This window comes from Candidatus Accumulibacter aalborgensis (assembly GCF_900089955.1).
In the GTDB taxonomy this organism is placed as follows: Bacteria; Pseudomonadota; Gammaproteobacteria; order Burkholderiales; family Rhodocyclaceae; genus Accumulibacter; species Accumulibacter aalborgensis.
On sequence record NZ_FLQX01000001.1, the window covers coordinates 1 to 57,053 of the forward strand.

Consider the following 57,053-nt stretch of genomic DNA (forward strand, 5'->3'; position numbering starts at 1 on the left):
GCAGCATCTCTCCACCGGTCACGATCACGCGAAACGACCGGTCACGTTCCGCGAAATACGCAACTACCTTCAGATCGACCCGACTGCGCTGAAGGACAGTACCGACCACAGCTATGCCGGCATCAGTGACCACACGACCCTGAACTTCAAGGCTGTCGACTCGGTACCAACGCTCAACGGGTCCAACCCGTCAGACAACGGGAACCTGGAGTTCAATCAGGACATCAGCCTGTATTTCTCCGAGAACGTCCACGCCGGCACCGGCACCCTCCGGCTGTACCAGGCGGACGGCACCGTGGTGGAAAGCTTTGATGTCGCTAGCGGCATCGGGGGGGCAGGCGGCTTGATCAGCTTCGGCGGGAAAGGCGTCATTGTGAATCCAGGCGCCGACCTGCTGGCGGGAACCGACTACTACCTTCAGATCGACCCGACTGCGGTGAAGGACAGTACCGGCCAGAGCTATGCCGGCATCAGTGACCACACGACACTGAACTTCAAGGCTGTCGACTCGGTCCCAGCGCTCTACGGGTCCGACCCGTCAGACAACGGGACCATGGAGTTCAATCGGGACATCAACCTGTATTTCTCCGAGGCCATCCACGCCGGCACCGGCACCCTCCGGCTGTACCAGGCGGACGGTGCCGTGGTAGAAAGATTTGACGTTGCTACCGGAGTGGGAGATGCAGGCGGTTCGCTCAGCTTCAACGGCTCGTCGGTCGATATCAACCCCAAGGGCGACCTGCTGCCGGGAACCGACTACTACCTTCAGATCGACCCGACTGCGCTGAAGGACAGTACCGACCACAGCTATGCCGGCATCAGTGACAAAACGACCCTGAACTTCAAGGCGGTCGACTCGGTGCCAACGCTCTCCTGGTCCGACCCGTCAGACAACGGGACCATGGAGTTCAATCGGGACATCGTCCTGCATTTCTCAGAGAACATCCACGCCGGCACCGGCACCATCCGGCTGTACCAGGCGGACGGCAGCCTCGTGGAAAGCTTCAACGTCGCGACCGGAGTGGGGGCAGCAGGCGGTTCCGTCGACTTCAACGGCTCGTGGGTCGATGTTAACCCCAAGGCCGACCTGCTGCCAGGAACTGACTACTACGTTCAGATCGACCCGACTGCGGTGAAGGATAGTACCAACCACAACTATGCGGGCATCGGCGACCACACGACCCTGAACTTGAAGGCGGTCGACTCGGCACCAAGGCTCTCCGGGTCCGACCCGTCAGACAACGGGACCATGGAGTACAATCGGGACATCAGCCTGTTTTTCTCCGAGAACATCCATGCAGGCACCGGCACCATCCGGCTATACCAGTCGGACGGCAGCCTCGCGGAAAGCTTCGACGTCGCGACCGGAGTGGGGGGGGCAGGCGGTTCCGTCGACTTCAACGGCTCGTGGGTCGATGTTAGCCCCAAGGCCGACCTGCTGCCAGGAACTGACTACTACGTTCAGATCGACCCGACTGCGGTGAAGGATAGTACCAACCACAGCTATGCGGGCATCGGTGACCACACGACCCTGAACTTCAAGGCGGTCGACTCGGTACCAAGGCTCTCCGGGTCCGACCCGTCAGACAACGGGACCATGGAGTTCGATCGGAACCTGTCGCTGTGGTTCTCCGAGAACATCCACGCGGGTACCGGCACCATCCGGCTGTACCAGGCGGACGGCACCGTAGTGGAAAGCTTCGATGTCGCGACCGGGATGGGAGGGGCTGGCGGTTCGGTCAGCTTCGGAAAACTCGGGCAAGGCGTCTCTGTGAATCCAGGGGCCGACCTGCTGCCGGGAACCGACTACTACCTTCAGATCGACCCGACTGCGGTGAAGGATAGTACCAACCACAGCTACGCCGGCATCAGTGACAATGCGACGCTGAACTTCAGGGCTGTCGACTCGGTACCAACGCTCTCCTCGTCCTACCCGTCGACCATAGAGTTCGATCACGACATAATCTTGCCTTTCTCCGAGAGCGTCCACGCCGGCACCGGCACCATCCGGCTGTTCCAGGCGGACGGCACCGTGGTGGAAAGCTTCGATGTCGCTACCGGTGTGGGAGGAGCAGGCGGTTCCGTTGGCTTCAACGGCTCGTTGGTCTATGTTGACCCCAAGGCCGATCTGCTGTCGGGAACCGACTACTACGTTCAGATCGAGCCGACTGCAGTGAAGGACAGTTCCGAGCAGAGTTATGCCGGCATCGGTGACAATACCACCCTGAACTTCAAGGCGGTCGATTCGGTACCAACGCTCTTCTCGTCCTACCCGTCAGACAACGGGACACTGTATATGGACTACTCTCAGGACATCAGTCTGTTTTTCTCGGAGAATATCCACGCCGGCACCGGCACCGTCCGGCTGTACCAGGCGAACGGCAGTCTCGTGGAAAGCTTCGATGTTGCGACCGGAATGGGAGGGGCAGGCGGTTCGGTCAGCTTCAATGGTCAGCGGGTCGATGTTAGCCCCAAGGCCGATCGACTGTCGGGAACCGATTACTACCTCCAAATCGACCCAACCGCGGTGAAGGACAGTTCCGGCCAGAGCTATGCCGGCATCGGGGACAGTACAGCCCTGAATTTCAAGGCTGTCGACTCGGCACCAACGCTCTCGGGGTCCTACCCGTCGGACAATGGGACACTGCCTGTCCAGGGGAACCTGCAGCTGGTGTTCTCGGAGAATGTCCATGCCGGCACCGGCACCATCCGGCTGTACCAGGCGGACGGCAGCCTCGTGGAAGGCTTCGATGTCGCGACCGGAATGGGAGGTGCGGGGGGAGCGGTCAGCTTCAATTTTCCCTCGCGGGTCGAAGTTAACCCCAACGCTGACCTGGTTCCCGGAACCGACTATTATCTTGAGGTCGATCCCAGCGCCGTACAAGATGCCACCGGGAACTTCTTTGCTGGCATCGTTGGTGTATCAACGCTCAATTTCGAAGCGATCTGAGTTGCATATGGCCGGCCCCGTTTTCTGACGCGATGAAGCTGAATCCAGAAGACACTTTCTTCGATGCGGTAAGGCACTCCCAGGCAGGGGAACTGGCCCAGGCAGAGGAGGGCTGCAGGCGTGTCCTGGAATTCGACGATTCCCAGAGCGATGCCGCCCACCTGCTGGCCATCATTCTCTCCCGGTCGAGAAGGTTTGGCGAAGCAAATCAATGGTTCGAGAAAGCCATCGCGAATCGACCGGAAAATCTCGACTACCTGATCAACTATGCAAATGCATTGCGGGATCAGGGATGCGCGGTCCAGGCAGAAGCCACGATTTGCAGGGCGCTTGCCCGCGATCCGCTGAAGCCGGAGGCGCTCAATCTTCATGGCCTGATCCTGATGGAATCGGGCCGACTGGAACACGCAGCAGAGTGTTTTCGCAAGGCCTTGACCTGTCGCCCCAAATATCCACATGCGTTGAACAACCTCGGCAACCTGCTGCAGAAGCTTGGTCAGGCTGACGGGGCGGTCGAAGTGTATCGTGTCCTGCTGGAAGCACAGCCCCACTATCCTGAGGCCTTGAATAATCTCGGGCAAGCGCTGAAATCCATCGGTCGCATAGCGGAGGCCGCTGAACAATTCAACAAGGCGATCGAGCAGAAGCCGGTCTTTCCTGAGGCGCGGGCGAACCTCCTCGAAGTCAGCGAGGTCTGGACGCGCCCGCTCGTCGGTCGCCACGTGGTTCTGCGACGAGCGGTCAGGTCGGATGCCGAATTGATAAGTGCATGGTTTGCTTCGTCGGACTTCACGAACCGGTTCAATCGCTTTCTCGCGCGAGTTTCAGATGTGAAAAGCCTGCAGAAGAAACTGGCCGCAGCCGAGCAACTGCATCCCTGTCAAACCAGGTCGATCGACTGGGTGATTTGCAAGGCGGACAACGCGATGCCGATGGGTCTGGTCAGCCTGACGGATATCCACGCGGAGCATCGTCGCGCAGAGTTCATGATTGGACTGCCGGATTCCGCAAACCGAACCACCGGAATCGGACTGGAAAGCAGCCTCTTGGCACTGGATTTTTCGTTCAACAAGGTCCAGCTCAACAAGCTTAGCAGCCTCGTCTATCAGGATAATGTCCGAGCACAGAGGAACGCGCTGGCCCTGGGTTTTGCAGCAGAAGGCTATCTATCTGCACACATCCGAGATCCGACCACCGGGATGTTCCTCGACCTCTACGTCAACGGACTCACCATAGAGGCATTCAGGTCCAACCAGCGATTGTCTCATCTGTCGCGCCGCTTGCTCGGTACCGACATCACCCGTTTCAGCGCAGTCCAAGCACGTCCTGCATGTCGAACAGGCCCTTGCTCCGGCTGCTGAGAAAACGTGCTGCACGCAGGCTGCCCAGCGCATACGGCAGCCTGCTGCTCGCTTTGTGGCCAATTTCGACGCGCTCGCCAAGGCCACAGAACATGACGTTGTGGTCGCCGACGATGTCGCCGCCGCGGATAGTCGAAAAGCCGATCGTCGATGGCAGTCGCTCGCCGGTGACCCCCTCGCGACCGTAGACCGCGCATTGCCGGAGGTCACGACCGAACGCCTGCGCCACCACCTCACCCATGCGCAGCGCGGTCCCCGATGGGGCATCGATCTTGTGTCGGTGGTGCGCTTCGACGATCTCTATGTCGTAGCCCTCGTTCATGATCCGCGCGGCCAGGTCGAGCAGCTTGAAGACGACGTTGACGCCGACGCTCATGTTGGGCGCAAAGACGACTGGAATGTCCTCGGCGGCAGCCGCAATCGCATTCTTGCCGGCAGCGTCGAAGCCGGTCGTGCCAATGACGATCGCCGTACCGTGGCGCCGGCATATCTCGAGGTGTTCGAGCGTGCCTTCAGGGCGGGTGAAGTCGATCAGGCAGGTGGCCTGGGCGATTCCCGCGTCCCGGTCGCTGCTCACCAGAATCCCGCACGGCAGGCCGACCAGCTCGCCTGCGTCCTTCCCCAGCACGACCGCGTCAGGTTGGTCGATCGCTGCTGCCAGCGTCGCCTCCGCATCCCTCAGCGTCGCCTCGACCAACATCCGTCCCATGCGGCCGCCGGCGCCCGCAATCGCGATTCTCAAGTCGTTCATGTCAGAGCCCCACGCTTTCCAGCATCTTGCTGAAGAATCCTTGTTCGTCCGGCGGCGGCATGGCCACACTGCCATCGGTCGGCAGCGAACTCAGATCGATTTCCCTGTTCCGCGGTTGCGCTACAGTCGCTGTGTCTGTCTGTTGCGCGGGGGTGACATCGCCGGCGACCCGAACCAGCTTGCCTTCGGCGTCGAAAAAAACCGAAAACAGGCGGCTCTCGACCACTCCGGTATTCCCTTTCTTCAGCCAGAAGAAGTAATCCCAGCGGTTGGCGTGAAACATGTCGACCAGCACCGGCGTGCCGAGGATGAAGCGCACTTGATCCATTGACAGCCCTGGACGCAACTGGGAGACCATCTCCTGGGTCAGCACGTTGCCTTGCTGTACATCGATCCGGTACTCGTTGACGATGCGCGGTACCCAGGAGCAGGCGGACAGCAGGCAGAGGACGATGAGGGAAGTGGCGAAACGCGGGAAGTTCATGTTCTGGTCGGATCGTGGTGAGTGATCAGGAAGCGACGAGCGATGTCGATCAAGGCGTCCGGGACGGCGCCAGGATCGGCAATCGAACTGACGGAAGACTTGCGCCGGTTCTGCATTGCAGCCGCTGAAGGTATATCATAACCGAAAACCCCGTCCTCCTTTCGCAGCCGATCAAGGTAAGCCGATGAGCAACTCCGATGACCTCAAGAGCATGGGGCTGAAAGCCACCCTGCCACGCCTCAAGATCCTCGCTCTTTTCGAGAAAACCGACGTTCGTCATCTCACCGCCGAGGACGTCTATCGCCTGCTGCTCGCCGAGAATCTGGATGTCGGCCTGGCCACCGTCTACCGCGTGCTGACCCAGTTCGAGCAGGCCGGCTTGCTCGAACGTCACTATTTCGAATCGGGCAAGGCGGTCTTCGAATTGAGCGCGGGACAGCACCACGACCATCTGGTGTGTATCGATTGTGGTCGTGTCGAAGAGTTCTACGATGCCGAGATCGAACGCCGCCAAACGCGGATTGCCAAGGAGCGTGGCTTCATCATTCGCGAGCACGCCCTTTATCTCTACGCCGAATGCACCAAGACGGATTGCCCGCATCGCGGCAACTCGGTGAGGACGGTCGGCGAGCGCCACCGGGCGCCGCTCGCCGATTGACAAGCTGGCCGAACTGGACCGAGAGGGGCGCCAGCGTCAGCGTGCGTTGCCCGAGCGTGAAACAAACAGTTCGGGATCGACCATCGCGCCATTGAGAATCACGCTCCAGTGCAGGTGAGGGCCGGTTGCGCGACCGCTCATTCCCGACCGGCCGATCGGTTGGCCCTTGGCGACTACCGCCCCGGGTTGCACATCAATGCGCTCGAGGTGGCAATACATGCTGATCAGGCCGTTGCCGTGGTCGACGAAGATGGTCTGGCCGTTGAAGAAATAGTCGTCGGTTGCCAGTACGGTACCATTTGCGTTGGCCCTGACCGCGGCGCCGCGAGGCACCGCGATGTCGAAGCCGGCGTGTGGCGAACGCGGTTCGCCGTTGAATAAACGGCGGACGCCAAAGCGCCCCGTCAGCCGCCCGTCGGCCGGCAGGACAAAGGCCGTGTCCGTCACTGCCGCCTCGCGCCAGTGACGCTTCAGGCGCCCGATGGCGGCCACTTCACCTTCGACGCGTGCCAGGTCGCCGGCCGACAGTTGCACCTTGCTGCTGTCCTTGATCGTGATCCGCTGCTCAGGGTAGTTCCTGGCGTTGACCGCGAAGCCCGCGCTGCGCGTCTCGCCGGCCCCCTCCACGCGTAGTTCGTGCGCACCAGGCGCGGTATCGAGCGCCAGTCCAACCACCGCAACCCACTGACCCGCTTCGGCGGTAACCAGAACCCGCTGGTCACCGAGCCATGCGCGCGGTTGGGCGCCGTCGGCCGAGACCGGACCCAGCGAGACCAGCGCCACCCCTCCGGGGACACTGGCGGCCCTGGGCAATCCGGCATGCGCCAGCGATGGCCCGAACAGGGCGAGCAAGGCGCCTGCACAGAGGGAAACGAAGGCGAAAGGAGTTGGTTTGCCCACCGCTAAAGCGAAGTCGCGTTGAAGGTGTCGCACTGACGGATGTCGCCGCTGTCCATGCCGCGCTTGAACCAGCGCACGCGTTGCTCGGACGAGCCATGCGTAAATGATTCCGGCACTACCTGCCCGCGCGTTTGCCGTTGCAGACGATCGTCGCCGATCGCCGAGGCGGCGGTGAGCGCCTGCTCAGCCTCGCCGGGTTCGAGCATCTTCTGCATGCTATCGGCGCGGTGACCCCAGACGCCGGCGAAGCAATCGGCCTGCAGTTCCAGCCGCACCGATAGCGCATTGGCCGCCGCCTTGTTGCCGCTGCGCTGCTGCGCGGCGCTCACCTTGTCCGAGATGCCGAGCAGGTTCTGCACGTGATGGCCGACTTCGTGTGCGATCACATAGGCCTGCGCGAACTCGCCAGGCGCGTGAAACCGTTCCTTCAGATCGCGGTAGAAAGCCAGGTCGATATAAACCTTATGATCAGCGGGGCAATAAAAGGGGCCCATCGCCGACTGACCCGTGCCGCAGGCAGTCGGTGTCGCGCCGGTGAACAGGACCAGTTTCGGGTCCTGATAGCGGCGCCCGGCGTCGCTGAAAATACTTTGCCAGGTGGTCTCGGTGCTACCGAGAACCTTGGCGACGAAGGTCGCCATTTCGTCGTTGGCCGGAGGCTTGTGGGCCGGCCGACTGGCTGGCGGAGGGGCGCTGCTGCTGGTATTCGAAGCCAGCCCGAGAATCACGGCCGGGTCGATGCCGAAAAAGTAGCCAGCGGCGAGCGCGATGACCAGCGTGCCGATGCCGACGCTGCCGCGCCCAATGCCACCGCCGCCACCATCGCCTCGCCGGTCCTCGACGTTCTGACTCTCGCCCTGGTCGTCCAGACGCATGCTTTACCCCCCCCAAAGACGTTTGATGCCAGCGATGTTAACAGAACGTGGACAGGATTTCTGATTTGTGCATAATCCGCACGCCTTTTGCAAAAAAGGGCCGTGTGCGTGCTTTCTCTTCGCATGCACAGCGCAGATAACAAGCAGACACGCGCCGGTACTCAGCCCGATCGTGCGGATCTGTCATTTGAGACCACCTGAGGAGGTTGCCCATGGACCTATCGGCTGTTCAAATACCTGCCTGGATTGATCTTGAACTGATCATCCGAGGCTGCGTTCAGGTGCTCCTGCTGACCATGTCGGCATTCTTTTCCGGATCGGAAACAGCCCTTTTTTCGCTGACTTCCTTCGACCTGCAAAGGTTGCGCAACAGTCAGCATCCGCGCAGCAAGAGTATTCACGAAATGCTCGAAGAGCCGCGCCGCCTGATCATCTCGCTATTGTGCGGCAACGAACTGGTGAACATTGCCTCATCGGCCAACATGGCGGCCATCTTCTTGAAGTATTTCACCGACGACCAGACCACCTGGATCAACATTCTGGTGATGGTTCCGTTGCTCCTCCTGTTCGGAGAGGTCACACCCAAGACCATCGCCGTCACTTACCCGATGATGATTGCCACCAATATCACGGCGGCGCTGTTACCCAAATGGATCGCCTTGATCACGCCCCTGCGCAACGCGGTGCGCGCCGTTGCCGACCGAATCACTTCGGCCATCGTCGGCGAACCGGTGAAGAAGGACAATCTGCTTCATTCCGACGAATTCCGTACGCTGGTGGAGGAAGGCGAGGCCAGTGGCGTGATCGTGCCGACGGAGCGCATCCTCATCGACAACATGCTGGAGGCCTCCGAGGCGCAGGTGGTCGACATCATGACGCCTATTTCGAGCATGGTTTCGCTCGATGTGCAGCAGCCTTTGCCGGATCTGGTGGCAGCCTTCCAGGCCATCCACCATGCGCGTGTGCCGCTGTTCGAGGATAGCCCGGCGATGATCGTCGGTTTCCTCCATTCGGAAGACGTCATCAAGCTGGTTCGCAGTGGCGCCGACCTGGCGGCAATGAGTGTGCGCGACGTGATGCGGCAACCCCATTTTGTTCCCTCGACCAAGAAGGTTGACGAAATGGTCGAGTTCTTCCAGGAGAATCGCACGCGCACGGCACTGGTGATTGGCGAATACGCCAACGTGTTGGGGATCGTTTCGATCCGCGACGTGGCGGCATTCATGCTTGGCAGGCTGGCCCCGCCACAGGAGCCCGGCGTCAGGGAGATCGAGGTGCACAAGATATACTCGATCCCAGGTGACATGAGCCTGGTGGACTTCAACCAGTTGGTGGGCGCCAACCTCGATGACCCCAGCATGAATACGGTCGGCGGGGTGGTCATGCGCCTGCTCAACCGCTTGCCGAGGCTAGGGGACTCGGTCACCTTCGAGGGCTTCCTGCTTGCCGTTGAACGTATGCAGGGCTTGCGCATCGAGGAATTACGCGTGACCCGGCTGGGAATGGGACCCGATCCCGAGCCGACGGACAGCGAGGACAGCGTTCCCTCGCGAGCACTGACTGATGAAACCAACGCAGCGAGCGCTGGCTCGCCGGATGAGGCGGTGGCTGCGACGGTACAACATACGCACTCGGTTTTCTCGTCGCAATTGCCGGGCCTGGCCGGTCAGGAAACGCCGCGCGCTGATCAAGTTTCCGCCACCAAGAAAGAGGTCTGAGTCATGGAAATCTTTATCGAATGCCTGGTGATCGTGGTCTTCATTCTGCTCAAGGGCTTCTTCTCCGGGTCGGAGATCGCCATGGTCAACAGCGACAAGATCAGGTTGCGTCACCTGGCCAAGACGGGTGACAAGGGCGCAGCGCTGGTTTTGAAACTGTACAAGACGCCCGACATACTGCTGGGAACGACCCTGGTGGGCACCAACGTCACGACAGTGACCGTCTCGACAATGGTTACGCTGATCTTTATCGAGGTTTTCGGGCCTGAGGGGGACATCCTCTCGGTGCTCATCGCCACACCCTTCCTGCTGATTCTGGGGGAGATCGTTCCGAAGAGCATCTACCAGCAGAAAGCCGACTTTCTGGTCACTCGCATCGTCTACGGTCTGCGCTTTTTTTCCTGGCTTTACTATCCGGTGATCTTCGTTTTCAGTCGCATCGCGCGCTTCGCCGCTCGCCTGGCAGGCGGGACCACCGCGGTGAAAAGCGGCCTGATCACTCGCGAGGAATTGCGCATGCTTCTGGAAATGTCATCGGCCACGGACGATCAGGATGGCAGCTTCGACGCCGAGAAGGTGGCGCGCATCACCCGTTTCTCGGAGACATCGGTGGGTGAGGTGATGACTCCGCTCGACGAGGTGGTGGGCATCAGCGAGCACGCCAGCACGGAGGAGGCCGTGAAACTGGTTCTTGCCCATGGCTATAATCGCTTGCCGGTCTATCGCGGCAACATGTCCAATATCATCGGCATTCTGACCCTCAACTCATGGGACTTGATGGCCTCCGACATCAACCGCAAACCCAAGGCCAGCTTCATCCAGGAGCCGGTCTACGTCACCTCCAGGCAACCCATCGACCGGACCATCACGACGCTGCTATCGCGTCCGATCGACTTCATGGCGGTGGTCGTCAATGAGTTCGGACTGGCCATCGGCATTCTCAGCATGGAAGACATCTTCGAGGAAGTGGTGGGAGAAATCGATGTCGGCTACGATTTCGATGAGTACGAGTCCCACCGCAGCAAGCAGCGCATCCTGATCAAGGAACTGGCACCGGGCGAATTCCTGGTCGATGGCCGAACACCCATCTCGCAGATCAATGAGGAACTGCATCTCAACATCCCCATGGAAGCGGCTCATACCGTGGCCGGGCTGATCATCAACCGCCTGCGCACGATTCCACCGGTGGGGAGCCATATCCACGAGGAGAGCTATCAATTCACGGTGCGGACGGTCAGCGCCCGCACGGTCACCAAAGTGCACATCAAGCGCGGTTAGTACTGGCACCGCAAGAAGAAGGAAATTCAATGCGACATGGCGACGGTGGCCGCCATGTCAGCGGCACGCACTGCGCTTTGCCAAACGGGGAATTGAGGGCTGTGGCACTTTCCATCTATTCGAATGCTCGCCGATAAAGCGGTGAGGCCTTGTATTGACCCCACCGCTATCGGAATATCCAAGCAAGGGCATGCGGTGCTCTCCGCACCAGTTCCCTTACTTCATCTTGGGCGTGTAGGCATCCATCACAATGTCGAGGCTCTTCTGGATCTCTTTGTTGTACGTCTTGTTGAGGACCGTCTTGTCCTTGAGTTTCCATCTTGGCGTACTGTCGGCCAGCGCCTGAACCAGTTCCCAACGGTAGATGAAGGTCTTGCCGCTCAGTTTTTTCACGGCATCAAGCTGTTCGGCGTCGAGCCCCTGCGTCTTCTCCAGGTCCTTGAACTTGTCCGGATCGACCGTAATCCCTTCCACCAGAGCGTCGTCAATCAGCTTCAGCTCAGCCTTGTACTCAATGTTCGGCAGGGCCGCATCGATGGCGTCCTTGAGCTTGCCGGAGGTGGCGAAGGCCTGGTCGTTCAAGGCGGCGAGCTTCTCGACGTCCACCTTGTCGGAGTGCCTGGCCAATACCTGCTTGGCGACGCGGTACTCGACTGGGTTATAGACCGTTTGCCCGAAGACGTTTTGCAGAACGAACAGAAAAACGTAGCACACCAATGCCGAAACGATGGGGGTCTGCACCCAGGCCCAGGAAATCCGCGCGACCACGCCCCACTTGATATTGCGTGCGTTCCTGATCAGACCAATACCAATCACGCCGCCCACGACCGCCTGCGAGCTCGAGACCGGCACCAGAGGGATGGTGGGCAGCCCCATCGAGGCCAGGGCGAACTCCAGATCTTCCGACGCGAAAAGGAGCAGGACCAGCGACGTGGCGACGACCACCACGAAGGCTCCCACCGGCGTCAGCGGAGCGATTTCGGTGCCCACGGTGAGCATAACCTTCTTGGCATAGGTGAAAACGCCAACCGAGATGGCCACGCCGCCGAGCAGGAACAACAGTTGCAAGCCGCTGAGCTCGACCAGGCCGAGGTCCAGGTCCTGGAACGGATTGGCGCCAATGAACACCCCCATGACATTGCCGATGTTGTTGGCGCCCAGCGAGTAGGAGCCCAGAATACCGGCGACGAGCAAGGCGAGGCGGGTCCACGCATCCTGACGGATGATGTGGATTTTCGAGCGATTGAGCACCTTCATCACTCCCCGGTAGATCAGGTAGCTGAAGATGGCGGTCAGCAGAGGACTGAGGACCCATGTGGCGCAGATGGTTTTGAACACGGTAAAGTCGGTGACCGAACCAGTGAAGAAGTTCCAGCCGATGATCGCCCCGACGATGGCCTGGGTGGTGGAGACCGGCAAGCCCAGGACGGTGAGCCAGGCGACCACGGCCGCTGCCGCAAAGGCCGCCATGAAGGCGCCGCCGAGGGCATTGATCGAGCCAAGCTTGGACAGTGTGTGGGCCGCCCCGGCGCCGCTGATCACGGCACCGATGATCACGCCGACAGTGATGATGATGGCCGCCGTCCTGAATTTGATCATCCGCGAAGCGACTGCCGTTCCGAAGACGTTGGCAGCGTCGTTGGCTCCCAGTGACCAACCCAGGAACAAGCCGCTGGAAAGATAGAGAAATATGTGCAGATCCATGATATTGCGCCCTCCCCGGCCCTAGTCCGAGCGCTTGATGGTGTAGATCGCCAGCCAGTCGGCAACGTCCTCGGCCTGGTCGGCGATCTGGTCGATCTTGTCGACAAAACGGCGCAAGTGGGACTTTTCGGCCAGCGGCAAGGCGGAAGCGAAGATGCTCCGCTTGAGCTTGTCGGCGTGCTTGTCGGCCTCTTTTTCGTAGAACATCACCTTGTGCAAGTGGTCGCGAACCGATTGAACATCGCGCAGGAAGGCGCGGGAGGCGAGGATCGTACTCTCCACCGCTGCTCCGACATCTTCAGCCAACTGCAGGACGTCGGAATACAACTCCTTGGGAAAATTCGGAGCCTCGATGCCGATCGACACCATGTTCTCCTTCATCACGTTGAGCAGCCCGTCGAGATCCTCGAGCATGCTCAATACGTCACCGCGAAAGTCGGGAATGAGGGCCAAGGTGTAAAGTTGGTGCTCGATTAGACGGCGTAGTTCGTCGCCCTTGTGCTCCAGATCGATGATCTGCTGCTGCTTGCCCACAAAGTCGCTGTGGTCCGCTCCTGTCGCCAGGTAGGTAGTGACGCCCGCGCGGAACGAGAGCGCCCCGTCGGAAAGGGTATCGAGAAACGAGTCAAACTGCATCTCGACGTCTTTGGTGGAGCCGAACAAACGCACTCTCTTCTTATCCATCCTATCCTCCTGTTATATGTGGACTGAATTACCCACGCGGTCAAGACTGACGGAGCGCCCCTGCACCATCGCGTTTTCCACGCGGGTTGCGTAAAGGATTACCCCGCAGCAGCAACGGTTGACCTGGCAGTTTAAAGTCCCTTCCCGGCGTGTCAACCGTTTTGAATCCTGTTCATTCTCGGTAGGTACCAAAAAAGAAGATAATTTTCAAGGGCATTTTCCCGGAACCGACTGATTTTACGGACACGATAGCTGCACGTAACTAGATAGTTTTAACCTTTGGGAATATTTCCGCCACGGCGCTTGGCGAGCGCTGGATCTCTCGGATCCGGCAGACACGGCTCAGCCTGGGGCGGCCCTAAGCGATCAGAGGATGAGCTTCAGCTTCAGCGCCATCTCATTTTCCGCCAGGGTCTGGCCGGCTCCCGGTCTAGTCCTGCATGGCCATCAGTTCCTTGTCAGCGTAGCGCAATCTCAACGCGAGCACTTTGGCGACCGCCTCGAGCAGGTGAAACGCCAAGCGTTTGTGCTCCTCCTTGAGTGTTTCAAACTCTTCGCGCTGCAACATGTAGAGGTCGGTGTCTTCAAGCGCTGTCGCATCGTTGAAGCGAGTCATTTGTGAAAGGAAGGCCATGCCCCCGAAGAAGTCGCCGCGCCCATAGGTCAACGCGTGGTGGTCCGGTGTTGCTCCGATACTAGGCAGCGTGATGCGCACTGCGCCCTTGAGAATCAGATACAGTTCGTTACCCGGGTCGCCAAACGAGTACACCTTCTCGCCCTTGGCCAGCGAGCGTCGCCCCATGCAAGCCTCAAGGTCGGCCAGTGTTTCGCCCTTGTGGTCGCTGAACAGTTCAACATCCTTCAAATCCAGTGCCGCGACCTCGGGCGCCTTGATACCGATCTCGCCAAGGATCTGGTTTTCAATCCACTCGACCGCGTCGTCAAGTTCCGGAAATACCTTGACATTCTTGGTCATCGCCGTAAGTTCCATCTGGTCAAAGAACTCGGCGATGTTCCGGCCGTTGGGCAGGGCCTGCGACAAGCTGCTGAAAATCAGGAAGGCGTCACGCTCGAGCAGCGAGTCCCGGATCTGACTCAGCAGATGCACTGCCGTGACATCCACTGACTGCACGCGCCGCATGTCCAGAACGATGTACTTCCGCTTGCCGAGTTCCGGCTCAAGTGCCGTGTAAAGTTGATCTTTGGTGCCGAAGAAAAGGCTACCCTGCAACTCCAGGATGACCGTCTGCTCTCCCTTTTTATTGAGCAGTTCCATGTCATGGCGCAAGCGGATTCTCTTAGAAGACCTGTTCCCCCCCTCCACTTTTCGACGGATGACAGTGCTGCTCAGTTGCTCGCGGATGAACAGAAACATGGCCAAGGCAATGCCGACGCCTGATGCGGCGATCAGGCTGTAACCAACCGCCACGGCCACCACCGCCACGATGACGATGAAGTCAAGGAGGGTCCATGGCGACTGGAGCAGATGAAAACTGTGCCGGTCGATCATTCGTACGCCGACGACGATCAGGATGCCGGCCAGCGCCGCGACCGGAATCCAGGCAATAAAGCTTCCCAGGGCAAGAAATGCGATCAGACACAGTATGCCCTCAATCACCCCCGACACGCGGGTCTGGCCACCGCTGGCCAGATTGACCAGCGTTGCACCCATCTGTCCGGCTCCTGGCATACCACCTGCGCAAGCCGAGGCCACGTTGCCGAGACCCTGAGCGACCAGTTCGCGGTTCGAATCGTGTCGGCTGCGCGTCATGGTGTCGAGAACGACGGCGGTCTTGAGCGTGTCGATCGACAGCAACAACGCCAGGATCAATGCCGTTCCGAACAGACTGGCGATCTGGCTGAGCTTGAGTTCGCCGATCTCGCTCCAGCGGCCGGTGATCGCCTCCAGCATGCTTGACGCGGTCCCTCCGAGGGGACCGATGATCAGCGCGTTGCCTTCAATGACCAGCAGTTTTTCGTCGACCCCATAGGCCAGTCCGAAATAAGTGAGCACCCCGGCCAGCAAGCCGAGAATGGCCGCCGGCACGATGCGCGTCAGCAACGGTGCGCCGACCATCACCAGGATCGCCACGGCGCCGATGAGCACGCTCTGCCAGTGCCACCAGTCTGGCGTGATCAGGACCCGCAACCAGGAGTGGCCGCCGGTATGGCCCAGAAACTTGGGGATCTGACTGCCGATGATGATCAGGCCGACACCTGTGAGATAGCCGCTGACCACCGGAAAAGGGATGTACTTGATCAGGCTGCCGACACCCATGAAACCGAGGAGCAACTGCAACATCCCGCAGATCATACCGACGGCGGTCAACATCAGGACAATAAATGTGGGTTCTACGCCACGCTGCACGAGTTCGATGGCGAAGGCAGAGAGAAGCGCCGCGGCCGGCGCACACGGCGCCGTAATCAGGCGATTGGTTCCGCCCAGAGCCGGCGCCATCAGCCCGAGAGCGGTAGCCCCGAGAATCCCGGCCAGCGCGCCCATACCGGCGTAGGACGGTCCAATCGAGGCATAGATCGTCACGCCAAAGGCGATCGCCGACGGCAGTGCGACCAACATGGCGGCAAAACCGCCCCAGAAATCGCCGACAAGTTTGTCATTCTTGAATTTTATAGTCGGTTCCACAGGCTCAGCCTCCGATCCAGTCCATAAAGCCACCGTGAGCTACCACGTCGGGCAATAAAGCATTGGCCCTAGGACGGGCATGCTACCACGACCATCCTTCTTGTATTTGCTAGCAAAATTCAGCAGACCGCCGGGTTGCTCGTCGCAGCCATTCAGTTACAGCCCGATCTGCGACCTCGCCACCAAATGGTGTACGTATGGCGCTGGCCTCCGCAATTGGCACTGGCCATCGTCCAGTCTGCGTACGGCGTCTGCCTGGCCTTTTGTACCAACTGACGCCCCGCTCTGCACCGCCAGCGGATGCCTGTTCTCACCTCAGCATGCTCGGGCGATAACTGTCGACCAAGGCGCCCGCCGTGGCGCAAACCTCGTCGCTGAGTTCCTGCACGTCGGAGCGCAGATACGAGGGTACACGCCGACCGGGCCCACAAGCCGGCTTCGATGGCGAAGCCGGTGATGTGCCTCATGTACTTGACCAAACGGCTCACCCCGATTGTCAGATGCACCAGCGCGGAATTATGCGTCCCGAAAGCATAGAATGGATGCCCCGAGGTTTCAGCTTCTGTTGCATGTCGTCAAGCGTGCGCATATGTTCTGGGATCCGTTTGGCCTGGTGCCAGCAGGCGCCGTCGGTCCCATTCTTCAGCTAGGCGTCGACCGCCGACCTGAAAACCGCCGTCGCGTCGTCGATGACGTTGAGATAGCCGTCGAGGTCGCTTTCGATCGACGTCGAGACGACGGGGCTATCTGACACGTGTTGTATTTGAGTATCCACAATCACCGCTTCCGCATGAGGTAAAAACTGGCGCCAGACCCACGGCGCGCCAAGCCGCCTACCGCTGCCGACTGTTGGAACAGACGGTCAGGATCTTCCACTATTCGGCGGCCGACCGGGGGTATCACAGGGAGCAGGTCCTGCCCACTCCTGCCGCCCATCGTGTAAGCTGGCGAACCGTCGCCGTGACCATTCCTTCAAGATGACGCCCGCGCATGCAAGCTCCTGGGCGATGTCGTCCAGATTCCCATAAAGCTCTGTAAGCCAGAATGTGCGCTCAACCGACATGAGATCTGGGTTTACAACGCGTTGATCGAGAGGTGGCAAGCGGGATTCATCATCGGTGTCCAGTATTTCCGGGAAGGCAGGAATTCGATAGCGGCTTAGCGCGTCCTTGCTGGCGATTGCTTCGTCAGCATCGAACTCTGCCGCAGACCAGCCATTCGTGAATTGGGCATAGCCATGCTGCAGGCTCTCGGTCCCATTCCGGATAACTGCCATCATCTGGCAGCCGGCTTCGGTCGGGTGCAACCAAAACTGATGGAGGCCGCGTGCGGCCAGCAACAGGCGTGCTGCGGCCCGATCAAGGGCCTCCATCGACCCGCGGATCTCGTCGATATCCGCTCCTAGGTCGAGCATCGAATGTACGGCCGCCTGATTACGCCGCTTCAACTCCTCGCGGCGCTGTTCCAGGTCGAGGAGGCGAACAGAATGGGCGGACTCCTTGCCTTCAAGCGTCTCACCCACCGTCGTGGCCAAATTCACCAGCATTCTTGCCTGCTGATCGATCATGGAAAGGAAGTCGGGCATCTCCATGGCGGCGGCTAGCGGACGCACTCGGCGCACAACTTGTGCAATAGGGATTAGTGTCACGGCATTCACCTGTCTTCTGCTGCGAGCGAGTGGAATGGTCATCGGGACCAAGTCTAGCGATACCGACCAGGTTGAGAATCGTGCTCGGTCAGTTGGGATTATCTCGGTGCGCTCCTCTTGGGCTGTCTAACGCGCCAATCGTGCCAGCTATCGACGAGTGACTGGCCGCTAATAAAATCAGCCGGTTACTGGCGACAAGCGGGATCCGGGTGAGGAACAGGGGTGCTACAAAACGCCATGACACGCCGGTGAACGCTCTGGTAAGGAGCGATATTCTCGATTTAATACAGTCTGTTACCTCAATTACGGGAGGCGTGCGCCAGACAACGAAGTGTTACACCTCCGACGCTCAAGAAAATTGCTGAGCTGAACATCGTCGTCAAGCTGTGCTGAAAGCCATTCCCACGGTCGTGGTTGTATTTACGGCCGGTTCAGCCTACATTCATGCTGCCAATGTCGGCAGCCACAAGGAGAAGCGTATGGGGAAACTTACCGCCGGCCTGTTGGCCTTGGCGCTGGCGCTATCAAGTGCAAATGCTGTCGCTTGTTCGGCTGAGAAAGCCAAGGATGGCAAGAGTGAAATAAGCACTCAATCCCAACCCAAGAGCTGACTTGTCGGTGTCTGTAGCACGCGCGGCGCGATACCTCCGGTATCGCGCCGCGTTAGTTTTTTGGAACCAAACGGTCATGACTTTCATGCCCCCCGATCATGAAAGTCATGACCGTTTCCCTCACCCCCAACCCCTCTCCCGCACGCGGGAGCGGGGAAATTCGTGAGTCGCTCGCGCGACTTTCATAGCAAATGGCCCAACTCGTACTTTTCGCCGGCAAGGATCGCTCGCTTGCTCGTCGCCACCCCTGGATTTTCGCTGCTGCGGTCGAGCGATTGAACGGTCGTGCCCGTCCAGGTGATACGGTCGACGTCGTCGCCGCCAACGGTCGGCCATTGGCCAGGGCAGCGTGGAGCCCGGAGTCGAAGATCCGCGCTCGGGTATGGACCTTTGACCCGGACGAGATCGTCGACGACGTTTTTTTCAAGCGCCGCATTCAGGCGGCCGTCGAACGTCGTCAGGCGGTGCCGGAATTGGCTACCCAGGACGGGTTGCGGCTGATCCATGGTGAGTCCGACGGCCTGCCGGGGCTGATTGCCGACCGCTATGGCGACACAATCGTCGTGCAACTGACGGCCACCGGCCCGGAGAAATGGCGGCGGGCGATCATTGGCGCGCTGCAGCGAGCGAGCGCTTGTGCCCGCATCTACGAGCGGTCCGATTCGGACGTGCGCCGACTCGAAGGGCTCGATCCGGTGACCGGCTGGGTGCTTGGTGAGGCTCCGGCAGAACCGCTGACGATCGTCGAGAACGGGGTACGCATGCGGGTCGACGTCGTCGCCGGTCACAAGACGGGTTTCTATCTCGACCAGCGTGACAACCGCCTGCTGACGCGCGAACTCGCCGCCGGCCGGGCGACGCTGAACTGTTTCTGCTACACCGGCGGTTTTTCGTTGCAGGCAGTTGCCGGTGGGGCGGTGAGCGTACTCTCGATCGACTCCTCAGCTCCGGCGCTCGCCACCGCCGTCGACAACCTGGCGCTCAACCGGCAACTCGATGCCCATCGGGCCGAATGGCGTCAGGCCGACGTTTTCGACGAGTTGCGTGTACTGAAGAGCAGCGGTCAGCGTTTCGATCTGATCATTCTCGATCCGCCCAAGTTCGCGCCGTCCGCCGCGCACGCCGAGCGCGCTGCGCGCGCCTATCGGGATATCAATGTCTTCGGCTTCCGGCTACTCAATCCAGGTGGCTTGCTGATGACCTATTCGTGTTCGGGCAGCATCCGCAGCGAGCATTTCCAGCAGATCGTTGCCGATGCAGCGCTGGACGCTGGACGCGGCGCACGCATTCTGCGCCGTCTCGCCGCGCCGTCAGACCACCCGGTGGCGCTGAACTTCGGCGAGGGGGAATATCTCAAGGGCTTGCTCTGTCAGGTCGATTGAGCGTGCCGTGCAGCGGGCTGCTAGCCGCCGCCCCAGATCTGCTGGACGCGCGCGTCACGGCCGCAGCCTTGACGATAATAGGCATAGCGAATCGGGTTCTTCTTGTAGTAGTCCTGGTGGTACTCCTCGGCAGGGTAGAAGGCTGAGGCGGCGATGATCTCGGTTTCGATGCGTGGCAGCTTGCCACCGGCCAGCAGGGCATCGCGGCTGCTCTCGGCAGCCTTGCGCTCGGCCTCGTTCTGCCAGTAGATACCGCTGCGGTACTGGCTTCCGACATCGCAGAACTGCCGGTTCTTGACCGTCGGGTCGATGTGGCGCCAGAAGTAATCGACGAGTTGCGGATAGCTCACCTTCTGTGGGTCGTAGGTCACCCGGATGGCCTCGGTATGCCCCGTACTGCCCGCACTGACCTGCTCGTAGGTCGGGTTTACCGTGTGGCCGGCGGTATAGCCGGATTCGGCGGCGATGACTCCCGGCAGCTTCTCAAAGTCGGCCTCGATGCACCAGAAGCAGCCGCCGGCGAAAATCGCGCTGCGGACTTCGGCCGTCTTGCCGACCGGCAGGTCGGCGGCGCCGGCACCAGCGCCGAGGACGAGCATTAGCAGCGCTGCCGCCAACAGGCGCGCGCTCACGTGCGCAGTGCCGGCAGTTTTTCGGCGCGGGGTACGAACTGCAGCGCGACGCCGTTGTTGCAGTAACGCTTGCCAGTCGGCTGCGGGCCGTCTTTGAAAACGTGGCCCTGATGCCCGCCGCAGCGTACGCAATGGTACTCGGTGCGCGGATAAATCAGCTTGAAGTCGGTCCTGGTGGCGACCGCTCCCGGCAGGTAGTCCCAGAAGCTTGGCCAGCCGGTACCGCTCTCGTATTTTGTCGAGCTGTCGAAAAGTGGCAGGGAGCACGCTGCGCAGACGAAGGTACCGTCGCGCTTCTCCTGGTTCAGCGGGCTGCTACCGGCACGTTCGGTATCTTCCTCGAAAAGGACGCGATAGGCGGGCTTGGGTAGCAGAGCGGCCCATTCGGACTTCGATTTCTGCAGCGGGGTGCCGGCACTGTCGCTGGCCCAGGCTGCGCCGGGGGTGGCTACCGGCAGGATGAAGGCGGACAACCCGCCTAGCCACTTCAGTGATTGACGACGATCCATAAGGTTCTCCAGAGAATGTGTGGCGTTAACAATGTGCTGACCCTCGCCACATGGGTCAACCTGCGCTGCTGGTCGACAAGGTGGGGCCACCGCGTCGCGCGGGTCATCGACCTGCAAGGACTGTGCGCTCGCCGTCATTCGGCCGACAAGCGCGGCGACAGTTCCCCAATTCAGCGGCCCGTGGGCAGGCCGCTGCTGCAGCCTTTCGACATCCAGAAATCGAAAAGGTCGAAACGCTGCGGATTTGATGCTTGGTCGTCAGCGCGATGGCAAACCTTACGCCTGTCGGCTGCATGCAGCACCTGAAACTCGGGATGATCGGCCACTGAGGTGGCAGGTGCAACCATGTTGCATCTGGAGCTCGGTTGTGCTTAAATTTGCGGCCATGATGACCGCCACCGCTCCCGCTGTAGACACGCCTTCAGAGACGGAAAGCGTGCTGCTGCAGATTCGCAGGAAGGGTGCGCGCGCCACACCGGCGCGCATCCGCGTGCTGCTGCTGCTGCGCGCCGCTCCGGCGGCGTTGACCCATCACGAGATAGAGCAGGCGCTTGGCGACAGGATGCTGGATCGCGTCACGCTCTATCGCGTCCTTGACTGGCTGGTTGTCCGCGGGCTGGCGCACCGGAGTACCGACGCGCAGCGGGCATTCCGCTTCTCGGCCGCAGCCGCGGGTGAGCATGGCGCGCACACGCATTTTCGCTGCGACGATTGCGGGCGGGTTTTCTGCCTCGACTCGGCGCCACCGGCGGCGCCGAGTCTGCCGGCAGGGTTTTCGCTGTCGCGCATCGAGTTCGACTTGCGTGGCCGCTGCGCCGAGTGCGCCAGGGGGTGATCGGCAACGCCATTGGTGGTCGGCCCCGGTCAGCGCTTGGGCGCGAGTGCCGCGGCCAGCGTACGCGCGTTGTGGCGCATCATGTCGAGGTAGGTCGCGGCCGGGCCGTCGGCCGGCGATAGCGCGTCGGAATAGAGTGTGCCGCCGACGCGGGCACTCGTTTCGGTGCGAATGCGTTCGAGCAGCCGCTGATCGGAAATGTTTTCCATGAAAACAGCAGGGATTTTCTCGGTCTGGATCTGGCGGATCAGCTTGCCGACGTCGGCTGCCGAGGCCTCGGAGTCGGTGCTGACGCCGGTCGGCGCGAGAAAACGAATGCCGTAAGCGCGAGCGAAGTAGGCGAAGGCATCGTGCGTGGTTACGACGGTGCGGCGCGCTTCCGGCAGCGCGCCGATGCTGATGCGGATCTCGCGGTCGAGGCGATTGATCTCGCCGTGCAAGCGGGCCACGTTGGCCGCGTAGTCGCCCCTGCCGGCGGGGTCGATCTCGGTCAGCGCAGCGGCGATGTTGTCGACGTAACGACGCGCGTTGGCCAGATCCTGCCAGGCGTGGGGGTCGGACGCTGCGTGCTGGCCAGGGTGTCCGTTCGCCTGCTTGAGTAAATCGATGCCGCGACTGACGACGACGATCTGGCCGCGATAGCCGGCGGCCTTGACCAGGCGGTCGATCCAGCCTTCGAAACCGAGGCCGTTGACCACAACTAGCGCTGCGCGGCCGATCATCTTGGCGTCGGCCGGCGTCGGTTGGTAGACGTGCGCATCGGCGTTGGCGCCGACCAGCGTGTGGACACGGACGCGCTCGCCCCCAACGCGCTGCGTCAGGTCACCGAGGATGCTGAAACTGGCGACGACGGCGATCGGTTCGGCGGCCCGCGCCGAAGCAGGCGCAAGGAGCAGGCAAACAAGCAGCAGCAGAAGTCTTTGGCGGAACATCGACAGGGATTCCCCACGATCAGTTTTGGTAATGCCGGCGCGGTGTCACGCTGGTCAGCAGCAGTCCGGTCGACCGTCATAATGCAACCAAGTTGCGTTTTAAGCAAGGCTGCGGTGTCGTCGAACGGTCCGCGCACGCACCGATCAGCCGGCAGCCCTGACGCATAAGTGTGCCAGCCCTGTATTTTCAAGAACAGCGATCAGGGCTCGCAGTTCACCAGCGACGCGTTCACCGAGGTGCTGCCGCGTGAGGCGTGGTCATCCGCATGGATGGACGAGGGCGAGCGCGTTCGACAACATCTTCGTCGAGCGGCTCTGGCGGAGGGTCAAGCATGAGGACGGCTATCTGAAGGGCTACGCCACGGCAGGCGAACTGATGGTCGGCCTGGCAGAGTACTTCGCCTTCTACAACGGCGAGCGCCCGCACCAGTATTGGGCTACCAGGCCACCCCAAGTGGTGTACCGGAGCGCCGTAGGGGGCGGCGCCGTCCAGATGCTGGTGAAGCCGTAGGTGCAGCTTGAACACGGTGCAAATTGGTCGTGACTCAGGGGGCCACTTTAGGCAAAAAAGACCAACCCGATGAGGGGTTGGTCTTCTTGTTTGGTGGGCCCGCAGGGATTTGAACCCTGGACCAAAGGATTATGCTTACCACTACGGCTTTCGCCGCCTCAGGCGAGTTTGTGGTCTGGACTATACCTTCCCATTACAGGCTGGCCGTCTAGTCTCTACACCTTTCCCCTTGCTGCCGGGGGCTTGGCTCGGTATTGGCATATCCTGACGAAGTTAGCGTCCACCGAATTTGACCAGTTCTACCCGTCACCAGAGAAAAGCTGGCAAGGGGCAACCCTTTGAGGTCAATCTACCGTTCCATGACGGACAAGCTTGACCTCGCTAAGTCCTCTGCTCTAACCAACTGAGCTACAGGCCCAGTACACATTCTACAGGCTTACCGTCTATTGGCGACAGGGCGTTGGAAAGAGTTTCTGACCACAGATGCCGGACGGTGTCTGGACGGTCGGTGCTCCAACGCCCCGCGCGGTCTCAGGGACCAGCGTCGAGCGCATCCCCGGCAACCAGGACGAAACCACGGACGTGCTCAAGACTCCGCCGTTGCTCGTGGCTCTATGAGCGGTGTGGACGCGGCCGAAAGCGCAGGCAGCGCGCTTTCGGTCGATACTACACAGCGATAGTACCCGCCACACAGGGACTGTGCGATCGACTAGCGGATCACAGCGCCGGCAGCTTGGCCGGGTCGGACATCTTTTCCAGCACCTTGCCCAGTTCCGGCACGCTCAGCTTTTCATCATAGATGCCGGCGCCCACCTCAATGCCGGTGGTGAAGGAAATGTCTGCCGCCAGGGCATAGGACAGTTTCCGGGACAGCTTCCCGGCACCGGGCTTCTGCCACATATATTCCACCCAGCCGCCGCGCGGTTCGGTGCCCACCTTGCAGAGTTCCCTGAAGATGAATTTGCCCGAATTGTCCGTGATCTGCATAATCGGCTGGCCGACCAGGTCGGGTCTCAGCGGGTGCGCCAACATCTTGTTCCGACGACAGTCGAAGACGAAGACGTAGCTGTCCTTCCACACCCATTTGCCGTCCTTGTTGTTGAATTCGGCGAAACCGGAAGATCCCTTGTCGTGCAGGAACCTGACTGCGGCACGCACGTTATTGATCGCCTCTTCTGCCGTCGCCGCGTCCGCTTCTGCTGCGGCGACCGCGCGGACAAACCCGCACGCAGCCAAAACCACCAGCCAGCCAATCGCTTTTCCATTCTTCATCACATCGCGCTCCCTCATAACTTTTTCAGACATGTCTGCAACTCTGGCCTCCGCCTAATGCTTGCGCCAGGTGCCGACGAAACGGACCCTAGCTGATCCAGGGCTTGCCGACCGGAAGAATGTCCCGGCCAAAGACGTCAGCATAAATGATGTGCGCCATGATGTACCACGCCATCGCTGCCGTGGCCATCAGTTCATAACCGGCGACAACGGTCAGGTCCGGATAGCCGAAGTGCGCAAGGTCGAGCAGCACGAAGCCGATCAAGAGCAGCGTGAAAGTCAGTGCCAGGGCACCGTGGATGCGCAGCGAGCCGATCCAAAGAACTGCCGTGAACAGCGTCCAGGCAACCAGAAACCAGCCGACATCGGTTTTGCTAGATGTGTAGAGATCGTAATGGTTGCCGATCAGGAGCAGTGCCAGGGAAATCCAGAAACAGCCGTAAGCGGTGAACGCGCAGTAGCCAAAGTTGTTTCCTGTCTTCATTTCCTGCAGTCCGGCGATCATTTGCGCCAAGCCACCAAAGATGAGGCCCAGCCAGATGACCGGACCCATGCCCATCCACCCTACGTTATGAAATTGCAACACCATGGTGGTCAAGCCAAAACCAGCCAGACCGACAACCGCTGGATTACCCAGCTTCTGCTCCGCCATCATTACCCCCTGTGGACAAGTCTAACAAGACTAACGGGTGGGGCAGCAAGACAACCCCAGCCGCGAAAAGAAACGGGGATCTACACCCCGTACGGAGTGCGACCTCACCGATTCCGGATTTAAACCAACATCGCATTATAACAGCGTCTTGCTGATAGTGACAACGTCAGACTTGGTCACTTAGCCAATAGAACACCATCCATCGAAGGTGAATATAATTGTTTTTCAATAGCTTATTAGCCGTCAAAACGGCATCTCCAATTTATCTCGCATTCGTCTGCACGAAGCGCACGAACCATGGACAGGACCGCGCCTTGAACGCAAACCCCTGATCCGACCCCTCCGCCGGATCGGTCAGATGCCGCCCCACGGACACCCGGCCTTCAGATCACTCCGGAGATCGGTGCGCGAACAGATGAGTTCGTTTTCGGGCAGAATCGTCGCCTGCTTGCTTACCGGCAAGTTCTTGCGCATCTTCTTGCCCCCTGAGGGTTGTGCTGGCGCCAATCACCGCCGATAGCGTGCGTCTTGGCGACCCTGCTTTGGTAGAATGGCCCTTTCTCCTGGTTGCGCCAAGTTCAATGACCCGCAAGATTCTCGTCACCTCTGCCCTACCGTATGCCAACGGTGCCATCCACCTCGGTCACCTGGTCGAGTACATTCAGACCGACATCTGGGTGCGTTTCCAGAAGATGCGCGGCCACGAGTGCTGGTACGTCTGCGCCGACGACACACATGGCACGCCGATCATGCTGCGTGCCGAAAAAGAGGGAATCACGCCGGAGGCGTTGATCGAGCGCGTCCATGGCGAGCATGCGCGCGACTTTGCCGGCTTCCACGTCGGCTTCGACAACTACTACACGACCCATTCCGATGAGACGCAGGCCTGCGCCAACGAGATCTACGCTCGCCTGCTGGCCGCAGGTCTGATCGAGACGCGGACCATCGAGCAGTATTATGATCCGCTCAAGGAAATGTTCCTGCCGGATCGCTTCATCAAGGGTGAATGCCCGAAGTGTGGTGCGCCCGACCAGTACGGCGACAACTGCGAAAGCTGTGGCTCGGCTTACACGGCCAACGAACTGAAGAACCCCTATTCGGCTGTATCAGGGGCCACGCCCGTATTTCGGCGATCCGAACACTACTTCTTCAGACTTTCCGATCCACGCTGCCAGACCTTCCTGCGCCGCTGGACTCAGGGCGAGGGCCGCCTGCAGAATGAAGCCGCCAATAAACTCCAGGAGTGGCTGGGCGGTGATGGCGAGAACCATCTGACCGACTGGGACATCTCGCGCGATGCACCGTACTTCGGCTTCGAAATCCCGGACGCGCCGGGCAAATACTTCTATGTCTGGCTCGACGCGCCAATCGGCTACATGGGCGCGTTCAGGAATCTGTGCTCCCGCGAGGGCCTCGATTTCGACGAGTACTGGCAGGTGGGGTCGGCCACCGAACTCTACCACTTCATCGGCAAGGACATTCTCTACTTTCATGCGCTGTTCTGGCCGGCTGAACTCGAACACGCCGGCTACCGCACGCCGACCAAGGTATTTGCCCACGGCTTCCTGACCGTCGATGGCGCCAAGATGTCAAAGTCGCGCGGAACCTTCATCACCGCCGAGAGCTACCTCGCTCAGGGTCTGGACCCGGAGTGGCTGCGGTACTATTATGCTGCCAAGCTGTCGAGTTCGATGGAGGACATCGACCTCAATCTCGATGATTTCATCGCTCGCGTCAATTCCGACATGGTCGGCAAGTTCGTGAACCTCGCCAGTCGGTCGGCGGGTTTCATCGTCAAGCATTTCGCCGGCCAGTTGTGCACCTGCGACGAGTCGTTATCGGCGATCAACGCCATTCGCGACCGCCGCCCCCTGATTGCAGATCATTATGAAGCGCGTGAGTTCAGCAAGGCCATCCGTGAGATCATGGCCCTCATCGATCTTGCCAATCAGTATGTAGATAGCGTAAAGCCATGGGAACTGGCCCGCCAACCGGGTCGAGAAGCCGAGTTGCAGGCGGCTTGCACCAATGCGCTGAACCTGTTTCGCCTGTTCGCCATACTGCTCAAGCCCGTGTTGCCGGCACTCGGCGCCAAGGTGGAGGCGTTCCTCAACGTCGCACCGTTTGTCTGGGAAGACGCCGGCGCGGTCCTTGCCGCCGGGCACGCCATCAAGGTCTACCGGCACATGATGACGCGCGTGGACAAAAAACAGGTCGATGCACTCGTCGCCGCCAACCGCGAGACGCTGGCCGCCGTCCCGCAAGCTGCGCCGCAAGCCAAGCCAGAGGATCAGGTTGCGGCAGTTGCCGTGACGGAGCCAGCCGCCGGTGCCGCAGCCGGGCCGCACATCAGCATCGACGACTTCATGCGCGTTGACCTGCGGATTGCCCGCATCAAGGAGGCCACGCGCGTCGAAGGCGCCGACAAACTCGTTCGACTGGTGGTCGACATCGGACCGCTCGGTACCCGGCAGGTGTTTGCCGGCATCAAGGCCGCCTACGATCCGGTCACGCTGGTCGGCCGACTGACCGTGATGGTCGCCAATCTGGCACCGCGCCGAATGAAGTTTGGCCTGTCCGAGGGCATGGTGCTGGCCGCGTCGGACGCTGATGGCCAGACCCCCGGAATCTTCCTGCTCTCGCCCGACGCAGGGGCGGAGCCCGGTATGCGCGTCAAGTGAGCCGCTGCTGCCAGCCGCCCAAACCGAATCGGCGTCGCCACGGTGGGGCGGACGGTTCCCCACTCTCATGACGGACGTGAGCATACAGGCGCTGGCTCGGGCGTCGATCTCCCGGGATGGCGCCGGTACCTGCTCCAGGCGCTCGCGCTGAAAACCAGCAGCCCCAACCAGATCAGTCCGAAACTGAACAATTGAGCGCTGCGCAGCGGCTCGCCAAAAAGCCAGATCGCCGTGACGAACTGGAGCGTCGGATTGATGTACATCAGCATGCCGACGGTCGCCAGGTCGAGCCGCCGGGCAGCCGCCGCGAAGGCGAGCAGAGGCAGCGCCGTGAGTGCGCCGGCGCCGATCAGCAGACAGGTCGTCGCCAGGTCGCGCCCGGTGAACACCGGATGGCCATTCGCCGCCTGCCACCAAGCGTACAGCGCACACACCGGCAGCATCGCCACGGTTTCCAGCCACAGGCCCGAAAGCGCATCGACCGGCAACTGCTTGCGCACCAGGCCGTAGGTGCCGAAGGTGCCGGCCAGGATCAGCGATATCCACGGCAGACTGCCGATGGCGACGATTTCGTTAGCCATAGCCACCAGCGCCAGGGCAACCGAAAGCCACTCCAGCCGGTTCAGCTTTTCCTTGAGCACGAGCAGGCCGAGCAGGACGTTGACCAGCGGCGTCAGGAAATAGCCAAGACTGGAGGCGACGACCTGCTGGTTGGCCACCGCCCAAAGGAAGACCAGCCAGTTGCTGCCGATCAGCAGGGCCGCGATGGTCAGCATCAGCAACTGCCGCCAGCTCCTGCAAACGGCTGCGACGTTGTGCCACTGCCGGCGTAGCGTCAGCAACAGGCCAACAAAGACGCAGGCCCAGACGGCGCGGTTGCTCAACACGTCCATCGGCGAGATCTGCGCGAGCTGGCGGAAATACAGCGGAAAGAACCCCCAGATGCCATAGGCGAGCAGGCCGAAGGCAACGCCGGCCCGCTGGCGGTTGGCATTCACCCGCTCAGCGTTCCCGAAGAATGAGGTCGAAGGTGGCAATGTGCCCGCATGGCGTGTGCTCCCTTGAAAACGACAGACATTCTAGTTGCAGCGCAACAAGCGGGCAAATGGAGGCGCCACCCTCCACTCGAAACCTGCGGCGCCTTGGTCAGGAAGCCGCTAGCCTCTCGCGCAGCGCTTCGATGCGCTGGCGATTGACCCCGAAATCGCGGCTCCCGACGCGCGACGAGGAACGCACCTGTATCACGTCATTCTCGGCGTCGAACCAGAATTCCGCATCGTCGACGAACTTCATCACTCGCGTGGTGAACTGCACGTAGAGGTAGTCGGCGCGGCTGTCGACGATGGTGGCGCCGGGCAGAGCCTGCAACAGGGCCTTCAGCCTGGCCATCGTCGCCGGCCCATCACCGCGCAGCGCAAGCGGTGCGATATGGGCATCCTCGCCATGGGGATGGGCTAGCCAGAGGAGTGCCTGGCTGCTGACACTGTTGGCGCTTGCCGATGGTCGCTTGAGCATGCCCTCGCGCACGCCCAGGTCACTGGGAGGCGTTCCCTTGAGCAGGCCGAGTTGCCCGGCGACCAATGCCAGCGCGGCGATCGCCGCCACGCCGATGCCCATCCACTTGATGATCTGCACGTCAACTCTCCGCTTGCTGAATCGGGCGTCCATTCTAGCTTGTCCAAATTTCCTGGGTGTGTGGATTGGATGTTCGCGTCCATCGGTCAACACACGCTTGATCTGGACCGATCGGTCCGGTATCATGCGCAGCACCGTTTCCGCAACCCCTACCCACACTCACACCATGGCCCGCTGCCGCGAATTCGATAGTGACGAAGCCCTTGACCAGGCGCTCAACGCCTTCTGGCTGAAGGGCTATGCGGCGACGTCGATGACGGACCTACTGGCTGCGATGGGGCTCAGCAAGAGCAGTTTCTACGACTGCTTTGGCAGCAAGCGTGAGGTGCTGCTCGCGGCTCTGAGCCGTTACAGCGCCCGCGAACTGGCCGAAACGCGTTGCCACTTCAATGCCGCCGGCCCGGTCGCCCCGCTGCTGGCCGCCTGGATCAGCCATGGCATCGACCCGGAAGCGCGCCGCCCCAGCGAGCGTTGCGGCTGCCTGATGGTCAACGTCGCTGTCGAGTTGGCGCCACACGACCCGGAAATCGAGGCGCGTGTACGCCAGCACATCGATTCGCTGGCGGCGCTGCTCGCCGAAGTGCTCATGCGCGCGCAGTGCGAACGATCGATCAGCGCCGCCCGGAACCCCGCGCAGGCCGCCGACGCCTTGTTGAATCTGATCGCCGGCCTGCAGGTGCTGGCCAAGGGCGGCGTCGAAGGCGCGCGGCTGGCAGCCATTGCCGACGCGCATCTCGACTGTCTGCTGGAGCACAGACGGTGATCTTTTTTTTTGCTATTTTCGGACCGGTCGGTCCATAACTTCAGGAGTTCCCCATGTCCGTAGCACAGCACAGCAACGCTGACGTATCCGTCTTGCCCGATCTCTTTCAGCCTTACCAGATGGGTCCGCTGACCCTCGCCAATCGTCTCGTCATGGCGCCGCTGACGCGCAGCCGTGCACTGCCAGGCGACGTACCGGGCCCGCTCGCCGTCACCTACTACGCCCAGCGCGCCAGCGCCGGCCTGATCATCAGCGAGGCATCGCAAGTCTCGCCGCAGGGCAAGGGCTACATCCAGACGCCGGGCATCTACAGCGCCGAGCAGGTCGCCGGCTGGAAACGGGTGACCGACGCAGTCCATGCCAGGGGCGGCAAGATCGTCGTCCAGCTCTGGCACGTCGGGCGCATCTCGCATCCGGACCTGCAGGAAGGCGGTGCCCTGCCGGTCGGCCCGTCGGCAGTGACCCCGAAGGGCTGGGTATTCACCGGCCGCGGCCGGGAAGAGATGGTGACACCGCGCGCGCTCGAACTTGCCGAACTGCCGGGTATCGTCGCCGCCTACCGGCATGCCGCCGAGAACGCTCAGGCCGCCGGTTTCGACGGCGTCGAAATCCACTCGGCCAACGGCTACCTGCTCGACCAGTTCCTGCGCGACAAGACCAATCGGCGGACCGATCCCTATGGCGGCACGATCGAGAACCGCGCCCGCCTGCTGCTCGAAGTGACCGATGCCATTCTGGAAGTGTGGGAGAAGGCGCGCGTCGGCGTCCGCCTCTCGCCGATGAGCACGGTCAACGATATCGACGACAGCAACCCCGAGCCGGTATTCACCCATGTCGTGCAGGAACTGGCGCAGCGTGACATCGGATTCCTGCACCTCATCGAAGGCGTGACCGGCGGACCGCGTCTGCCCGGCAGGCCAACCGACTTTGACCTCGGCAAGCTGCGCCGTCTGTTTCCCAACACCTACATCGCCAACAATGGTTACACGCGCGCCATGGCCATCGAAGCGCGGGCGAGCAATCACGCCGACCTGATCGCCTTTGGCAAGCCCTTCATCTCCAACCCTGATCTCGTCGAACGTCTGCGCCGCAACGCGCCGCTCAACGCCCTCGATGCCGATACGCTGTATGGCGGCGACCAGCATGGCTACACCGACTACCCCTTCCTCGACACCGCCGCCTGAATCACAAGAACCCAAGGCCCCAAGGACACAAGGAACACCCCATGCAGAATTTCACCTTTCAGAATCCGACCCGCATCCTTTTCGGCGAGGGCCGCATTGCCGACATCGCGGCCGAAATTCCGGCCGGCGCGCGCGTCCTGATCACCTACGGTGGCGGGAGTGTCGTGAGGACCGGGACGCTCGACGAAGTCAAGGCCGCGCTGAAGAACTTCACCGTCTTCGAGTTTGCCGGCATCGAGCCCAACCCGACTTACGAAACGCTGATGGAGGCCGTTGCCCTCGCGCGTCGCGAGAAGGTAGACTTCCTGCTCGCCGTCGGCGGCGGCTCGGTGATCGACGGCACCAAATTCATCGCCGCCGCGATTCCTTTTGCCGGCGACCCGTGGGATATGCTCGCCAAGCGCGCTGCGGTGACCCGCGCGATTGCTTTCGGCAGCGTCCTCACGCTGCCGGCGACCGGATCGGAGATGAACAACGGCGCCGTGATCACCCGCCGCGCGAGCAGCGACAAGCTGGCTTTCCTCAACGACCTGCTCTTCCCCCGCTTCTCGGTCCTCGACCCGAGCAAGACCTTCACCCTGCCGCCGCGCCAGGTCGCCAACGGCGTCGTCGACGCTTTCGTACACATCGCCGAGCAATACCTCACCTACCCGGCCGACGCCAAGGTGCAGGACCGCTTTGCCGAAGGCCTGCTGCTGACCCTGATCGAAGAAGGCCCGCGCGCATTGCGCGAGCCGGAGAATTACGCCGTCCGCGCCAACCTGATGTGGACCGCCACGCTGGCTCTGAACGGCCTGATCGGTGCCGGCGTTCCGCAGGATTGGGCGACGCACATGCTCGGTCACGAACTCACCGTTCTGCACGGTCTCGACCATGCGCAGACGCTCGCCGTGGTGCTGCCCGCGATGCTGCAGGTGCAGCGTGCAGAGAAGCGCGACAAGTTGTTGCAGTACGCCGAACGCGTCTGGGGTTTGCGCGAAGGCGACGCCGAAGCGCGCATCGATCAAGCCATCGTGCGCACCCGGCTGTTTTTCGAATCGCTGCAGGTACCGACCAGGCTCTCCGACTACGGGATCGGTGTCGAGGCGATCGCACCGCTGGTGGCGCAACTGAAGCGGCATGGCATGGTGGCCCTGGGCGAGCATCGGAGCGTCGACCTCGCGCGTGCGCAGCAGGTTTACGAACTCGCTGCCTGAGCGGAGCACGGCCGGGCGAACTTCTCATGACCGACGAAAGCTGGGACTTTGCCGAGCGCAAGGTGCTCGGCAAACCGCTGCGGCCGGCCTACTATTTTGGCGTTGCGCTGGCGATGTGGGCCACGGCCTCTCTGGCCGGCGCGATCGCCGGACGCTCGCTGGGCGATCGAGCGTCTATGGTTTCTATTTCGCCTTCTCGGCGATGTTCATCGCCATCCTGGCCGGCTCACTGCCGGTACTGCTCTGATCAGATCCGCTGCCTCAGCGCAGCTTGATCTCGGCAGAAACCATGTTGGATCCCTCGCCCGCACCGCGCCTCATTGTGGCCGCAGAAGACTCCGGCAATGGTTGGCCAGCACTGTAAGTTGCCAGCCATTTTCCGTATAGCTTGACGAGGGTCCTGCTAGAATGCTGCCAGGTATAGGCGACATCTGCTTCAATTCTCGCTTTACCTTCACCCGCCGCAAGCACTTTCCAACTCACGGTGCCCGCAGACGCATAATCTACATCCACACGTTTAATTCCGGCCTCGCCGGTGCTGCCCACCTTGGGTGGAATCGTCCACATGGCGCCCGATACCAGCTGCAGCACGGCTTCTCCAACCATGACTTGCAGCACTTTACCGTCCTTCCCGATCACATCGCCCGAGGAGTACACGGTCTTCTCGGCATTCGACTCCTGCACGGTCACGTCCAGATTCTTCTTGATTCCGGTCATGATATCGGTCAGCACGAGGGTGCCTATCCTCCCCTCGGGGGGAAGAAGTGGCGGAGTCGGGTCCGCTGCGGCAAGGGGCTCTGCCGGGCTGACTTTCGCCACGGCAGGTGCGGCTTCCGGCGGCTTCCTGGCTGCCACCGGAAGTGCTTCCGGCATCGGCGCCACGGGTAATTTGGCCGCGTTCGGGACCACCGGCGTCAACTCGTCCAGCCTCCCTCTGGCCACCGCCGCAAAAGTCCCGTCGGGGAACCGAGTGAGATACGCTTGTAGCTCAGTACTGCGCTGGCTGTTCTTGACACTCTCCCACAGTGCCAACTCCAGCGCCACGTTGTCGGGTACGCCGGGACGCGCAGTGGCTGGCGCTGGTGTTACTGAGGGCGCTACCGCCGGAGCCGGCACCTTGAAGTAGAACTGGCCCTCGAGCGCGGTGTTTTCCCAGGGAGTCTGCTGATTGTTGCTTTCCTTGCGCACCGCGGCACGCACCTGCTTGAACACCTCTTCAACGGGTAGCCCCGACTGACGAATGACCCTGGCGAGATGCTCGGTGTACAGGCCGTTGTTGCGCGTGCCATCGGACGCCACCGATCCGGGGGCCGTGGAGTAAGCGACCAGCGACCCGCTGGGTGCGTTCATCGTCGCCAGGCCCGATGAGGCGGAGCGCGACTTGACGGCAAAGGGATTGTTGCGGCACGCGTCGAGGATGATCAGATTCATCCGATTGCCCGCGCCCTGCATCTTTTCCAGGATCACGTTGGCGTTGATCGAGTCATCCGGCACTTCGTCTTCGTTGCGGATATCGGAATCGGTGGACACCAGGAAATTGCCACCGCGAACCTGCACGCCATGGCCCGCGAAGTAAAACAGGCCGACGCCACCCGACGCGCGCAGTTTGTCGCCAAAATCGCGGACCAATCGACGCATCTCGCGAATCGAGGCATTTTCGGCTTTGACGACGGTAAATCCTGCCTCTTTCAGCGCACCTTCCATCAGGCGCACGTCGTTCACCGGATTGAGCAGGGGCGATGACTTGTACGCTGAATTGCCGATCAGCAAGGCCAGGCGTTGCTCGGTGCTGGCGTACGCGCCCTGTGCCAGGAGGCTGAGGACGGTACCCAGTAGCAGCAAGCAGCGACGGATCGACATGGGGTTCACGGGTGACAACGCACAATCGGGCTATGGACGGGAAGTATAACGGCACCACAGGGAAAGTCTTTAGACCTGGACCTGACCGGTGCTCAAAGCGCCATCTGCACGCGGACACCCGCCACAGTGGAATTCGGCAGCGAGAGATTGGGGTGGACGATGCGCTGGACGACGGGTTGCACGACCACTCCAGGCAGCACTTGCGCGCGATAAGTCACTTCCAGAGCGGTTTCATCACTCGACGACAGCGGCGCGCCGATCGATTCCGATAACTGGGCACGTCCCTGGGGGTCGGCGTGCGCACGCGTCACGGCGATCCCGAAGCTGTCTTTCTCGCGACTGGCGAACGTGCCCCTGCTGCTCAGGCCGACGCTGACCGAGTACGCAAGCGTACTGGTGGTGCCGTCGGTGAAGCCGTAGCGGACGAAGGCAGCCAGATCGCGATTCGACCTGGGCACCCGATAAACGCTCTGTTCCGCGAGAAGGTAGGCGCCCCAGTGCGTCGCCAGCAGCGGGTCGCCGGCGGCATCGACGGCAACGAGTTGCGGGAACTGCGGCGTATAGCGCCAGGCGCCGAGGGCCAGCTTGCTGATCGGCTGGAAATCGTCGCCTTTCTTGTCGTCGCTCTTTTGCTCGCCGGATACGGGTCCATCGTGGAGCCATCCTGCCTTGGCCGGGCTGAGGCCTAGTTCACCGATCAGCATGCTGCCGCTACCGTTCTGCCAACTGATGTTGGGGCCGGACGTAGCGATCCGATCGGACGGGATTCCCCGCGTCACCGCCAACATCGCGTACCAGGCGGGATCGGGATCGATGCGCAGGCGGGCGCCGTAGGAACTCGTGGCGTAGATCGAGGGACCGGCGAGACTGCCGAAGTTGGCAGCCTCGGCAGCCATGCCGAAGGACGGATGCAGGAAGACCCCCGACGAATCGGTGACGTAGAACTCGCTATCGATCGGGTAGAGGCCGACCCGTACGGACGCCTTGTCGTCGAGGAAAGACTGCTGCAACCAGGCCTTGAAGATGCCGCTACGGTTGACTGGCGCCTCGAAGTTGTCGATGCCCATCAGGCTGCCGACGTAATTGAGGTTGGGCCTGCCGCCGCTGTTGCTGATCAGTTGCAGATAGCCGGAGCCGCCTTTCCAGCCGAAAAGCTTCTCGCCGTCGAACTGCACGATGATGTCGGCGTGGCCGACATAGGCGCCGCCACGCTGCAGGCCGCCGGTGGTGTTGTAGAGGTAGTCGGCGGTGTACAGGAGGTCGGCCTGCACCCCTGCGTCGTAGAGACGCTTGCGAGCGCCGCCCCAGTCACCGGTCACGGTGATTTCCTGCCAGTTGGGGGTGTCGTCGGCGGCAGCGGGTTCGGCCGCAGCCGCGGCGTCGGGAGGCGCTACGGGGGTGGCCGCATCGACCTCGCCAGGCGCGACCGGATTGTCAGCCGCCATAGCGGCCAGCGGCTGCCCGAGAAAAGAAGAGAGCAGTAATGCCGTAACCAGGTGGTGAGCCTTGTTTTCTGGAATGAACATGTCAAGTGCCTTTCGTGTTTGTTTTGGTGACCATCGCCGCACTCAGTGGCTTTGGCTTGTTGGCCCATCGAGCATGGCCAACAGCTCGCTGTGGCTTCGCGGCAAGGCACTGTCCGAGAGCAGCCCGTGCGCGCCAAGTGCGCGCTGCAGTTCAACGACTGCGGGCAATGGCAGCCCAACTGCCGACAAAGCGTGACCATCGTCCGCCAGTTTCGCCGCGTCCAGCGAAGCAACACAGCGTCCGCCGGTCATCAAGTGAATCCGGTCGGCCCAGCGGTAGGCGAAGTCGATATCGTGGGTTGCCAGCAGCAGGGTAATTCCCCGGCCGTTAAGCTCGTCCAACACTGCCAACAGCTCCTTCCGCATGCCGTGATCAAGGCCGGCCATCGGCTCGTCGAGCACCAGCAACTCGGGGTCCATGGCGAGGACGCCGGCAATGCAGACCCGCTTCTTTTGTCCAAAGCTCAGGTTGTGCACGGCCTTGTCGGAAAAACTGGCCATCCCCACCGCCTGCAGCGCTGCTGCGACACGTTCGCGTGCCGACTCCTGACCCAGCCCGAGATTGAGCGGCCCGAAGGAAACGTCTTCCTGCACGCTGGCCGAGAAGAGTTGGTGATCCGGATTCTGGAAAACCAGGCCAACCTTGCTGCGAAGTTGGCGCAGGCCGCCACGGCTGTAATCGACGGCTGCTCCGGCGTAGCGCACCAGACCCGACTGCGGACGCAGCAGACCGTTGGCGTGCTGAAAGAGCGTCGTCTTGCCTGATCCATTGGCGCCAATCAGGACATTGCGGCTGCCGAGGTGGATGGCCAGCGAACAGCCATCGAGGCCGACACAGCCATCGGGATAGCGAAAAGTGACGTTCTCCAGTTCGAGCAGCGTATTCGTATTGTCTGCGGGCGACTTCATGACCACCCTACGGCCAGCGCGACGAGCGCACTGCCAGCCGCCGTCGCGATGATGGCATCGCGGCCGCTATTGGCAAAAACCGGTTCGAGAAAACGCAAAGGGCCATCGTTGTTGCGCGCCTGCGCCGCCATGTGCAAGGCGTGGGCGCGCTGCCACACCTGCAAGGTCAGGTTGGCCGCCAGACCGCCGAGCGAACGTATGGCGAGACGCGGTGTGGCGTAACCCAGCCGGGCGGATTGCGCGCTCAAGGTGTCGTGCACTGCTGCCGAAAGAACGAACAGCATCCGGTAACAAAGCACCATGATTTCGAGCAACACTTCGGGGGTTTTCAAGCGGCGAAAGAGCGCGATCAGGTCAGTGAGTGGCGTCGTCAGGACAAGAAAGAGCAGTGCCGTCAGCGCAGCGATCGAACGTGCGCTGACTTCGGCAACTTTTTGCATACCGCTCGGCGTCAGCGCCAACGAGAGTTCGCCGGTGCCGTCATCGAGCCTCAGAGAGAACGCCAGCGACAGGCAACTGATGCCGAGAAAGAAGAACGCCGGCGTCACCGCACGCAGATAGCGTCCGCTCGGTATTCCGGCGCCAGCCAGCGTCGCTGCGGCGATCAGGAGAGCGACGACCACAGCGGCTGCCGGCGCCCCCGCGGCGAAAGCCGCGCAGAAGCCGCCAAGCGCGAAGATTCCCTTGGCCGCCGGCGAGGCTTTCCGCCATCGATTGGCGTAGGCCGATTGCTCGATCAGCATGATGCGGCACCTTCCTCCACTGCCTTGCCGCGTGCAGAATACTTTTCACGGGTGACCGAAACGCCCAGGTAGTAGCCGATGAAACCGGCCCCCAGAGCAGCCTGCAAAGCGAACAGCAGAGAGGCGATCTCCGCGCTGGCCGGCTCGATCAGCGGCTCGAACCATCGCCTGTAGTTCGGATTGATGTCACCGATCAGATCCTTTGCCTTGTCATCTGACCCGGCAAAGATCTCGACTCGCTGGCCATCGGCAGCCGGTGCCGGCTTCTGTACCAGCCACAGCGGAAAAACGGCGAGCAGGACAACCAGAATCAGCAGCACGAGGTTTTGATGGTGTTTCATGCGTGCGCCTCGCTGCCGTCAAGAAGCTTGAGGTCCTTCAACTCCTGTGGGTTGAAGCGGATCAAGGCGTTGAAGATGACCACCGTCAGTAGCCCCTCGCTGATCGCCAGCGGGATCTGGGTGATCGCGAAAATTCCGGCGAACTTGGCAAAAGAGGCGACAAAACCGCCTGCCGGGTCAGGGAAGGCCCAGGCCAGTTGGAGCGAGGTGGTCACGTAAGTCAGCAGATCAGCCATGCTGGCGGCGATGAAGACGCCAACCGCGAAGGAAAGCTTCAGGCTGCGCGCCAGGCGAAACAAAGCGGCAGCAGCGAATGGTCCGACGATAGCCATCGAGAAAATGTTGGCCCCGAGTGTCGTCAGACCGCCGTGGGCGAGCAACAGCGCCTGGAAGAGCAGCACCACCATGCCAATCGGCGCCATCGCTGCCGGGCCGAAGAGGATGGCACCAAGCCCGGTGCCGGTGGGATGCGAGCACGTGCCGGTCACTGAGGGCAGTTTCAACGCCGAGACAACGAAGGTAAAGGCTGCTGCCACGCCGAGCAGCATCCGTTGCTCCGGATTTTCGCGGATGCGCTTCTTGACGGCGTAAAGGCCGTAAGCAACGAACGGCGCGGACGCCACCGACCAACCGACTGCATGCTCTACAGGCAGGAAGCCTTCCATGATGTGCATGAATCTCTCCCAAGAAATGACCAGGAGCGCCATTCGGAGAGAAAAGCAATCAGATCGGAAGAAAAGCCGCAGCACGAAAAAGCCGACTGACAGCGAATCAACAGACGCGCTCCCTTTACCCCGGGGAATGGCGCTACGTTTTATTCGGGCCGGTCTTCTGGCTTGCCGTCGAGCTTCTCCAGCAGCCTTCCCATGCCCGAGCACAGTGGCGTTTTGCGGAGTCGTCAGACTTTACAGCAGCGGGGGCTGCGCCGGAATGTCTGAAGAATCAGAGTCACCGGCTTCCCGTTTCACCCGCCCCACGGTCGTGGAGCAAGGCACCCAAACGTCTCGAATGGTACATCAAACACGATTCAGCCCCAAACATGAATTCGCCGCCCGGGCCTGCACGGCAAGCGCAGAGCAGGCGCTCTCGGTTGGCTCCGGTATATCAGGCCTGGAATGCTTCAGTCTCTCCCGGCCGTCGAAGCATCTTGTTGACCTCGTCACTGTGCAACTCTTCACTGACGATCAGTTCGCGGGCGTATTCTTCGAGCAGGACGTTCTTCCCCTCAACGAGCGCGAGCAGCCGATAGTAAGCCCCTCTGGCCAATGTTTCGTGCTCCAGACTTTCGCGCAGAATATCGCCCATGTCATGCCTGTGCGTTTCGAGCAGCGGGCCGATCCCCAACGAGGGATGCCCGCCGAGCAGGGTTACCAGTTCGCCTGCTCGACTGGCGTGCATGAGGCTCTCGTCGGCGTTCTGTTTCATCCAGTCCACAATCGGGATGCGGTTGTAGCCAAAAATCATCAGCGAGTAATGCGTGTAGCGGACAACGCCCGCCAGCTCAAGCTCCATGATTTCGTTGAGAACGGCAATTGCTTCTTCGCGATTGAACTCACTCATTTTCATTCTCCACAGTTAGTGCCACAGAAGAGGCCAGGCCTGCAATTTTACGGGTCTTTCGTTTTTGTCTTGGTGACCATCGCCACGCTCCGTGGGATCGGTTTTCTGGCGCAGCCGCTGCAACCGCCACAGCCGCTGCCATTGGCGCGGGCCCGTTGGTTTCGCAGTTCCGTGTCGGGTTGAGCAAAGCCGACCCGCTGCGCCAGCCTGACACAGCCTTCGACCAGTGCGACCCGCACAGCGCCCGGCACGAGCCGCCAGGTCGCGTAGGTAGCGGCGCAGGCCACCGCGCTGTAGACCACCAGTTCCTCGAACATGTCAGCCTCCGGTGAGGAGCAATGCCACGCGGTAAGTGACGAAAGCCGCGCCATACGCCAATGCAAACAGATAGCCGGCCATCAGCAGCGGATAGCGCCACGAGTTGGTCTCGCGCTTGACGACCGCCAGGGTAGACAGGCATTGCGGCGAGAAAACGTACCAGGCGAGGAGCGAGTAAGCCGTCGCCAGCGACCAGCCGGCAGCCAGCATTGGCGCAAGTTGGTCAGCGACGTCGCCGGTTGCCGAAAGCGCATAGACCGTTCCCAGCGCCCCCACGGCGACTTCCCGCGCCGCCATGCCGGGGACCAGGGCGATCGAAATCTGCCAATTGAAACCGATCGGCGCAAAGACGACTTCGAGCGCGTGGCCGAGCATGCCGGCATAGCTGTATTGAATCGCCGGTCCGATGGCGCCGTCGGGTGCCGCCGGAAACGATGACAGGAACCACAGCACGACCATCAGCGACAGAATGATGTTGCCGACGCGCATGAGGAAGATCCTGGCGCGTTCGATCAGACCGAGCACCAGATTGCGGCCATGCGGCCAGCGGTATGACGGCAATTCGAGCATCAGCGGATGCTGCAAGCCTCTGGCGACGGTAAGCTTGAGCATGCCGGCGACCGCCATCGCGCTGACCACACCGGCCACGTAGAGGACGAACAACACCAGCCCCTGCAGATTGAAGACGCCAGCCACCGTGGTGTTCGGGATGAAAGCACCGATGATCAGCGCGTAGACCGGCAGCCGCGCCGAACACGTCATCAGCGGCGCAATCATGATCGTCGCCAGCCGGTCGCGCCAGTTGGCGATGGTACGCGCGGCCATGATGCCGGGAATGGCGCAGGCAAAGCTCGATAGCAACGGGATGAACGAGCGGCCGGAGAGGCCGACGGTACCCATCAAACGGTCGAGCAGGAACGCCGCGCGCGGCAGATAGCCTGAGTCTTCGAGGGCCAGAATGAACAGGAACAGGATCAGGATCTGCGGCAGGAAGACCAGCACACTGCCGACGCCGGCGACGATGCCGTCGACCAGTAAGCTGCGCAGGATGGTATCCGGCATGCGCTCGGTAAGGAACGCGCCGAACGCCTGGACGCCGCTCTTGATCAGATCCATCGGCGCATTGGCCCAACTGAACACCGCCTGGAACATCAGGAACAGCGTCGCCGCCAGAATGAGCATTCCCCACACCGGGTGCAGTACGACGCGATCGATGCGCTCGTCAAAGCGCGTGTCGAGCACCGGCTCGCGCACCGTTGCGGCAAGAATGCGCCGTACTTCGCGCTGAGTGGCGGTGACGTCGGCGACATCCGGCGGCAGCCAGGCAGTCGGATGCGGCAGATCACCCGGCAAGGCCGCTTCGAGCTGGGCAATCAACTCGCTGGCGCCGCCGCGTTTGACGGCAACGGTCTGGACCACCGGCATGCCCAACTCGCGCTGCAGCGCCGGCACGTCGATGGCGATGCCACGCTTCTTGGCCAGGTCGGTCATGTTCAGCGCCAACACCATCGGCAACCCGAGGCGCTTCACCTCCAGCACCAGCCGCAGGTTGAGCTTGAGGTTGGTCGCGTCGCTGACACAGACCAGCAGGTCGGGACGCTCTTCGCCGGCGAGGGCGCCGAGCACGACGTCGCGGGTAATCTCCTCATCGATACTGACGGCGTTGAGACTGTACGCCCCCGGCAGGTCGAGGACGCGAAACTGCTTGCCCGCCGGCGTCGTCAGTTGCCCCTCTTTGCGGTCGACGGTCACGCCAGGGTAGTTGGCGACTTTTTGCCGGCTGCCGGTGAGCAAATTGAACAGTGCCGTCTTGCCGCAATTCGGGTTGCCCAGCAGGGCCAGCCGCAAGGCCATATTCGCAGTGCTCATGCGTTTACCTCGTCCTTGCGTAGCGGAGCGACCAGCACCCGCTCGGCTTCGAAGCGGCGCAAGGCGAACATCGTGTTGCCGACCCGCACTGCGACCGGATCGCCGCCCGGATACCCGCGGGCGACGATGCGCACGCGCTCGCCATCGACAAAACCGATCTCGAACAGGCGCAATGCCAGTTCCCGGTCGGTCGCCTCGCCGCTAGTGACGAGCGGCCCGCTGCTTACCGTTCCCTCCTGGCCCATCGGAAGGTCAAACAGGCTGATCAATTCCATCGCTTTCATGTGCTTTGCTACCTCCCTTCAATTCCATGGTCATCTGCATGCCTGCGAAAAAAACCGCCGCGACGCTGGCCAACACGGACGCAGTATACATGAGAATGATTCGCATTGCCACAGGTTGAAGGAAGCATTTCTCCATGGCGAGTCCACCAGTCAAGATAACTGGTGGCGCGTAAAGGACCAGTGCAAGCGTTTGGGCAAGCAATGCGTCTTCATCAAAAGCGCCGGTGTGAGCAGCTTTGGCCGGGTCGTCGGTGCCGCCTGCGCCCGGGGTGAGGCTACTTGGCCTTGAGCGGTGATCATGGGGGTGGTTGGTAAAGGCGACGCCCTGCCGGCGATGGTGGGAGTAATCGGGATAGGCATTCATTGATGGGGTCCATTCTTTGTGATGTTGGTGGCTTGAGGCAAAATGTCGACATGAAGAGAATGCTTCCCGTTGGCCGCTCGGTGGTTTGCCTCGTTTTTCTCGCCTGCCTCCTGTCGTCGGCCTTGGCCGGCGAACGCTGCCGTATCGCCTTTGACATGGGATCTTCCGGAATTCGGGCAGGCGCTTCGAACAGCGCGGTCACGCGGAGCACAGAGATCGATTACCTGGCGGCGCTATGGTCGGGGCGCGGACTTGAGGCCACTTTGCCGGCGACAGTGTCGGCCCTTGCGGAACTGCCTGCGACAGCGGGCTTCGCGGGCGATTGCGAACGTGTGGGAGGTGGCTTTTCGGCTTGGCGTCTTGCCGGTCAGCAGGACAAGGAACGTTTGCTGACGATACTGGCGCAGATTCGTGAGGCGACCGGCGTCGCCGTCCTGGTCATTCCCCAAACCGTAGAAGGAGCTTATGGCTACTTCGGTGCGCGGCAACTTCTCGGCAAGGGCTTGACGACCAGTCACGTGCTCGACATCGGCGGCGGCAGCCTGCAGATTTCCGGCGCGGACACATCTCTCGGCGAGATGCTGGGCCAGAAGGTCTGGTACCGGCATTTGTGCCGGGCGATTCGAGGCAGCGAATCAGCCCCCTGCCATTTGCAGCCAATGAGCGATGAGGAGGTGGCCATTGCACGCCGTCTGGCCGACGAAAAGCTCGCTCGCGTGTCGCACGCCCTTCCTGCGCCGGTGACCATGACCGCTGTCAGCCGTCCGGTCAGTCGCGGTGTATTTCCCGCGCTGACCCGACTGGCGGCCGGGGGGTCGATTTCAGCGAGCGCTATCGACCGCGACGGATTTCAGTTCCGTGCGCTGAGCAAGGCAATCCAGCGCATCGCGCCGCTCTCCAGCGAGACAAGCACGGCTCTGGTCGACGCGTCCCCGGTCTTCGGAGTGTATCTGCTTTCCGACATGCTGCTCGTCGAGGGCTTGCTGCGTGCGACGGGCGGCGAATACCTGCGGGTCGCCGAACTGGACCTGACCAACCTGCCCGGTCTGCTGGCCGACGACCGGGCTTTCCGCTGGGGACGGCATTATGGCTGCTATCTGGAGCGCCTGCGCCACCTGAACCTGGACGCCTACCACAGCGACGCGGGAAGTTGTCCGTGAGCAGGGCCTGCTGGTGACCAACCCGGAGCAAACCGCGCTGGAGCACATGCGGGTCGACAAGTGGCTGTGGACGGCACGCTTCTACAAGACGCGCTCACTGGCGGCGCTGGCCATCGCCGCTGGCCACGTCAGGGTCGGCGGCCACTCCGTCAAGCCCGCTCGCGAGATCCGCTGCGGCGACCAGCTCGAGATCGCTATCGGTGACGTCGTCTGGGCCGTTGTCGTCCAGGGCCTCAACGAACAGCGGCGCCCGGCCGTCGAAGCGCAGCGGCTCTACCAGGAGACGCGTGAGAGCGGCCAAAGGCGTGCTGCGCAGCAAGAAGCCCGACGACTCGCGCCTGTCCCTGGCAGTGACCTGCGCGGTCGGCCGACCAAGAAGGCCCGGCGACAGATCAGAGGCTTCAACGAGAGCTTCTGAAACGGTGCGCAGACCGGGTAGCGGCACTTGACCGGGGACCCTCCGGCGGCGATACTCATGCTCTCTGCCCTGCCTCCCGGACCGTCTTCCGACGCCGGCGGTTCTACCAGGGTAACGCTGGCCCGGGAGGCTACACCGATGGCCCCAACACGATCATGAGTGGACGACCCCCCCGAGTGACCGACTCCGGTGCCCACATGATTTATCCGGCCGTGCTGACGCGCCGCATTCAGCTCGGCCTGGCGGCTGCGGTAATGCTCATCAATCTGGCCGTCTACGGCTGGCTCGCTGATCGGCTGCGCCAGCGCGATTGCGCTAGAAACTGAGTCAATTGTCGGGGGAACATCATGATAGGGACATTCTGGCTGCGGTCACTCTTTCTCTCTCGGGTGCTGGTCACTGCGGCACTGCTGACGATGGCCATGCGCGGCTACGGAGGGGCCGGGATCGCTACCGACGGCAGCGTCGGCGCGCGGCAGACGATTGCCGGCGCGAATGCGGGCGCGGGACGTTTTGTTATCCCGCAAGCCCTGGGCTCAGTCGTCGGTAACAACCTCTTCCATAGTTTCTCGAAGTTCAATATCGACACGGGGCAAACCGCCGACTTCACCACGAGCACGGCTACACTTGCCAATGTGATCAGTCGCGTCACCGGTGGATCGCCATCCCAGATCAACGGGATGCTGCAACTGACGCCGGCTGCGGGTTCGGCGCCGGCCTTCTTCTTCATCAACCCGTCCGGTGTCGTTTTCGGCGCCGGCGCCTCGATCAATGTCCCCGGCGCGTTTCACGTCAGCACGGGCGATTACGTCAAGTTCGCCAACGGCGACAAGTTCTATGCCAATCTTGGGCAGGCCAGCACGCTGTCGAGTGCCGCGCCCGAGGCATTCGGTTTTCTCGGCAGCACGCGTGCCCCCATCGCTGTCCAGGAGGGGGCGACGATGGCGACCCAGATCTCGCAGCCGATCAGCATCGTCGCCGGGGACGTCGAGATCAACAATGGTGTCGTTTTCGCGCCGGGGGGCGACATTCGGGTGGTGGCTCTCGGCCAGGCGGCGCAGGAGGTCGGCTTGACCGGCATGTTGGCAGCGGCATCGGGCAAGCTAGCCATCCTGAATGGTGGAAGCATCAGATCACCGGTTGCTGGCGCAATCGATGGCGGCGCGATTGCCGTCAGCGCCGGCAGGATCACCATCGACAGCCAGGGAAGCAGCAAAACGACAGGCATCCTCACGCGGGCCGAGTCTGGCACGGGCAACGCCGGGAGCATCGACGTCTCGGCGAAAGAGGCTCTTGCCATCGTCAACGGTGGCGTCATCTCTGCCAGTACCTACGCCGGCGGTCACGCCGGCACGGTCAAGGTCAGCGCCGGCGGGATCACCATCGACGGCCAGGGAAGCCCCAGCACGACAGGCGTTTTCAGCAACGCGGCCTTCGGCAGTACGGGCAACGGTGGCCGCATCGAAGTCTCGGCGATCGGAAATCTCGCCCTCGTCGATGGCGGCGAAATAGCTTCCAGCACTGGCTCCTCCGGCAATGCCGGCACGGTCAAGGTCAGCGCCGGTAGTATCGCCATCGACGGCAAGACCAGCGACCTCTACACAGGAATCCTGACAGACACCGTCAGCACCGGCAAAGCCGGCAGCATTGAGGTCTCTGCGGCGGCGGATCTCGCCATCGTCAATAGCGGCCAAATATCTGCCGACACCTACTCAGTGGGTCGCGCCGGCAAGGTCACGGTCAGCGCCGGCAGTGCGACCGGCAATCTTTTCCTCGTCAATGGCGGCCAGATATCTGCCACTACCTACGCCTCCGGTGACGCTGGCACGGTCACGGTTAGCGCCGGCAGCATCGCCATCGACAGACAGGAAAGCAGCAGCGTGACAGGCATCTTCAGCCGAGCGGGGGATGGCACCGGCAACGCTGGCAGCGCCGAAGTCTCGGCAACCGGTCATCTTTCGCTCGTCAATGGCGGCACCATCTCTGCCGATACACTTTCCGCCGGTAACGCCGGCGCGGTCAGGGTCAGCGCCGGCAGTATCGACATCAGCAGCCAGGAAAGTAGTGGCTTTACCGGCATTTTCAGCCGCGCCGAGGCGGGCACTGGCAGCGCCGGCAGCGTCGAAGTCTCGACGGCCGGGACGCTGGCCATCGACAAGGGTGGCGCCATATCTTCCGATACCTACACCTCTGGCAACGCCGGCACGGTCAAGGTCAGCGCCGGCAGCATCGCCATCGACAGGCAGGGAAGTGGCAGTTTTACCGGCATTTTCAGCCGAGCGGTGGGCAGCGCGGGCAGCACTGGCAACGCCGGCAGCGTCGAAGTCCTGGCGACCGGGGATCTTTCCCTGGTCAATGGTGGCGTAATCGCTTCCGATACCTCCTCCGCCGGTGACGCAGGAACGGTCAAGATCAGTGCCGGCAGCATCCGCATCGACGCGCAGGAAGGTAACAGCTTTACAGGCATCTTCAGCCAGGCGACGCGGGGCACGGGTAACGCCGGTAGCGTCGAAGTCTCGACCACCGGGAATCTCTCCCTCGTCCATGGCGGCGAAATCACTTCCAACACCCACTCCGCCGGCCATGCCGGCACGGTCAGGGTCAGCGCCGGCAGTATCACCATCGACGAACAGGGAAGCGGTGCCTTTACAGGCATCTTCAGCCAGGCAAGTTCCGGCACCGGAAACGCCGGCAGCGTCGAAGTCACGGCGATCGGGAATCTTTCCGTCGTTCATGGCGGCGAAATCGCTTCCAACACCTACACATCGGGTCACGCCGGTACGGTCAAAGTCAGCGCTGGCAGTATCGCCATCAACGCCCAGGAAAATGGCAGCCTGACCGGCATCTTCAGCACAGCGAAGCCTGACAGCACGGGCAACGCCGGCAGCGTCGACGTCTCGGCGAGCGGGGATCTTTCGCTCGGTAACGGCGGCCAAATCGCTTCCAACACCTACTCCTCCGGCCGCGCCGGCACGGTCAGTGTCGGCGCCGGCAGTATCGCCATCACCAATGGCAGCCAAATCTCTTCCGGCACCTTTTCCTCCGGTGAGGCCGGCACGGTCACCGTCAGCGCCGGACGTATCGCCATCGACAGACAGGGAAGCGGCATCCCGACAGGCATTTTCAGCCAGGCGAATGCGGGCACGGGCAACGCCGGCAGCGTCGACGTCTCGGCGACTGAAGCCCTTTTCCTCGACCATGGCGGCGTAATCACGTCCAATACCTACTCGTCTGGTCACGCTGGCACGATCAAGGTTAGTGCCGACCGTATGGCCATTGACCATGGTGGCGCCATCTCTTCCAGTACCGCCTCGTCCGGTGACGCCGGCACGGTCGAGGTCAGCGCTGACAACATCACCATCGGCAGTCAGGGAACCGGCAGCCCAACCGGCATCTTCAGCGTCGCGACGCTCGGCTCCGGCAACGCCGGCAGCGTCGACGTCTCGGCGATCGGCGGTGTTTTCCTCGACCATGGCGGCGTCATCTCTTCCGACGCCTTCTCCTCAGGTCGCGCCGGCACGGTCAAGGTCAGCGCCGGCAGTATTGCCATTGACGATGGCGGCAACATATCTTCCAGCACCTACGGCACCGGTCACGCGGGGACGGTCAGTATCGCTGCCGGCAGTATCGGCATCGGCAGCAGGGGAAGCAGCAGCGGGGGATACATCCTGAGCGCAGCGGTGCTTGGCACCGGCAATGCCGGCAGCGTCGACGTCTCGGTGAGCGGGGCGCTTGCCCTCGACTACGGCGGCGTCATCTCCTCCAGCACCTTGACTGCCGGCACTGCCGGTTCCGTCACGGTCCGTGCCAGCTCGCTTCGGGTGGATGGCGATGCGAACAAGATCAGCGCCGCGGCGGCAAAAGGGTCTTCCGGGCAGACCGGTTTTATCAGCGTCACGGCGAATGACATCACGCTCGCGAACGGCGGCCAGATCTCCATCGAGAACCAGGCCACGGTTGCCAATCCATCAGCGCTGACGCCCACCTCGATTACCGTGACCGCGCCACGCATCACGATCCTGAACAGCCCGGATGCGATCAGCACCCGATCGACCGGCAACGTCGCCGCCGGAAGCATCAAGATCACCGCCAGCGACACCCTCCGTCTCGACCCTAGCGGCATCACCACCACTGCCAACCAGGGGAACGGTGGCGCCATCGACATCACCGCCGGGCTACTCTGGCTGCAGGACTCGCAGATCGCCACGTCGGTCCTTGGGCTGGCCGGCAACGGCGGCAACATCGCCATCATCGCCGACTCGCTGATCATGAACACCGGCTTCATCCAGGCCAATACGGCGGCGACCAATGCCAGCGGCGGCCTGGTGTCGATCACGGTGAACAATCTGGTGGCCAGTGGCAACACCTTGTTCCTCGGCGGCAATACGCCTTACACCTACCAGCCGGGCGTTTTCGGCTTCAACGTCATCCAGGCGGCGGCACCAACGGGGGTCAGCGGAACGGTGCAGACTTCTGTGCCCAGGCTGGACGTCACGTCCAGCCTGATCGGCCTCGACACGCGCCTGATCAACGCCCAGGTCGCGCGCCGTCTCTGCGAGAACACCCGCGGCAGTTCGCTGGTCCCGGTCGGGCGCGGCGGACTGGTGCCTGGCGGAGCGGATTTCCTGAGTCCAGGCCAGATTTCCGGCATCGGCTTCGTCGCCTCGCCAACGGTGAGCTTGCCCACCGTGCACGCGAACCGGCCGACGAACACTTTTTCACCTTGCCTGGCAGTCCTGTAAATGCTCAAGACTCCTTTGCTCGCCGCAGCCGCAGCGCTGACTGCCCTGACGGCCCTCTCGGCGCGGGGTATCGAACCGGATCACCTGAACGCCCAGGAACCGGCACGACCGCCTTACCTGGAGCGCAAGCCCGGCGAGCCCTTTACCCTGCCGCCGATCTCGCCGGATGGCTCCGTCGCTGGTGCCGCACCGGGAGCACCAGGCGTCATGCTCGACAGCGTTCGCTTTGTCGGCAACACGGTCGTCAGCACCGAGGACCTGCAGTCTGTGGCGGCCCCCTTCGTGGGCAAGACCGTCGGCGCCGACGACGTCGAAACGCTGCGCCAGAAGGTGTCACTGCTCTATGTCGAGCGCGGCTACATCAATTCCGGTGCCGTTCTAGACGCCGATGCCTGGGATCACGGAACGCTGACCCTGCATATCATCGAAGGCCGGCTCAAGGAAGTTCGCCTGCATGGCCTCGAGCGGCTCAACGAGCACTATGTCGCCGACCGCCTGACGCGCGATGACGAGCCGCTCAACATCCTGACTCTCGGCGAGCGATTCCAGTTGCTGCTCACCGACCCTCTGTTTGCGCGCATGAACGGCCAATTGCTGCCGGATGCCGAGCGTGGCCAGGCGATCCTCAGTGTCGATGTCGAACGCGCGCGGCCTTACCAGTTGAGCGTCTTCGCCAACAACTATCTGCCAATCTCGATTGGCCCGCAGAGCGGGACGATCGCCGGCTGGGTACGCAACCTGACCGGCTACGGCGACATTCTCGAAGCCAGCTACCAGGACCCGCTCGGCCACGGCGACGCCCGCCGAGGCGCGATCGGCTGGCGCATGCCGCTCAACACCCGGGGTACACAACTCTCGCTCTACTATGACAGCGGCGTGTCTTCGGTCATCCAGCAACCCACCAAGCCGCTCAACATCAAGAGCGACCTGACCAACAAGGAAATCGGCATCGGCCAGGTGCTGTCGGAGACGCTCAGGCAGAGGCTGGCGATCGGCGTGAACCGGGTCTGGCGCGAGAACAGCACGACTTTGCTTGGCGAGCCTTTCTCCTTCGTTGCCGGAGAGCCGACGGGCACTTCGAAGGCCACCGACTGGCGCTTCTGGCAGGAGTATTCCCACCGCTCGGACAACCAGGTGCTGGCTTTGCGCTCGACCTTCACCTTCGGCGAAAGCAACGAGCTCCCGGCCAGCGCCTTCCCCCTCCCTGGCCTGACGCTGGACCACAACTATTTCATCTGGCTGGGGCAGGCCCAGTATGCCCGGCGGATACTCGACAACGGCAGCCAGTTGATCCTGCGCCTGAATGTCCAGGACACGCCCGATCGTCTGATTCCCATGGAGCAGATGGCGGTCGGCGGAATCAATACGGTGCGCGGCTATCTTGAAAACCAGTTGGTGCGTGACAACGGCGTGGTGGCCAACATCGAGCTGGATTTCCCCGTGCTGGCCGATGGTGCGCGCCAGTTGCAGCTCAACCTGAAGCCCTTCGTCGATTATGGTCGCGCCTGGAACAGCGACGCGGCGGCGTCGGTCATTGCCTCTGCTGGCCTGGCTACCCGGCTGCGCTGGCAGGGGCTGACCTTCGATCTGTCGCTGGCGAAACGGATCTATCACTCGCGGACGGTGATCAGTAACGGCTCCAACCTCCAGGAAAAAGGCATCGAGCTGCAGTTGTCCTACTCGTTTTTCTAACGGTTATGAGAAGTCATGACCGTTTCCCTCCCTTGCAGGGCGCATTCCGGCTTGCACGCCGGAATCGCTCGATGGGCACGGAGCATGCTCCGCGAATTCCCCATCTCACCCCCCGACCCCTCTCCCGCAAGCGGGAGAGGGGAGATTCGTGAGTCGCTCCCGCGACTTCCATGGTAAGGAACGGCAAATGAGCATCCTCGGGTCGCCTGTCGTCAGATTCTTGCTGGCCATGCTGTTCGCACTCACTGCGCAGGCGGCGCCGGATTCGGAGGCGCTGGCACGAGGCGTCGCGCTGCGCAATGGCGGCAATCTGCAGCAGGCCATCGATTACTTCCGCTCGCTCGATACCGGCGAAGATCGCGTGGCCGCTAGCGGCGAACTGGGAGCCTCACTGTTGCAGGCTCGGCGCTACGACGAGGCCGAGGCTTACTTGCGCGAAGCCTACGCCAGGACCGCGGGCAGCGAACGTGCGCGCTATGCCATCGAACTTGGCAACCTGGCCGCTGCGCGCCGGCGGCCAGCCGAGGCCTTGCGCTTCTACGCCGAAGCGCAGACGCTGGCCGGCGGCGATTCGGCTCTCGCCCTCATGGCGCGCATCAACGAGGCCCGCCTAGCCGATCGCCGGGAGCGGCCGACCCTGCTCGCGGCGATCTCGCGCGACCTCGCCCGTGTCAACATTCCTCTGGCGCGTGCGCGCCTGCGACTCTCTGTCGGCATCTTGGCGAGCGAGGTCGGCAGCGTGCAGATCGCTTACGAGAACCTCGACGAGGCACGCATCCTGGCCGTGCAGGCCGGCGACGTCCGCGTCGAGGTCGAGGCACTCGACGGTCTGGCGCAGCTTTATGAGCGGCAGGGCCGCTACGACGAAGCGCTGCGCTTGAGCCGCCGCGCGATCACCCGCGCCCAGACGGTAGACGGCATATACGCCGACATCCTGCTCCGGCTCGAATGGCGCCAAGGCCGCCTGCTCGCGGCGCAAGGCGCCAACGAGCAGGCGCGGGCGGCCTACCTGCGCGCCATCGCGCAGGTCGAGAGCATTCGCCAGGACATCCCCATCGAATATGAGAGCGGCCGCTCGTCGTTTCGCGATACCTTGGAACCGATCTATCTCGGCCTTATCGATCTGCTGCTGAAGAAAGCCGACGCGGCCGAGGGCAGCGAGCGCGTCGCTCTGCTGCGCCGCGCTCGCGACACGGGCGAACTCATCAAACAATCGGAACTGCAGGATTATCTCGGCGAACGGTGCAGCGTCGACGCGGCGCAGAACAGTACGCAAGCGGGTGTGGCGGCGGGGACGGCGATTTTTTATCCGATCGTTCTCCACGATCGAATCGAGGTGATCTTCGAGTCAGGCGCCGGCATCAGTCGCCATACGACGAACATGGACGCCCAGTCGCTGCGCAAACTGGTATCGTCCTATGCGGAAAAACTCCGTGATGGCGAACCGGATTACCTCGACGGCGCGGTAAAGCTTTACGACATTCTCGTCAGGCCTTTCGAGAACGAAATCATCGCCCAAGGCGTGCATACCCTCCTGGTGGTGCCCGACGGCGTGCTCCGCTTGCTGCCCTGGGCGACGCTTTATGATGGCCAGCAGTTCCTCGTCCAGAAGTACGCGCTGGTCATCAACAGTGGCCTGTCGATGACCAGTCAGACAGCTACCCGTGGCCAAGTGTTTACCGCTCTTGTCGCCGGAATGGCTAAGCCTGGGCCGGTCGTCGACCGGCTATCAAGCAGTTCGCTGGCCCAAATCCTGGACCAGCCCGCTTCGCGTTCTGCTCTCCCCCTGGCCCAGAATAGAACACTGCGCAAAGTATCGCTGTCCACCCGTGCGGCGAGAAGCGCTGCGGACATGTCCATTGTCAAGGAGCAATTGGCCCTGCCGGGCGTCAAGCTTGAAGTGGACAGCCTGGCGAAGATCCTGCCCGGCACCAGCCTGCTCGACGGAACCTTCACCACGGCACGCCTGAGTGACGAGTTTGCAAAGGGTGAATACCACATTGTCCATCTGGCTACCCACGGCTTCTTCGGCAGCACCGCAGACGAGAGCTTCATCATGGCCTACGACAACCTGGTGACCATGGATGGATTGCAGAAACTGCTGCAAGTGGAAGGCGTCAGAAGAACTCCCATCGAGTTGCTCACCCTGTCGGCCTGCGAGACGGCCGAAGGCGACGATCGCTCGCCGCTGGGCATCGCCGGCGCGGCGATCAAGGCCAAGGCAAGGAGCGTCCTCGGCAGCTTGTGGCCGGTTTCCGACGAGGCGGCGCAGTTGGTCATGGAGCGCTTCTACCAAGGCATCGTGCGCGACGGCCTCTCGAAAGCAGAAGCGCTCCGCCGTGCGCAAGTCGTGCTCATTGCCGATCCCAATCTGAATCACCCCTTCTATTGGGCCCCTTTCATCCTTGTTGGCAACTGGCGTTAGCCGTGTTTCGGGGAGAGCGTCCACTCTCCAGAAACACGGCGGTCTGTTTGCCGCCATGGCGGCCGCAATGCTTGCTACACTGCCGCCCTGCGTCCACAAGCCGACCCCATGCCCCGTCCGTCATCGCTGCTGCCTTTCCTGTTCGTTTTCCTGTGGAGCACCGGCTTCATCGGCGCCAAGTTTGGCCTGCCTTACGCTGAGCCGCTGACTTTCCTGCTCGCCCGCTATCTCCTGGTCCTGTCGCTGATGACCGCGTTCGCTCTGGCGACGCGTGCACCCTGGCCGGCCGACCGCCGTCAGATTATCCATATCGGCGTCTCCGGCCTGCTGGTACACGCGACCTATCTCGGCGGAGTGTTCATGGCCATCAAAAACGGCCTGCCGGCTGGCGTGACCGCCCTGGTGGTCGGCATGCAACCGCTCTTGACGGCCGGTGGTGCCGGTTTCCTGCTCGGCGAGCGCGTCTCGCCGCGGCAGTGGCTGGGGCTGGTGCTCGGCTTTGCCGGCGTGGCGCTGGTCGTCGCCAACAAGCTTGGCGACGTGCCGCTGGCCGCGATGTTGCTGCCGGCGCTCGTCGCTCTGCTGGGCATCACCGTCGGCACGCTCTACCAGAAACGCTTCTGCCCGCACTTCGACCTGCGCACCGGTTCGGTGATCCAGTTCCTGCCGACGGCGGGGGTCACCGCGCTGGCTGCGTGGGCGACCGAGACCATGCGCATCGAGTGGTCGCCGCAGTTTGCCTTTGCCTTGTTGTGGCTGGTACTGGTGCTCTCCTTTGGCGCCATCAGCCTGCTCAACGTGCTGATTCGCAGCGGCAGCGCGGTCAATGTCGCCAGCCTGTTCTACCTGACGCCGCCGAGCACGGCGGTGATCGCCTGGCTGGTCTTCAATGAGACGCTGTCCGGACTGGCGCTGAGCGGGATGGTGCTGGCGGTCGGCGGGGTCTATCTGGCGCGGGCGAATGCCCGATGAACGACAGCGCCAAAGTCGCGCTGCGCATTCTGGGTATCGATCCCGGCCTGCGCATCACCGGCTTCGGCCTGCTCGAAAAAGTCGGCAATCGGCTCGCTTACCTGGCCAGCGGCTGCATCCGCACCGACGCCAAGGACTCACTGCCCGGCCGCCTGGGAACGATCCACGCCGGAGTGCGCGAACTGGTGGCCGCACACAAACCCGATCAGGCGGCAGTGGAGATCGTTTTTGTCAACGTCAATCCCCAATCGACGCTGCTGCTCGGCCAGGCGCGCGGCGCGGCGATCACGGCGCTGGTCGCCAGCGGCCTTGAGGTTGCCGAGTACACGGCCCTGCAGGTCAAGCAGGCGGTGGTCGGCAACGGCCACGCCGACAAGGCGCAGGTGCAGCATATGGTCCGCCGCCTGCTATCCCTGTCGGCCGACCCCAGGCCGGACGCGGCCGATGCGCTCGCCTGTGCGATTGCGCACGCCCACGGCGGCCAGGGACTCGGAGCTCTGACGAGCCGCGGGCTGCACGTGCGTAACGGCAGATTGATAGTCGGCAAATGAGCGAGGGCAAAACATGATTGGTCGGCTGAGCGGAATCCTGCTCGAGAAGAATCCACCGCAGGTGCTCCTTGACGTGCAGGGCGTCGGCTATGAAATCGACGTGCCGATGAGCACTTTCTATAACCTGCCGGCGAATGGCGAGAAGCTCAGTCTGCTGACCCATTTCGCGGTCCGCGAGGACGGACAGTTTCTCTACGGCTTCGGCAGCGAAGCCGAACGCTTCGCTTTCCGCCTGCTGCTGAAAATCTCCGGAGTTGGCGCGCGCCTGGCGCTGTCGGTGCTTTCCGGCCTCTCGGTGAGTGATCTGGCCGAGGTGGTGGCCCGTCAGGAGGTCGGACGCCTGACCAAGGTGCCCGGCATCGGCACCAAGACCGCCGAGCGTTTGCTGCTCGAGCTCAAGGGCAAGCTTGCCGACGCTCTGCCGGCCAGCGCCGTGCCGACCGATGGTGCGCGCAGCGACATTCTCAATGCGCTGCTGGCGCTGGGTTACAATGACCGCGAAGCGGCCGCAGCGATGAAACAGTTGCCCGCCGACACCACCACCTCCGACGGCATTCGTCAGGCGCTCAAGCTGCTGTCAAGGGTCTGAATCGACAATGAACTCCGGCCACAAACAACTCATCCAGATCGCGCTCGTCGCGCTCCTGCTGATCGGCTGTGTCGCCGTCCTGCTGCCGTTCACCGGCACGCTCCTGTTCGCCATCGTCATCTGCGTCACCACGCTGCCGATCCGCAACCGTTTGCTGACCCTCTGCCGCGGACGCAGCAGCCTCGCTGCACTGCTGGTGTCGATCCTGCTCCTGATCCTGCTCGTCGCACCGATGGCGCTGCTCTCGGGGTCGCTTGCTGACGGCGTCGAGCTGGCCATTCGTTACTTCAAGCCGCTGATGGAAAAAGGACTGCCCGCCACCCCACCGGAGTGGCTGCTCAGAATGCCGTTCGTCGGTCCGGACGTCGCCAACTACTGGCAAGAGCTGATCGAGAGCCGGGAGGAGATGAACGCCCTGCTGCGCCAGGTCCTCGATCCGACGCGCAGGCTGGCGCTGGGTGCCGTGGCGCTGTTCGCGCAGGGACTGCTGCAACTCGTGCTGGTGATTTTCTTCGTCTTCTTCATCTTTCGTGACGCGCACCTCTACGTGGAAGCACTACACACCGGCAGCCGCATGCTCGCCGGCGATCTGGGCGAACGGATGCTGGCGCTGGTCGAAGGAACGGTCACCGGTGTGATGGCCGGCATCGTCGGCACCGCGGCGGCGCAGACTATCGTGGCGATGATCGGTTTCATCATTGCCGGCGTTCCGGGCATCATCATTCTGACCCTGGCCACTTTCTTCTTCTCGATGATCCCGGTGGTCGGCGCCACGCTGATCTGGCTGGGTGCCGCCGTATGGCTGTACAACGAGGGCCAGACCGGCTGGGCCGTTTTCATGGTGCTGTGGGGAATGTTCGGCATCAGCAGCGTCGATAACTTCCTCAAACCGGTGCTGATTTCACGCAGCGCCAGCCTGCCACTGCTGCTCATCGTGGTCGGGGTTTTTGGCGGTGTGCTGGTCTTCGGCTTCATCGGCCTTTTCCTCGGCCCGACCCTGCTGGCCCTGGGGCAGGTGCTGGTCCGCGAGTGGCTGGCGCACGCCGACCCCGACGCGCCGGGGTCGACGTCGGGAAGCGGCGAGGGCGGGTTGCGATGATCGAAACCGATGACCTCGGCAGTATTTCGGTCGACCGCCTGATCTCGGCTGAGTCGAAATCGACCCAGGAAGAGTTCATCGAGCGAGCCCTGCGGCCTCGGCGTCTGGCCGACTACGTCGGGCAAGCGAAGATTCGCGAGCAGTTGACGATCTTCATCGAAGCAGCCAGGAAGCGTAGCGACACGCTCGACCACGTGCTCCTGTTCGGTCCGCCGGGTCTCGGCAAGACCACGCTGGCGCATATCATCGCTGCCGAGATGGGCGTCAACCTGCGCTCGACTTCTGGCCCGGTACTCGAACGTGCCGGCGATCTGGCGGCCATCCTGACCAACCTCGAACCGCGCGACGTGCTGTTCATCGACGAGATCCACCGTCTCTCGCCGGTGGTCGAAGAGATTCTCTACCCGGCACTGGAAGATTTCCAGATCGACATCATGATCGGCGAGGGCCCCGCGGCACGTTCTGTCAAGCTCGACCTGCCGCCCTTTACGCTGGTCGGTGCGACGACTCGCGCCGGCATGCTGACCAATCCGCTACGCGACCGCTTCGGCATCGTCTCGCGGCTCGAGTTTTACACGCCCGAGGAGCTCATGCTGATCGTCACCCGCTCGTCGCAACTGCTCAAGGTGCCCACCGATGCCGGCGGCGCGCTGGAGATCGCGCGGCGCTCGCGCGGTACGCCGCGCATCGCCAACCGCCTGCTGCGCCGCGTGCGCGATTTCGCCGAGGTGAGGGCCGCAGGCCACATCACACAGGAGGTCGCCGACGCGGCTCTGCTGATGCTCGACGTCGACCATGGCGGCCTCGACGTCATGGACCGCAAGCTGCTCTCCGCGGTGATCGACAAGTTCGGCGGCGGTCCGGTCGGCGTGGACAATCTGGCCGCCGCCATCGGCGAAGCGCGCGATACCATCGAGGACGTGCTCGAACCCTATCTGATCCAGCAAGGCTTCCTGCAGCGCACGCCGCGCGGCCGGGTGGCCACGGCGGCAGTTTACCGTCACCTCGGCCTCGACAAGCTGCTCGGCGAACGGCAAGGCGAGCTTACTTTGAAAGTCGCGCCAACCGCTGACGAATCTCCCCTCTCCCGCGTGCGGGAGAGGGGTCGGGGGTGAGGGAAACGAGCATGACTTTGATGATCGGGGGTGTCTTGAAAATCATGACCGTTTGGCGGGCGCCCT

General features: G+C 62.2%; 50 protein-coding genes, 1 pseudogene and 1 riboswitch. Of the genes and pseudogenes, 25 read left to right on the forward strand and 26 right to left on the reverse strand.

What is annotated here, in order from left to right:
• Positions 1 to 2,950: Ig-like domain-containing domain (locus tag ACCAA_RS00005; RefSeq protein ID WP_186405203.1), on the forward strand; the 2,950-nt coding region annotated here is incomplete at its 5' end.
• Between the two features lie 32 nt (positions 2,951 to 2,982).
• Positions 2,983 to 4,311 carry a GNAT family N-acetyltransferase gene (locus ACCAA_RS00010; RefSeq protein ID WP_186405204.1) on the forward strand — a complete coding sequence of 443 codons (1,329 nt, stop codon included), beginning with the start codon at positions 2,983 to 2,985 and terminating at the stop codon, positions 4,309 to 4,311.
• On the opposite strand, the gene dapB is transcribed toward ACCAA_RS00010, so the two are convergent.
• Positions 4,256 to 5,062, reverse strand: a complete 807-nt coding sequence (gene dapB / locus ACCAA_RS00015) for a 4-hydroxy-tetrahydrodipicolinate reductase (protein ID WP_186405205.1) — start codon at positions 5,060 to 5,062, stop codon at positions 4,256 to 4,258. The genes ACCAA_RS00010 and dapB overlap by 56 nt on opposite strands.
• 1 nt (position 5,063) lies before the next feature.
• On the reverse strand, positions 5,064 to 5,546 hold the full coding sequence (locus ACCAA_RS00020) for an outer membrane protein assembly factor BamE (RefSeq protein ID WP_186405206.1): 483 nt from the start codon (positions 5,544 to 5,546) through the stop codon (positions 5,064 to 5,066).
• Between the two features lie 184 nt (positions 5,547 to 5,730).
• Between ACCAA_RS00020 and fur the strand changes: the two genes are divergently transcribed.
• Complete coding sequence (gene fur, locus ACCAA_RS00025; protein WP_186405207.1) at positions 5,731 to 6,204, forward strand: ferric iron uptake transcriptional regulator; 474 nt, start codon at positions 5,731 to 5,733, stop codon at positions 6,202 to 6,204.
• A 36-nt stretch (positions 6,205 to 6,240) separates the two neighbouring features.
• On the opposite strand, the gene ACCAA_RS00030 is transcribed toward fur, so the two are convergent.
• Complete coding sequence (locus ACCAA_RS00030; RefSeq protein ID WP_186405208.1) at positions 6,241 to 7,104, reverse strand: M23 family metallopeptidase; 864 nt, start codon at positions 7,102 to 7,104, stop codon at positions 6,241 to 6,243.
• Between the two features lie 2 nt (positions 7,105 to 7,106).
• Positions 7,107 to 7,979 carry a KPN_02809 family neutral zinc metallopeptidase gene (gene ypfJ, locus ACCAA_RS00035; protein ID WP_186405209.1) on the reverse strand — a complete coding sequence of 291 codons (873 nt, stop codon included), beginning with the start codon at positions 7,977 to 7,979 and terminating at the stop codon, positions 7,107 to 7,109.
• A 212-nt stretch (positions 7,980 to 8,191) separates the two neighbouring features.
• Between ypfJ and ACCAA_RS00040 the strand changes: the two genes are divergently transcribed.
• Positions 8,192 to 9,697, forward strand: a complete 1,506-nt coding sequence (locus ACCAA_RS00040) for a hemolysin family protein (RefSeq protein WP_186405210.1) — start codon at positions 8,192 to 8,194, stop codon at positions 9,695 to 9,697.
• Positions 9,698 to 9,700: 3 nt separating this feature from the next.
• Positions 9,701 to 10,975 carry a hemolysin family protein gene (locus tag ACCAA_RS00045; RefSeq protein WP_186405211.1) on the forward strand — a complete coding sequence of 425 codons (1,275 nt, stop codon included), beginning with the start codon at positions 9,701 to 9,703 and terminating at the stop codon, positions 10,973 to 10,975.
• A gap of 216 nt (positions 10,976 to 11,191) precedes the next feature.
• Here ACCAA_RS00045 and ACCAA_RS00050 read toward each other — a convergent pair whose 3' ends face one another.
• The 4 genes from ACCAA_RS00050 to ACCAA_RS00065 all read right to left on the reverse strand — a co-directional run bounded on the left by ACCAA_RS00050 (position 11,192) and on the right by ACCAA_RS00065 (position 17,598).
• The gene (locus tag ACCAA_RS00050) at positions 11,192 to 12,679 is read right to left on the reverse strand and encodes an inorganic phosphate transporter (protein WP_186405212.1); all 1,488 of its coding nucleotides are present in this window, start codon (positions 12,677 to 12,679) and stop codon (positions 11,192 to 11,194) included.
• Between the two features lie 21 nt (positions 12,680 to 12,700).
• Positions 12,701 to 13,363 (reverse strand): DUF47 domain-containing protein, encoded by a 663-nt coding sequence (locus tag ACCAA_RS00055; RefSeq protein ID WP_186405213.1) that lies wholly within the window; start codon positions 13,361 to 13,363, stop codon positions 12,701 to 12,703.
• Positions 13,364 to 13,793: 430 nt separating this feature from the next.
• On the reverse strand, positions 13,794 to 16,007 hold the full coding sequence (locus tag ACCAA_RS00060) for a SulP family inorganic anion transporter (RefSeq protein ID WP_245754351.1): 2,214 nt from the start codon (positions 16,005 to 16,007) through the stop codon (positions 13,794 to 13,796).
• 862 nt (positions 16,008 to 16,869) lie between these two features.
• Positions 16,870 to 17,598: a hypothetical protein gene (locus tag ACCAA_RS00065; protein ID WP_186405214.1), complete on the reverse strand. Its 729-nt coding sequence runs from the start codon at positions 17,596 to 17,598 to the stop codon at positions 16,870 to 16,872.
• A gap of 443 nt (positions 17,599 to 18,041) precedes the next feature.
• On the opposite strand from ACCAA_RS00065, the gene ACCAA_RS00070 reads away from it, so the two are divergent.
• Complete coding sequence (locus ACCAA_RS00070; RefSeq protein WP_186405215.1) at positions 18,042 to 18,266, forward strand: hypothetical protein; 225 nt, start codon at positions 18,042 to 18,044, stop codon at positions 18,264 to 18,266.
• Positions 18,267 to 18,457: 191 nt separating this feature from the next.
• Entirely contained in the window at positions 18,458 to 19,648 is a 1,191-nt protein-coding gene (locus tag ACCAA_RS00075; RefSeq protein ID WP_186405216.1) for a class I SAM-dependent rRNA methyltransferase, read from the forward strand.
• A gap of 20 nt (positions 19,649 to 19,668) precedes the next feature.
• Here ACCAA_RS00075 and msrA read toward each other — a convergent pair whose 3' ends face one another.
• Positions 19,669 to 20,247, reverse strand: a complete 579-nt coding sequence (gene msrA, locus ACCAA_RS00080) for a peptide-methionine (S)-S-oxide reductase MsrA (protein WP_186405341.1) — start codon at positions 20,245 to 20,247, stop codon at positions 19,669 to 19,671.
• A 29-nt stretch (positions 20,248 to 20,276) separates the two neighbouring features.
• Positions 20,277 to 20,789 (reverse strand): peptide-methionine (R)-S-oxide reductase MsrB, encoded by a 513-nt coding sequence (gene msrB / locus ACCAA_RS00085; RefSeq protein ID WP_186405217.1) that lies wholly within the window; start codon positions 20,787 to 20,789, stop codon positions 20,277 to 20,279.
• A gap of 367 nt (positions 20,790 to 21,156) precedes the next feature.
• Here msrB and ACCAA_RS00090 point away from each other — a divergent pair, with 367 nt between their 5' ends.
• Positions 21,157 to 21,624, forward strand: a complete 468-nt coding sequence (locus ACCAA_RS00090) for a transcriptional repressor (protein ID WP_186405218.1) — start codon at positions 21,157 to 21,159, stop codon at positions 21,622 to 21,624.
• A gap of 29 nt (positions 21,625 to 21,653) precedes the next feature.
• Here ACCAA_RS00090 and ACCAA_RS00095 read toward each other — a convergent pair whose 3' ends face one another.
• On the reverse strand, positions 21,654 to 22,556 hold the full coding sequence (locus ACCAA_RS00095) for a metal ABC transporter substrate-binding protein (RefSeq protein ID WP_186405219.1): 903 nt from the start codon (positions 22,554 to 22,556) through the stop codon (positions 21,654 to 21,656).
• A gap of 174 nt (positions 22,557 to 22,730) precedes the next feature.
• Between ACCAA_RS00095 and ACCAA_RS00100 the strand changes: the two are divergent.
• Positions 22,731 to 23,067, forward strand: a pseudogene (locus ACCAA_RS00100) (integrase core domain-containing protein); the annotation flags it as partial.
• Positions 23,068 to 23,784: 717 nt separating this feature from the next.
• Here ACCAA_RS00100 and ACCAA_RS00105 read toward each other — a convergent pair.
• Both ACCAA_RS00105 and ACCAA_RS00110 read right to left on the reverse strand, forming a co-directional pair.
• The gene (locus ACCAA_RS00105) at positions 23,785 to 24,339 is read right to left on the reverse strand and encodes a cache domain-containing protein (RefSeq protein WP_186405220.1); all 555 of its coding nucleotides are present in this window, start codon (positions 24,337 to 24,339) and stop codon (positions 23,785 to 23,787) included.
• A gap of 88 nt (positions 24,340 to 24,427) precedes the next feature.
• Positions 24,428 to 24,991: an acetate uptake transporter gene (locus ACCAA_RS00110; RefSeq protein ID WP_186405221.1), complete on the reverse strand. Its 564-nt coding sequence runs from the start codon at positions 24,989 to 24,991 to the stop codon at positions 24,428 to 24,430.
• A gap of 581 nt (positions 24,992 to 25,572) precedes the next feature.
• Between ACCAA_RS00110 and metG the strand changes: the two genes are divergently transcribed.
• Positions 25,573 to 27,672 (forward strand): methionine--tRNA ligase, encoded by a 2,100-nt coding sequence (gene metG, locus ACCAA_RS00115; RefSeq protein WP_186405222.1) that lies wholly within the window; start codon positions 25,573 to 25,575, stop codon positions 27,670 to 27,672.
• Positions 27,673 to 27,737: 65 nt separating this feature from the next.
• Here metG and rarD read toward each other — a convergent pair whose 3' ends face one another.
• Entirely contained in the window at positions 27,738 to 28,670 is a 933-nt protein-coding gene (gene rarD / locus ACCAA_RS00120) for an EamA family transporter RarD (protein WP_186405223.1), read from the reverse strand.
• 148 nt (positions 28,671 to 28,818) lie between these two features.
• The gene (locus ACCAA_RS00125; RefSeq protein WP_245754352.1) at positions 28,819 to 29,340 is read right to left on the reverse strand and encodes a DUF1499 domain-containing protein; all 522 of its coding nucleotides are present in this window, start codon (positions 29,338 to 29,340) and stop codon (positions 28,819 to 28,821) included.
• A 91-nt stretch (positions 29,341 to 29,431) separates the two neighbouring features.
• On the opposite strand from ACCAA_RS00125, the gene ACCAA_RS00130 reads away from it, so the two are divergent.
• From ACCAA_RS00130 to ACCAA_RS22375, 4 genes are all read left to right on the forward strand, one after another.
• Complete coding sequence (locus ACCAA_RS00130) at positions 29,432 to 30,070, forward strand: TetR/AcrR family transcriptional regulator (RefSeq protein WP_186405224.1); 639 nt, start codon at positions 29,432 to 29,434, stop codon at positions 30,068 to 30,070.
• Positions 30,071 to 30,123: 53 nt separating this feature from the next.
• Positions 30,124 to 31,254 carry an alkene reductase gene (locus tag ACCAA_RS00135; RefSeq protein ID WP_186405225.1) on the forward strand — a complete coding sequence of 377 codons (1,131 nt, stop codon included), beginning with the start codon at positions 30,124 to 30,126 and terminating at the stop codon, positions 31,252 to 31,254.
• 41 nt (positions 31,255 to 31,295) lie between these two features.
• Positions 31,296 to 32,450, forward strand: a complete 1,155-nt coding sequence (locus tag ACCAA_RS00140) for an iron-containing alcohol dehydrogenase (protein ID WP_186405226.1) — start codon at positions 31,296 to 31,298, stop codon at positions 32,448 to 32,450.
• A gap of 115 nt (positions 32,451 to 32,565) precedes the next feature.
• On the forward strand, positions 32,566 to 32,697 hold the full coding sequence (locus ACCAA_RS22375; RefSeq protein WP_281193147.1) for a hypothetical protein: 132 nt from the start codon (positions 32,566 to 32,568) through the stop codon (positions 32,695 to 32,697).
• Between the two features lie 14 nt (positions 32,698 to 32,711).
• Here the strand turns inward: ACCAA_RS22375 and ACCAA_RS00145 are convergent, their stop codons facing one another.
• The 11 genes from ACCAA_RS00145 to ACCAA_RS00195 all read right to left on the reverse strand — a co-directional run bounded on the left by ACCAA_RS00145 (position 32,712) and on the right by ACCAA_RS00195 (position 42,224).
• Positions 32,712 to 34,220 carry a caspase family protein gene (locus tag ACCAA_RS00145; protein WP_186405227.1) on the reverse strand — a complete coding sequence of 503 codons (1,509 nt, stop codon included), beginning with the start codon at positions 34,218 to 34,220 and terminating at the stop codon, positions 32,712 to 32,714.
• Positions 34,221 to 34,402: 182 nt separating this feature from the next.
• Positions 34,403 to 35,836 (reverse strand): carbohydrate porin, encoded by a 1,434-nt coding sequence (locus ACCAA_RS00150; protein WP_186405228.1) that lies wholly within the window; start codon positions 35,834 to 35,836, stop codon positions 34,403 to 34,405.
• Between the two features lie 42 nt (positions 35,837 to 35,878).
• Positions 35,879 to 36,745, reverse strand: a complete 867-nt coding sequence (locus tag ACCAA_RS00155; RefSeq protein WP_186405229.1) for an energy-coupling factor ABC transporter ATP-binding protein — start codon at positions 36,743 to 36,745, stop codon at positions 35,879 to 35,881.
• Complete coding sequence (gene cbiQ / locus ACCAA_RS00160) at positions 36,742 to 37,488, reverse strand: cobalt ECF transporter T component CbiQ (protein WP_186405230.1); 747 nt, start codon at positions 37,486 to 37,488, stop codon at positions 36,742 to 36,744. Before cbiQ ends, ACCAA_RS00155 begins: the two co-directional genes overlap by 4 nt.
• A complete protein-coding gene (locus tag ACCAA_RS00165; RefSeq protein ID WP_186405231.1) occupies positions 37,482 to 37,829 on the reverse strand; it encodes an energy-coupling factor ABC transporter substrate-binding protein in 348 nt (115 codons plus the stop codon). Before ACCAA_RS00165 ends, cbiQ begins: the two co-directional genes overlap by 7 nt.
• Entirely contained in the window at positions 37,826 to 38,503 is a 678-nt protein-coding gene (locus ACCAA_RS00170) for an energy-coupling factor ABC transporter permease (protein ID WP_186405232.1), read from the reverse strand. Before ACCAA_RS00170 ends, ACCAA_RS00165 begins: the two co-directional genes overlap by 4 nt.
• 130 nt (positions 38,504 to 38,633) lie before the next feature.
• Positions 38,634 to 38,843, reverse strand: a riboswitch (cobalamin riboswitch).
• A 90-nt stretch (positions 38,844 to 38,933) separates the two neighbouring features.
• A complete protein-coding gene (locus ACCAA_RS00175; RefSeq protein ID WP_186405233.1) occupies positions 38,934 to 39,389 on the reverse strand; it encodes a ferritin-like domain-containing protein in 456 nt (151 codons plus the stop codon).
• Positions 39,390 to 39,436: 47 nt separating this feature from the next.
• On the reverse strand, positions 39,437 to 39,706 hold the full coding sequence (locus tag ACCAA_RS00180) for a hypothetical protein (RefSeq protein ID WP_186405234.1): 270 nt from the start codon (positions 39,704 to 39,706) through the stop codon (positions 39,437 to 39,439).
• 1 nt (position 39,707) lies between these two features.
• The gene (gene feoB, locus ACCAA_RS00185; protein ID WP_186405235.1) at positions 39,708 to 41,576 is read right to left on the reverse strand and encodes a ferrous iron transporter B; all 1,869 of its coding nucleotides are present in this window, start codon (positions 41,574 to 41,576) and stop codon (positions 39,708 to 39,710) included.
• Positions 41,573 to 41,860, reverse strand: a complete 288-nt coding sequence (locus ACCAA_RS00190; protein WP_186405236.1) for a FeoA family protein — start codon at positions 41,858 to 41,860, stop codon at positions 41,573 to 41,575. Before ACCAA_RS00190 ends, feoB begins: the two co-directional genes overlap by 4 nt.
• Entirely contained in the window at positions 41,829 to 42,224 is a 396-nt protein-coding gene (locus ACCAA_RS00195) for a hypothetical protein (RefSeq protein ID WP_186405237.1), read from the reverse strand. Before ACCAA_RS00195 ends, ACCAA_RS00190 begins: the two co-directional genes overlap by 32 nt.
• A gap of 50 nt (positions 42,225 to 42,274) precedes the next feature.
• On the opposite strand from ACCAA_RS00195, the gene ACCAA_RS00200 reads away from it, so the two are divergent.
• The 11 genes from ACCAA_RS00200 (at position 42,275) to ruvB (ending at position 56,987) form a co-directional block, all read left to right on the forward strand.
• Positions 42,275 to 43,384 carry a Ppx/GppA phosphatase family protein gene (locus ACCAA_RS00200; protein WP_186405238.1) on the forward strand — a complete coding sequence of 370 codons (1,110 nt, stop codon included), beginning with the start codon at positions 42,275 to 42,277 and terminating at the stop codon, positions 43,382 to 43,384.
• 13 nt (positions 43,385 to 43,397) lie between these two features.
• Complete coding sequence (locus tag ACCAA_RS00205; protein WP_425394429.1) at positions 43,398 to 43,802, forward strand: RNA-binding S4 domain-containing protein; 405 nt, start codon at positions 43,398 to 43,400, stop codon at positions 43,800 to 43,802.
• A gap of 176 nt (positions 43,803 to 43,978) precedes the next feature.
• On the forward strand, positions 43,979 to 44,128 hold the full coding sequence (locus ACCAA_RS00210; RefSeq protein WP_186405239.1) for a hypothetical protein: 150 nt from the start codon (positions 43,979 to 43,981) through the stop codon (positions 44,126 to 44,128).
• A 21-nt stretch (positions 44,129 to 44,149) separates the two neighbouring features.
• On the forward strand, positions 44,150 to 48,544 hold the full coding sequence (locus ACCAA_RS00215) for a beta strand repeat-containing protein (RefSeq protein ID WP_186405240.1): 4,395 nt from the start codon (positions 44,150 to 44,152) through the stop codon (positions 48,542 to 48,544).
• Positions 48,545 to 50,236: a ShlB/FhaC/HecB family hemolysin secretion/activation protein gene (locus tag ACCAA_RS00220; protein WP_186405241.1), complete on the forward strand. Its 1,692-nt coding sequence runs from the start codon at positions 48,545 to 48,547 to the stop codon at positions 50,234 to 50,236.
• A gap of 187 nt (positions 50,237 to 50,423) precedes the next feature.
• Complete coding sequence (locus ACCAA_RS00225; protein ID WP_186405242.1) at positions 50,424 to 52,661, forward strand: CHAT domain-containing protein; 2,238 nt, start codon at positions 50,424 to 50,426, stop codon at positions 52,659 to 52,661.
• A 108-nt stretch (positions 52,662 to 52,769) separates the two neighbouring features.
• Positions 52,770 to 53,633: a DMT family transporter gene (locus ACCAA_RS00230; RefSeq protein ID WP_186405243.1), complete on the forward strand. Its 864-nt coding sequence runs from the start codon at positions 52,770 to 52,772 to the stop codon at positions 53,631 to 53,633.
• Complete coding sequence (ruvC, locus tag ACCAA_RS00235) at positions 53,630 to 54,184, forward strand: crossover junction endodeoxyribonuclease RuvC (protein ID WP_186405244.1); 555 nt, start codon at positions 53,630 to 53,632, stop codon at positions 54,182 to 54,184. The genes ACCAA_RS00230 and ruvC overlap by 4 nt, the downstream gene beginning before the upstream one ends.
• 13 nt (positions 54,185 to 54,197) lie before the next feature.
• A complete protein-coding gene (gene ruvA, locus ACCAA_RS00240; RefSeq protein WP_186405245.1) occupies positions 54,198 to 54,773 on the forward strand; it encodes a Holliday junction branch migration protein RuvA in 576 nt (191 codons plus the stop codon).
• 7 nt (positions 54,774 to 54,780) lie between these two features.
• The gene (locus ACCAA_RS00245) at positions 54,781 to 55,872 is read left to right on the forward strand and encodes an AI-2E family transporter (RefSeq protein ID WP_186405246.1); all 1,092 of its coding nucleotides are present in this window, start codon (positions 54,781 to 54,783) and stop codon (positions 55,870 to 55,872) included.
• The gene (gene ruvB / locus ACCAA_RS00250) at positions 55,869 to 56,987 is read left to right on the forward strand and encodes a Holliday junction branch migration DNA helicase RuvB (protein ID WP_245754353.1); all 1,119 of its coding nucleotides are present in this window, start codon (positions 55,869 to 55,871) and stop codon (positions 56,985 to 56,987) included. Before ACCAA_RS00245 ends, ruvB begins: the two co-directional genes overlap by 4 nt.
• Positions 56,988 to 57,053 lie beyond the last annotated feature (66 nt).

What these genes read in the sequence shown, in the direction of transcription:
- ACCAA_RS00130 (WP_186405224.1), top strand. Translation starts at nt 29,432, where the DNA reads ATGCGCAGCACCGTTTCCGCAACCCCTACCCACACTCACACCATGGCC.
- ACCAA_RS00135 (WP_186405225.1), top strand. Translation starts at nt 30,124, where the DNA reads ATGTCCGTAGCACAGCACAGCAACGCTGACGTATCCGTCTTGCCCGAT.
- ACCAA_RS00230 (WP_186405243.1), top strand. Translation starts at nt 52,770, where the DNA reads ATGCCCCGTCCGTCATCGCTGCTGCCTTTCCTGTTCGTTTTCCTGTGG.
- ACCAA_RS00065 (WP_186405214.1), bottom strand. Translation starts at nt 17,598, where the DNA reads ATGGAGATGCCCGACTTCCTTTCCATGATCGATCAGCAGGCAAGAATG.
- ruvC (WP_186405244.1), top strand. Translation starts at nt 53,630, where the DNA reads ATGAACGACAGCGCCAAAGTCGCGCTGCGCATTCTGGGTATCGATCCC.
- ACCAA_RS00195 (WP_186405237.1), bottom strand. Translation starts at nt 42,224, where the DNA reads ATGAATGCCTATCCCGATTACTCCCACCATCGCCGGCAGGGCGTCGCC.
- ACCAA_RS00045 (WP_186405211.1), top strand. Translation starts at nt 9,701, where the DNA reads ATGGAAATCTTTATCGAATGCCTGGTGATCGTGGTCTTCATTCTGCTC.
- fur (WP_186405207.1), top strand. Translation starts at nt 5,731, where the DNA reads ATGAGCAACTCCGATGACCTCAAGAGCATGGGGCTGAAAGCCACCCTG.
- ACCAA_RS00075 (WP_186405216.1), top strand. Translation starts at nt 18,458, where the DNA reads ATGGCCCAACTCGTACTTTTCGCCGGCAAGGATCGCTCGCTTGCTCGT.
- ACCAA_RS00050 (WP_186405212.1), bottom strand. Translation starts at nt 12,679, where the DNA reads ATGGATCTGCACATATTTCTCTATCTTTCCAGCGGCTTGTTCCTGGGT.
- ACCAA_RS00105 (WP_186405220.1), bottom strand. Translation starts at nt 24,339, where the DNA reads ATGAAGAATGGAAAAGCGATTGGCTGGCTGGTGGTTTTGGCTGCGTGC.
- ACCAA_RS00150 (WP_186405228.1), bottom strand. Translation starts at nt 35,836, where the DNA reads ATGTTCATTCCAGAAAACAAGGCTCACCACCTGGTTACGGCATTACTG.
- ACCAA_RS00020 (WP_186405206.1), bottom strand. Translation starts at nt 5,546, where the DNA reads ATGAACTTCCCGCGTTTCGCCACTTCCCTCATCGTCCTCTGCCTGCTG.
- ACCAA_RS00170 (WP_186405232.1), bottom strand. Translation starts at nt 38,503, where the DNA reads ATGCACATCATGGAAGGCTTCCTGCCTGTAGAGCATGCAGTCGGTTGG.
- ACCAA_RS00155 (WP_186405229.1), bottom strand. Translation starts at nt 36,745, where the DNA reads ATGAAGTCGCCCGCAGACAATACGAATACGCTGCTCGAACTGGAGAAC.
- ACCAA_RS00190 (WP_186405236.1), bottom strand. Translation starts at nt 41,860, where the DNA reads ATGAAAGCGATGGAATTGATCAGCCTGTTTGACCTTCCGATGGGCCAG.
- msrB (WP_186405217.1), bottom strand. Translation starts at nt 20,789, where the DNA reads ATGGATCGTCGTCAATCACTGAAGTGGCTAGGCGGGTTGTCCGCCTTC.
- ACCAA_RS00175 (WP_186405233.1), bottom strand. Translation starts at nt 39,389, where the DNA reads ATGAGTGAGTTCAATCGCGAAGAAGCAATTGCCGTTCTCAACGAAATC.
- ruvA (WP_186405245.1), top strand. Translation starts at nt 54,198, where the DNA reads ATGATTGGTCGGCTGAGCGGAATCCTGCTCGAGAAGAATCCACCGCAG.
- ACCAA_RS00095 (WP_186405219.1), bottom strand. Translation starts at nt 22,556, where the DNA reads ATGTTCCGCCAAAGACTTCTGCTGCTGCTTGTTTGCCTGCTCCTTGCG.
- ACCAA_RS00225 (WP_186405242.1), top strand. Translation starts at nt 50,424, where the DNA reads ATGAGCATCCTCGGGTCGCCTGTCGTCAGATTCTTGCTGGCCATGCTG.
- metG (WP_186405222.1), top strand. Translation starts at nt 25,573, where the DNA reads ATGACCCGCAAGATTCTCGTCACCTCTGCCCTACCGTATGCCAACGGT.
- msrA (WP_186405341.1), bottom strand. Translation starts at nt 20,247, where the DNA reads ATGCTCGTCCTCGGCGCTGGTGCCGGCGCCGCCGACCTGCCGGTCGGC.
- ACCAA_RS00125 (WP_245754352.1), bottom strand. Translation starts at nt 29,340, where the DNA reads ATGGACGCCCGATTCAGCAAGCGGAGAGTTGACGTGCAGATCATCAAG.
- ACCAA_RS00165 (WP_186405231.1), bottom strand. Translation starts at nt 37,829, where the DNA reads ATGAAACACCATCAAAACCTCGTGCTGCTGATTCTGGTTGTCCTGCTC.
- dapB (WP_186405205.1), bottom strand. Translation starts at nt 5,062, where the DNA reads ATGAACGACTTGAGAATCGCGATTGCGGGCGCCGGCGGCCGCATGGGA.
- ACCAA_RS00055 (WP_186405213.1), bottom strand. Translation starts at nt 13,363, where the DNA reads ATGGATAAGAAGAGAGTGCGTTTGTTCGGCTCCACCAAAGACGTCGAG.
- ACCAA_RS00245 (WP_186405246.1), top strand. Translation starts at nt 54,781, where the DNA reads ATGAACTCCGGCCACAAACAACTCATCCAGATCGCGCTCGTCGCGCTC.
- feoB (WP_186405235.1), bottom strand. Translation starts at nt 41,576, where the DNA reads ATGAGCACTGCGAATATGGCCTTGCGGCTGGCCCTGCTGGGCAACCCG.
- ACCAA_RS00220 (WP_186405241.1), top strand. Translation starts at nt 48,545, where the DNA reads ATGCTCAAGACTCCTTTGCTCGCCGCAGCCGCAGCGCTGACTGCCCTG.
- ACCAA_RS00215 (WP_186405240.1), top strand. Translation starts at nt 44,150, where the DNA reads ATGATAGGGACATTCTGGCTGCGGTCACTCTTTCTCTCTCGGGTGCTG.
- ACCAA_RS00010 (WP_186405204.1), top strand. Translation starts at nt 2,983, where the DNA reads ATGAAGCTGAATCCAGAAGACACTTTCTTCGATGCGGTAAGGCACTCC.
- ACCAA_RS00110 (WP_186405221.1), bottom strand. Translation starts at nt 24,991, where the DNA reads ATGGCGGAGCAGAAGCTGGGTAATCCAGCGGTTGTCGGTCTGGCTGGT.
- ACCAA_RS00180 (WP_186405234.1), bottom strand. Translation starts at nt 39,706, where the DNA reads ATGTTCGAGGAACTGGTGGTCTACAGCGCGGTGGCCTGCGCCGCTACC.
- ACCAA_RS00040 (WP_186405210.1), top strand. Translation starts at nt 8,192, where the DNA reads ATGGACCTATCGGCTGTTCAAATACCTGCCTGGATTGATCTTGAACTG.
- ACCAA_RS00200 (WP_186405238.1), top strand. Translation starts at nt 42,275, where the DNA reads ATGAAGAGAATGCTTCCCGTTGGCCGCTCGGTGGTTTGCCTCGTTTTT.
- ACCAA_RS00140 (WP_186405226.1), top strand. Translation starts at nt 31,296, where the DNA reads ATGCAGAATTTCACCTTTCAGAATCCGACCCGCATCCTTTTCGGCGAG.
- ruvB (WP_245754353.1), top strand. Translation starts at nt 55,869, where the DNA reads ATGATCGAAACCGATGACCTCGGCAGTATTTCGGTCGACCGCCTGATC.
- ypfJ (WP_186405209.1), bottom strand. Translation starts at nt 7,979, where the DNA reads ATGCGTCTGGACGACCAGGGCGAGAGTCAGAACGTCGAGGACCGGCGA.
- cbiQ (WP_186405230.1), bottom strand. Translation starts at nt 37,488, where the DNA reads ATGCTGATCGAGCAATCGGCCTACGCCAATCGATGGCGGAAAGCCTCG.